General features: G+C 41.9%; 55 protein-coding genes and 1 tRNA gene (2 of these 56 cut by a window edge). 22 read left to right on the top strand and 34 right to left on the bottom strand.

Features of this window, described 5'->3' with window-relative positions; all coding sequences use genetic code 11:
* A protein-coding gene (locus AX660_RS15735; protein WP_068378624.1) for a hypothetical protein crosses the window boundary here: on the top strand, positions 1-122 show its final stretch. It extends 1,651 nt beyond the left edge of the window; 122 of the gene's 1,773 nt are visible here — the last part of the coding sequence; its start codon lies off the left edge, out of view; the stop codon is at positions 120-122.
* A 36-nt stretch (positions 123-158) separates the two neighbouring features.
* Here AX660_RS15735 and AX660_RS22865 read toward each other — a convergent pair whose 3' ends face one another.
* Positions 159-1,004 carry a hypothetical protein gene (locus AX660_RS22865; RefSeq protein WP_082768941.1) on the bottom strand — a complete coding sequence of 282 codons (846 nt, stop codon included), beginning with the start codon at positions 1,002-1,004 and terminating at the stop codon, positions 159-161.
* Positions 1,005-1,319: 315 nt separating this feature from the next.
* Here AX660_RS22865 and AX660_RS15725 point away from each other — a divergent pair, with 315 nt between their 5' ends.
* Both AX660_RS15725 and AX660_RS15715 read left to right on the top strand, forming a co-directional pair.
* A complete protein-coding gene (locus tag AX660_RS15725) occupies positions 1,320-1,694 on the top strand; it encodes a hypothetical protein (protein WP_068378622.1) in 375 nt (124 codons plus the stop codon).
* A 586-nt stretch (positions 1,695-2,280) separates the two neighbouring features.
* On the top strand, positions 2,281-2,529 hold the full coding sequence (locus AX660_RS15715; RefSeq protein ID WP_068378615.1) for a hypothetical protein: 249 nt from the start codon (positions 2,281-2,283) through the stop codon (positions 2,527-2,529).
* On the opposite strand, the gene AX660_RS23720 is transcribed toward AX660_RS15715, so the two are convergent.
* The 5 genes from AX660_RS23720 to gcvT form a co-directional block, all read right to left on the bottom strand.
* Positions 2,513-2,629, bottom strand: coding sequence for an SEC-C metal-binding domain-containing protein (locus tag AX660_RS23720; protein ID WP_407669397.1), 117 nt, complete (start codon positions 2,627-2,629; stop codon positions 2,513-2,515). The two genes, AX660_RS15715 and AX660_RS23720, sit on opposite strands and share 17 nt — an antisense overlap.
* Positions 2,630-2,861: 232 nt before the next feature.
* Complete coding sequence (locus AX660_RS15710; RefSeq protein ID WP_068378613.1) at positions 2,862-3,257, bottom strand: PDDEXK-like family protein; 396 nt, start codon at positions 3,255-3,257, stop codon at positions 2,862-2,864.
* A gap of 688 nt (positions 3,258-3,945) precedes the next feature.
* Positions 3,946-6,858, bottom strand: coding sequence for an aminomethyl-transferring glycine dehydrogenase (gcvP, locus tag AX660_RS15705; RefSeq protein ID WP_068378610.1), 2,913 nt, complete (start codon positions 6,856-6,858; stop codon positions 3,946-3,948).
* Between the two features lie 120 nt (positions 6,859-6,978).
* Positions 6,979-7,368 carry a glycine cleavage system protein GcvH gene (gene gcvH / locus AX660_RS15700; RefSeq protein WP_068378608.1) on the bottom strand — a complete coding sequence of 130 codons (390 nt, stop codon included), beginning with the start codon at positions 7,366-7,368 and terminating at the stop codon, positions 6,979-6,981.
* A 49-nt stretch (positions 7,369-7,417) separates the two neighbouring features.
* Positions 7,418-8,497 carry a glycine cleavage system aminomethyltransferase GcvT gene (gene gcvT / locus AX660_RS15695; protein ID WP_068378607.1) on the bottom strand — a complete coding sequence of 360 codons (1,080 nt, stop codon included), beginning with the start codon at positions 8,495-8,497 and terminating at the stop codon, positions 7,418-7,420.
* 152 nt (positions 8,498-8,649) lie between these two features.
* On the opposite strand from gcvT, the gene AX660_RS15690 reads away from it, so the two are divergent.
* Positions 8,650-9,498: a LysR family transcriptional regulator gene (locus AX660_RS15690; protein WP_068378702.1), complete on the top strand. Its 849-nt coding sequence runs from the start codon at positions 8,650-8,652 to the stop codon at positions 9,496-9,498.
* Positions 9,499-9,610: 112 nt separating this feature from the next.
* On the opposite strand, the gene AX660_RS23415 is transcribed toward AX660_RS15690, so the two are convergent.
* The 3 genes from AX660_RS23415 to trhA form a co-directional block, all read right to left on the bottom strand.
* Positions 9,611-9,781, bottom strand: a complete 171-nt coding sequence (locus AX660_RS23415; protein WP_164483520.1) for a hypothetical protein — start codon at positions 9,779-9,781, stop codon at positions 9,611-9,613.
* A 164-nt stretch (positions 9,782-9,945) separates the two neighbouring features.
* Positions 9,946-10,980, bottom strand: a complete 1,035-nt coding sequence (locus tag AX660_RS15685; protein WP_068378605.1) for an XrtA/PEP-CTERM system-associated ATPase — start codon at positions 10,978-10,980, stop codon at positions 9,946-9,948.
* A gap of 99 nt (positions 10,981-11,079) precedes the next feature.
* Complete coding sequence (trhA, locus tag AX660_RS15680; RefSeq protein ID WP_068378599.1) at positions 11,080-11,721, bottom strand: PAQR family membrane homeostasis protein TrhA; 642 nt, start codon at positions 11,719-11,721, stop codon at positions 11,080-11,082.
* A gap of 196 nt (positions 11,722-11,917) precedes the next feature.
* On the opposite strand from trhA, the gene AX660_RS15675 reads away from it, so the two are divergent.
* Both AX660_RS15675 and glnE read left to right on the top strand, forming a co-directional pair.
* Entirely contained in the window at positions 11,918-12,250 is a 333-nt protein-coding gene (locus AX660_RS15675; protein ID WP_068378597.1) for a GIY-YIG nuclease family protein, read from the top strand.
* A gap of 21 nt (positions 12,251-12,271) precedes the next feature.
* Positions 12,272-15,148 carry a bifunctional [glutamate--ammonia ligase]-adenylyl-L-tyrosine phosphorylase/[glutamate--ammonia-ligase] adenylyltransferase gene (gene glnE / locus AX660_RS15670; RefSeq protein ID WP_068378595.1) on the top strand — a complete coding sequence of 959 codons (2,877 nt, stop codon included), beginning with the start codon at positions 12,272-12,274 and terminating at the stop codon, positions 15,146-15,148.
* A 48-nt stretch (positions 15,149-15,196) separates the two neighbouring features.
* Here the strand turns inward: glnE and AX660_RS15665 are convergent, their stop codons facing one another.
* The 3 genes from AX660_RS15665 to AX660_RS15655 all read right to left on the bottom strand — a co-directional run bounded on the left by AX660_RS15665 (position 15,197) and on the right by AX660_RS15655 (position 17,210).
* The gene (locus AX660_RS15665; protein ID WP_327082858.1) at positions 15,197-15,940 is read right to left on the bottom strand and encodes a toxin co-regulated pilus biosynthesis Q family protein; all 744 of its coding nucleotides are present in this window, start codon (positions 15,938-15,940) and stop codon (positions 15,197-15,199) included.
* On the bottom strand, positions 15,933-16,865 hold the full coding sequence (gene lpxL, locus AX660_RS15660; protein WP_068378590.1) for an LpxL/LpxP family Kdo(2)-lipid IV(A) lauroyl/palmitoleoyl acyltransferase: 933 nt from the start codon (positions 16,863-16,865) through the stop codon (positions 15,933-15,935). Before lpxL ends, AX660_RS15665 begins: the two co-directional genes overlap by 8 nt.
* Positions 16,866-16,952: 87 nt before the next feature.
* On the bottom strand, positions 16,953-17,210 hold the full coding sequence (locus tag AX660_RS15655) for a DUF3081 domain-containing protein (RefSeq protein ID WP_068378588.1): 258 nt from the start codon (positions 17,208-17,210) through the stop codon (positions 16,953-16,955).
* A 384-nt stretch (positions 17,211-17,594) separates the two neighbouring features.
* Here AX660_RS15655 and AX660_RS15650 point away from each other — a divergent pair, with 384 nt between their 5' ends.
* Positions 17,595-19,526, top strand: coding sequence for a putative bifunctional diguanylate cyclase/phosphodiesterase (locus AX660_RS15650; protein WP_327082859.1), 1,932 nt, complete (start codon positions 17,595-17,597; stop codon positions 19,524-19,526).
* Between the two features lie 70 nt (positions 19,527-19,596).
* Positions 19,597-20,172, top strand: coding sequence for a thymidine kinase (locus AX660_RS15645; RefSeq protein WP_068378584.1), 576 nt, complete (start codon positions 19,597-19,599; stop codon positions 20,170-20,172).
* 66 nt (positions 20,173-20,238) lie between these two features.
* Here the strand turns inward: AX660_RS15645 and ilvN are convergent, their stop codons facing one another.
* The 6 genes from ilvN to AX660_RS15615 form a co-directional block, all read right to left on the bottom strand.
* Positions 20,239-20,736, bottom strand: coding sequence for an acetolactate synthase small subunit (ilvN, locus tag AX660_RS15640; RefSeq protein ID WP_068378582.1), 498 nt, complete (start codon positions 20,734-20,736; stop codon positions 20,239-20,241).
* Positions 20,736-22,454, bottom strand: coding sequence for an acetolactate synthase 3 large subunit (locus AX660_RS15635; protein ID WP_068378580.1), 1,719 nt, complete (start codon positions 22,452-22,454; stop codon positions 20,736-20,738). The genes ilvN and AX660_RS15635 overlap by 1 nt, the downstream gene beginning before the upstream one ends.
* A 200-nt stretch (positions 22,455-22,654) precedes the next feature.
* Complete coding sequence (gene maoP / locus AX660_RS15630) at positions 22,655-23,026, bottom strand: DUF413 domain-containing protein (RefSeq protein WP_068378578.1); 372 nt, start codon at positions 23,024-23,026, stop codon at positions 22,655-22,657.
* Positions 23,027-23,189: 163 nt separating this feature from the next.
* A complete protein-coding gene (locus tag AX660_RS15625) occupies positions 23,190-24,569 on the bottom strand; it encodes an efflux transporter outer membrane subunit (protein ID WP_068378576.1) in 1,380 nt (459 codons plus the stop codon).
* On the bottom strand, positions 24,562-27,741 hold the full coding sequence (locus AX660_RS15620; protein WP_068378574.1) for an efflux RND transporter permease subunit: 3,180 nt from the start codon (positions 27,739-27,741) through the stop codon (positions 24,562-24,564). Before AX660_RS15620 ends, AX660_RS15625 begins: the two co-directional genes overlap by 8 nt.
* 13 nt (positions 27,742-27,754) lie before the next feature.
* Positions 27,755-28,993, bottom strand: coding sequence for an efflux RND transporter periplasmic adaptor subunit (locus tag AX660_RS15615; protein WP_068378572.1), 1,239 nt, complete (start codon positions 28,991-28,993; stop codon positions 27,755-27,757).
* A gap of 305 nt (positions 28,994-29,298) precedes the next feature.
* Between AX660_RS15615 and AX660_RS15610 the strand changes: the two genes are divergently transcribed.
* Complete coding sequence (locus AX660_RS15610; RefSeq protein ID WP_235594757.1) at positions 29,299-29,916, top strand: TetR/AcrR family transcriptional regulator; 618 nt, start codon at positions 29,299-29,301, stop codon at positions 29,914-29,916.
* Positions 29,917-29,937: 21 nt separating this feature from the next.
* Here AX660_RS15610 and AX660_RS15605 read toward each other — a convergent pair whose 3' ends face one another.
* The 3 genes from AX660_RS15605 to orn form a co-directional block, all read right to left on the bottom strand.
* Positions 29,938-30,429, bottom strand: coding sequence for a DUF4442 domain-containing protein (locus AX660_RS15605; RefSeq protein ID WP_068378570.1), 492 nt, complete (start codon positions 30,427-30,429; stop codon positions 29,938-29,940).
* Positions 30,430-30,628: 199 nt separating this feature from the next.
* A tRNA-Gly gene (locus AX660_RS15600) sits at positions 30,629-30,703 on the bottom strand.
* A gap of 434 nt (positions 30,704-31,137) precedes the next feature.
* Positions 31,138-31,683, bottom strand: coding sequence for an oligoribonuclease (gene orn, locus AX660_RS15595; protein ID WP_068378568.1), 546 nt, complete (start codon positions 31,681-31,683; stop codon positions 31,138-31,140).
* A gap of 112 nt (positions 31,684-31,795) precedes the next feature.
* On the opposite strand from orn, the gene rsgA reads away from it, so the two are divergent.
* The 4 genes from rsgA (at position 31,796) to AX660_RS15575 (ending at position 35,400) form a co-directional block, all read left to right on the top strand.
* Positions 31,796-32,830 carry a small ribosomal subunit biogenesis GTPase RsgA gene (rsgA, locus tag AX660_RS15590; protein WP_068378566.1) on the top strand — a complete coding sequence of 345 codons (1,035 nt, stop codon included), beginning with the start codon at positions 31,796-31,798 and terminating at the stop codon, positions 32,828-32,830.
* Positions 32,831-32,955: 125 nt separating this feature from the next.
* Entirely contained in the window at positions 32,956-33,816 is an 861-nt protein-coding gene (gene asd / locus AX660_RS15585; protein ID WP_068378564.1) for an archaetidylserine decarboxylase, read from the top strand.
* A gap of 3 nt (positions 33,817-33,819) precedes the next feature.
* A complete protein-coding gene (locus AX660_RS15580) occupies positions 33,820-34,692 on the top strand; it encodes a DMT family transporter (protein WP_068378561.1) in 873 nt (290 codons plus the stop codon).
* The gene (locus AX660_RS15575) at positions 34,693-35,400 is read left to right on the top strand and encodes a glycerophosphodiester phosphodiesterase (protein ID WP_068378559.1); all 708 of its coding nucleotides are present in this window, start codon (positions 34,693-34,695) and stop codon (positions 35,398-35,400) included. It begins immediately after the preceding gene.
* On the opposite strand, the gene AX660_RS15570 is transcribed toward AX660_RS15575, so the two are convergent.
* The 5 genes from AX660_RS15570 to gpmI all read right to left on the bottom strand — a co-directional run bounded on the left by AX660_RS15570 (position 35,375) and on the right by gpmI (position 40,431).
* On the bottom strand, positions 35,375-35,818 hold the full coding sequence (locus AX660_RS15570; protein ID WP_068378557.1) for a MerC domain-containing protein: 444 nt from the start codon (positions 35,816-35,818) through the stop codon (positions 35,375-35,377). The genes AX660_RS15575 and AX660_RS15570 overlap by 26 nt on opposite strands.
* Positions 35,819-35,896: 78 nt before the next feature.
* Positions 35,897-36,832: a DUF808 domain-containing protein gene (locus tag AX660_RS15565; RefSeq protein ID WP_068378555.1), complete on the bottom strand. Its 936-nt coding sequence runs from the start codon at positions 36,830-36,832 to the stop codon at positions 35,897-35,899.
* A 14-nt stretch (positions 36,833-36,846) separates the two neighbouring features.
* On the bottom strand, positions 36,847-37,620 hold the full coding sequence (locus AX660_RS15560; protein WP_068378553.1) for a divergent polysaccharide deacetylase family protein: 774 nt from the start codon (positions 37,618-37,620) through the stop codon (positions 36,847-36,849).
* A 113-nt stretch (positions 37,621-37,733) separates the two neighbouring features.
* On the bottom strand, positions 37,734-38,801 hold the full coding sequence (locus tag AX660_RS15555; RefSeq protein ID WP_407669394.1) for a murein hydrolase activator EnvC family protein: 1,068 nt from the start codon (positions 38,799-38,801) through the stop codon (positions 37,734-37,736).
* Positions 38,802-38,895: 94 nt separating this feature from the next.
* Positions 38,896-40,431 (bottom strand): 2,3-bisphosphoglycerate-independent phosphoglycerate mutase, encoded by a 1,536-nt coding sequence (gene gpmI / locus AX660_RS15550; protein ID WP_068378550.1) that lies wholly within the window; start codon positions 40,429-40,431, stop codon positions 38,896-38,898.
* Between the two features lie 206 nt (positions 40,432-40,637).
* On the opposite strand from gpmI, the gene AX660_RS15545 reads away from it, so the two are divergent.
* Genes AX660_RS15545 through gpsA form a run of 4 tightly spaced genes read left to right on the top strand, consistent with a single transcriptional unit; the run spans position 40,638 to position 42,883 of the window.
* The gene (locus AX660_RS15545) at positions 40,638-41,063 is read left to right on the top strand and encodes a rhodanese-like domain-containing protein (protein WP_068378548.1); all 426 of its coding nucleotides are present in this window, start codon (positions 40,638-40,640) and stop codon (positions 41,061-41,063) included.
* A 12-nt stretch (positions 41,064-41,075) separates the two neighbouring features.
* Positions 41,076-41,333, top strand: a complete 258-nt coding sequence (gene grxC, locus AX660_RS15540) for a glutaredoxin 3 (RefSeq protein ID WP_068378546.1) — start codon at positions 41,076-41,078, stop codon at positions 41,331-41,333.
* 27 nt (positions 41,334-41,360) lie between these two features.
* Entirely contained in the window at positions 41,361-41,870 is a 510-nt protein-coding gene (gene secB, locus AX660_RS15535; RefSeq protein WP_068378544.1) for a protein-export chaperone SecB, read from the top strand.
* A 14-nt stretch (positions 41,871-41,884) separates the two neighbouring features.
* Positions 41,885-42,883: an NAD(P)H-dependent glycerol-3-phosphate dehydrogenase gene (gene gpsA / locus AX660_RS15530; RefSeq protein ID WP_068378542.1), complete on the top strand. Its 999-nt coding sequence runs from the start codon at positions 41,885-41,887 to the stop codon at positions 42,881-42,883.
* Between the two features lie 81 nt (positions 42,884-42,964).
* Here the strand turns inward: gpsA and AX660_RS15525 are convergent, their stop codons facing one another.
* The 6 genes from AX660_RS15525 to AX660_RS15500 form a co-directional block, all read right to left on the bottom strand.
* Entirely contained in the window at positions 42,965-44,887 is a 1,923-nt protein-coding gene (locus tag AX660_RS15525; RefSeq protein ID WP_068378540.1) for a putative bifunctional diguanylate cyclase/phosphodiesterase, read from the bottom strand.
* Positions 44,888-44,901: 14 nt separating this feature from the next.
* The gene (locus AX660_RS15520; protein ID WP_068378538.1) at positions 44,902-45,120 is read right to left on the bottom strand and encodes a YgaP family membrane protein; all 219 of its coding nucleotides are present in this window, start codon (positions 45,118-45,120) and stop codon (positions 44,902-44,904) included.
* 116 nt (positions 45,121-45,236) lie between these two features.
* Entirely contained in the window at positions 45,237-45,674 is a 438-nt protein-coding gene (locus tag AX660_RS15515) for a DUF3010 family protein (protein WP_068378686.1), read from the bottom strand.
* Between the two features lie 321 nt (positions 45,675-45,995).
* Complete coding sequence (locus AX660_RS15510) at positions 45,996-48,905, bottom strand: TonB-dependent receptor (RefSeq protein WP_068378536.1); 2,910 nt, start codon at positions 48,903-48,905, stop codon at positions 45,996-45,998.
* 242 nt (positions 48,906-49,147) lie between these two features.
* The gene (locus tag AX660_RS15505) at positions 49,148-50,035 is read right to left on the bottom strand and encodes an ROK family protein (protein ID WP_068378534.1); all 888 of its coding nucleotides are present in this window, start codon (positions 50,033-50,035) and stop codon (positions 49,148-49,150) included.
* Complete coding sequence (locus AX660_RS15500) at positions 50,032-51,255, bottom strand: MFS transporter (protein WP_082768951.1); 1,224 nt, start codon at positions 51,253-51,255, stop codon at positions 50,032-50,034. The genes AX660_RS15505 and AX660_RS15500 overlap by 4 nt, the downstream gene beginning before the upstream one ends.
* 393 nt (positions 51,256-51,648) lie before the next feature.
* Here AX660_RS15500 and AX660_RS15495 point away from each other — a divergent pair, with 393 nt between their 5' ends.
* Positions 51,649-53,592: an alpha-amylase family protein gene (locus AX660_RS15495; protein WP_068378530.1), complete on the top strand. Its 1,944-nt coding sequence runs from the start codon at positions 51,649-51,651 to the stop codon at positions 53,590-53,592.
* A 63-nt stretch (positions 53,593-53,655) separates the two neighbouring features.
* Here the strand turns inward: AX660_RS15495 and AX660_RS15490 are convergent, their stop codons facing one another.
* Complete coding sequence (locus tag AX660_RS15490; protein ID WP_068378528.1) at positions 53,656-54,693, bottom strand: LacI family DNA-binding transcriptional regulator; 1,038 nt, start codon at positions 54,691-54,693, stop codon at positions 53,656-53,658.
* Between the two features lie 185 nt (positions 54,694-54,878).
* Between AX660_RS15490 and AX660_RS15485 the strand changes: the two genes are divergently transcribed.
* The 4 genes from AX660_RS15485 (at position 54,879) to AX660_RS15470 (ending at position 57,579) form a co-directional block, all read left to right on the top strand.
* The gene (locus AX660_RS15485; RefSeq protein WP_068378526.1) at positions 54,879-55,538 is read left to right on the top strand and encodes a glutathione S-transferase family protein; all 660 of its coding nucleotides are present in this window, start codon (positions 54,879-54,881) and stop codon (positions 55,536-55,538) included.
* Between the two features lie 81 nt (positions 55,539-55,619).
* Complete coding sequence (locus tag AX660_RS15480) at positions 55,620-55,814, top strand: CPXCG motif-containing cysteine-rich protein (RefSeq protein WP_068378525.1); 195 nt, start codon at positions 55,620-55,622, stop codon at positions 55,812-55,814.
* Positions 55,815-55,906: 92 nt separating this feature from the next.
* A complete protein-coding gene (locus AX660_RS15475; protein ID WP_068378523.1) occupies positions 55,907-56,584 on the top strand; it encodes a mechanosensitive ion channel domain-containing protein in 678 nt (225 codons plus the stop codon).
* A complete protein-coding gene (locus AX660_RS15470; RefSeq protein ID WP_235594755.1) occupies positions 56,584-57,579 on the top strand; it encodes a hypothetical protein in 996 nt (331 codons plus the stop codon). Before AX660_RS15475 ends, AX660_RS15470 begins: the two co-directional genes overlap by 1 nt.
* A 57-nt stretch (positions 57,580-57,636) precedes the next feature.
* Here the strand turns inward: AX660_RS15470 and AX660_RS15465 are convergent, their stop codons facing one another.
* Positions 57,637-57,671: the 3' end of a PhoH family protein gene (locus AX660_RS15465; RefSeq protein WP_068378521.1), read on the bottom strand. 1,363 nt of this gene lie beyond the right edge of the window; the window shows 35 of its 1,398 coding nt (coding positions 1,364-1,398); its start codon lies off the right edge, out of view — the gene reads right to left on this strand; the stop codon is at positions 57,637-57,639.

Genomic DNA, 57,671 nt, shown 5'->3' with positions numbered 1-57,671 from the left:
TTCAAATAGTCTTCTCGACTACAGAATACAAATACAAAAAAGGTGCAAATGACATTGATTGGGTGCCTAAATACGATGATCCAAGCTTTGATCAGACAATGTATTTGGGTAAAACTAATTAGAGCTTAAAAAAAGGAGGGAATCCTCAATTAGTGAATTTAGTTATTTATAAGATAATTAATTCGAGGTGATAAATCATTGACGAGTTGAGACAATCCTTGATCGTTATTCAAGTATCTAACAACCCTCAAATGTTTTAGATCAAATGGAATATCGTCCAAATTTTGCGTTATTAAGATTACGTTTTTACCAAGTGCATGTGCTATCCCAGTTTCATAAAATACATTTGCGTTTCTTCCCGTGCAATCGCATATGACTATTTTTGAGATACATATGAGAGTTATTATGTCTTGAATAATAGAATGATGTTCCCAAACATTGTCAGCTTTTTTACACTCTAAACCTTGTATATTTGCAGCTGATTCAATTGATTCAAAAACTCCCTTACATGAATCATTAAATGGCATCATTACTGATATCAAATTCTTATTTTCACACTTAAGCCCAACTGTATCAAAATACGGATTCTTTGTTGGTCTCGCTGAGTTTACTTTATAAAGCGCTTTAAAAAGGTCTACATCTTTAACCGCCCAATGGGAATTATTCCATTCGAAATTATTGACCACACCTAACTCAATTGACATGGCACTCAATATATTATTTGGAAGAGAATCTATAGACTCTTCGAAATAATATTGAATTTCGTAATCTTTACCAACTTTCCTGACAGCATGAATGTAACCGATGCGTGCAAAAACAGCTTCAGGGTTTTGATGCTCAGTGACAAAAAGTGCGGGATTACTACGAATGGCCTCTATATTCAATGTACCATTCGCACTGACTTTTTCGACAATATGTTGGTCCGTATAAGTTAGACAGCGCGATCCTGAAACTAACGCACAATTATTAGGCCAATTAGAATAACTAACTAGAAGATGATACATCGTATTTCCCTATTAATATCGGCCAGTTTGATAGTTTTCATCAGTCACCATATTGAAGACAGTCTTAGCTGGAACATGTATATAAATCTGTTTATTATTTATAATAAACTATCCCTGATAATTCCATATATAATTATTTAAATAATATATATCAATAACTTAGGAAAACTCATATTAACGATACCATAACCTTTTGTGAAAGAATATAGTCATCTCACCGTCCGAACTTTTGCGTCCAAACGGTATTTCATTAACACCATTTTTTCTGATTAAATCTCAGCTCTAACATAAGTGACAGATTGGGATTGGGGATAGATGGGTAAAGTCTTAGACATCATGAATCTAACCGATAAAAATGGTGATATTGATGTTGGTCGAATTTTAGATCTGCTCAAATGCAACGAGACTGAACTTGCTCAATCACTTGGTATTTGTAATCTGGTGCATTCAACAGCTTCACTTCGAATTGCGCTTCAGAACAAGTTGTTTTACCAACAACTATTACAAGTTATTTGCATTGTAAATTTCGTTCAAGAGATGGGATCTACAAGGCGAGAGGCATTTTTATGGTTTTATGAAGAACAAATTCCTGCTTTTGGTGGTGTTACAGCAAAAGAATGCGTTCAAAACCATCAGTTCGAATATGTTATGGACTATCTTCAATCAATCAAGTTGGGTGGATATGCCTAAAAAAAGGCATTAGGGCATGCATTAAGAAAGCTGACGTTTGGGAAAGTTCGGAGAATCTTAGGATTAGAGATGAGCTTATATACCAAGCTCATCTGTTCCACATAACTGATACATCATGTTCTATCTCCTTTTTAGTAACGTTTTAATGGTAACACAGTTTACTGAAAATGCACCAATTGATTGATAATTGACCAGTATTGTGAGGTGGGATTATGACGCGAAAATTAGCTACGAAAAACAAGCTTCGACTTTCATCTATATTTAAAAATCGTAGTCATGGTAACAATACTCAGCAAATCCAGTTAACTTGCCAAAGTAGTGATACGCATGAAAGTACGCGGATAAGTAAAAAAAGTGGGCAGGAAATCGCTTTAAAGAGGCGTATTAAATTCTCAAAGTATAATAAAAGACAAAGAAAAAAATATTTGAAGAACAACTCTCAGTACTTTAGTACGTTGGGTTCAATAGTAGGACCAAATACTAATTCCCTGCGGGTAGTCGATCTATAGACAGCATTTTATTGGAGCTTAAATCGCTCATCTCAGTATTGGTATGTAATCGAATATTTTAAACTTAGGAATGTAACGTGAAAATTAATAATAGACGTTTAACCGAAACAGTTTTAGACCGTTCGTGTGGAGTGTGTAATCAGAGCTTAATAATCGACTTAAATGGAATAAAATTTGAAGAATACGGAGAATTGAGAGCGGATTGGGGATATGGTTCTAAGCAAAATGGAAAATGTTATCAAATCGACCTTTGTGAAAGTTGTTTTACCCAAGCTCTATTCGTACTAAGAGATGCCCGAAGAGCGCATGTCATGTTTGATCACTAAATGCTTTAATCGGCCTTTTTTTACTCAATTTATCCCTATTCAAGTGGCAAAGTTTATATTTCTTAGCAGATTCACACCAGCAAGGAGAGTTTAGCCCCATTTTTTTCAATGTATAACCTTATTATGCTATCTAGTTGCTGACTTAATTCAAAAACAAAGTGTAAGTAGAAGCAATAACAAAAAGCGAGCTAAATTAGCTCGCCTTATAGTTATGGATAAGTTTTCAACTTCAATTGCAGTTTCCAACTAGATTGGATCGGTTTCCAACTACAATTGTCGTAATCAACATCGCACAATATTAATAAAATAACCTTCAAATAAATTTACCGAGTCTAAATTCTGTTAAAGGCCTTCATAAACGGTTTTGGATGTTGATGGAATTTGATATTATCAGCAGCATTTAGTCGTTTTCTCGCTTGAGTAAACGGTTTTAAGATGTAGCCCCAGTTAGCTGTTCGAGAGAAGCAAATAACAAAGTCAATTTGAGCGTCGCCCCACTTATTCTCGACATAGGTGGACTCATCATTAGATTCAAATGTTTTGATTTGTATTCTGTAGAAGGACGTTCCGTCTCCGACTAATAGGTCAGTTTTCATGTCATGATCAATCACAGGAAGGAAAACCTCCCAACCATCATACGTGAACCAACTAGCGGCTAGAGTTTCAAAAGATACGTTTTTATAGTGTTGAAAAGCGGGAGTACTGCGGTTTGCGTTTTTGACAGGCATAGTGATATCCAATAAAAAATTGATGTCGCATACCAGATAAGGGCTTTCTGTCTGCGAGCCGAGTATTCGTGACGAATTACTCCCAATTAATTATCACCATACAACCTAATGGTTTGTACCTAATAGAAGAGGCTGCCAGCCCCGCGCTTCTTTGTTACAAGTTTGACGCGTTAATACTATTATCAGACATGTCCGCCTGTGATAAAGCTTACCCTTAAGTTAACAACATTCAATAATAATGACAACCTTATAAAAACAAAAAAGTGAGCCTTAGCTCACCTTTACGTATATCACGCACTTGAATAAATAGAGTCGTATTTAAATTTCCAATTCATCTGTACCGTTGAATGAATTTTTAACTTTTTGCATATCTGCAACCTTAGAATCGAAATATAACATATGACAAAACTAGCACAATTATTAACCAGAAGCCAACTAACGGAAGGCTTATAGCTTAAGTCATTGTCTATTCTGAAAATATAGAAGGTGACCTTTCGATCACCTTCTACTATTAGTTTCCAACTTGATTTGCAGACCCAAACTAGATCTGTTCAGTTTTAAACTAGATCTGTTGTGATCATGAGCTTTCTCATTTTGTTTACTGCTAACAAATACCATTCACAGACTTTATTGCACTCACAAACTACCGAAATAAAGTCACATACTTAATTGGAATACGACAAAAAAATTATTCTTCGCGATAGGTGTCTATCGACGGGCAAGCACAATTTAAGTTACGATCCCCCCATACATCATCAATACGGTTTACCGATGGCCAAAACTTGTTACGGGCAACAGCGGCTACTGGGTAAGCAGCAAGTTGGCGATCGTAACTGCGAGTCCAATTACTATCACAAATATCAGCCAGCGTATGGGGTGCGTTGTGTAGTGGGTTATCGATGGCATCCCACTCGCCTGATTCGACTTTAACGATTTCAGCATGGATGCTGAGCATGGCTTCGATGAAACGGTCTAGTTCAGCTTTTGATTCTGATTCAGTGGGTTCGATCATCAAGGTACCCGCAACCGGAAAACTCATGGTTGGCGCGTGAAAACCGTAGTCATTTAGGCGCTTAGCCACGTCCATTTCGCTTACGCCAGATGACTCTTTTAGTGGACGTAAATCGATAATACATTCGTGAGCAACACGTTCGTTACGGCCACGGTACAATACAGGATAATGGGCGCTGAGTTGTTTGGCTACGTAGTTGGCATTTAAAATAGCTACTGCTGTGGCTTTTTTAAGGCCTTCGCTGCCCATCATTTTGATGTACATATAGCTGATGGGTAGGATAGAGGCACTGCCCCATGGTGCTGCCGATACTGCCCCGTTTGTTCTGACAGAACCATCACCTACGTTTTCAACACCAATCACTTTGTGGTTAGGTAAAAATGGCGCTAAGTGTGATTTTACGCCGATTGGCCCCATACCTGGGCCGCCGCCGCCGTGCGGAATACAAAAGGTTTTGTGTAGATTTAAGTGGGATACATCACCACCGATTAAACCGGGTGAAGTTAAACCGACTTGGGCGTTCATGTTGGCGCCATCGATATACACTTGGCCACCAAACTCATGCACGATGTCACAAATTTCTTTGATGGTTTCTTCGTATACTCCATGAGTCGAAGGATAAGTGATCATGGCACAAGCTAAATTATCAGCGACTTCTGCGGCTTTTTTACGTAAATCTGCTACATCGATGTTGCCGTTTTTATCACAATTAACGACTACCACTTTGTAACTGACCATTTGGGCCGTTGCCGGGTTAGTACCGTGGGCAGAGCTTGGGATCAAACATACATTGCGGTGACCCTGATCACGGCTTTGATGATATTTTTGAATGGTGATCAAACCGGCGTATTCACCCTGAGCGCCTGAGTTAGGCTGCATCGACAGAGCATCGTAGCCGGTAATATCAATAAGCCACTCACTTAGCTCGTCCATCATTTGTTTGTAACCTTGCGCTTGCTCGATAGGCGCAAAAGGATGCAATTTGCCAAATTCTGGCCAAGTGACGGGGATCATCTCAGCGGTAGCGTTGAGTTTCATGGTGCACGAGCCCAAGGATATCATCGAATGATTTAAGGCTAAGTCTTTGTCTTCTAAAGATTTAATATAACGTAGCATTTCAGTTTCTGACTGATAGCTATTAAATACAGGGTGAGTTAATACTTTTGATTCACGCACTAAAGCTGCCGGAATAGACTGGCTACCATTTTTTACAATTGCGCTATCAAAGGCATTAATATCGAGCTCAACATTGGCACCCGTAAACACACTGAATAAGGTTTGCAGATCAGCTCGGGTGGTGGTTTCGTCAAGGCTCAGACCTAAAACCCCTTCAACATCACTACGTAGATTGATTCCGGCCGCTAAGGCTTGTTCAACTATGCCAGCTTTGTTTTTACCCACTTTGATGCTTAAAGTATCAAACCAGGTGTTGTTGACCAGTTCAAAACCCGCTTTTTGTAAACCAGCGGCTAAGATGTCAGCAAAGCGGTGTACCCGCGACGCGATAGTCTTTAGGCCTTGTGGGCCATGATATACCGCATAAAACGACGCCATATTGGCTAAAAGTACTTGCGCGGTACATATGTTGGAGTTGGCTTTTTCGCGGCGAATATGTTGCTCACGGGTTTGTAAGGCCATGCGCAAAGCTGGACGACCACGAGTATCTTTAGACACCCCAATAATACGGCCAGGCAATGAACGTTTGTAATCATCACGAGTAGCAAAAAAGGCTGCATGAGGACCACCATAGCCCATAGGCACACCAAAACGTTGAGCTGAACCTAAGACCACATCGGCCCCCATTTCGCCTGGGGATTTAAGTAACATTAAGCTAAGTAAGTCGGCAGCAACCGCCACTATGCCTTTGTTGGCTTGAATGGCAGCAATGATGTCAGTTAAATCAGTGATCACACCGCTAGTGCCCGGATATTGTAACAGGGCACCAAAGATATTGTGGCTGGCAGCGTCTTGGGCTTTGCCTACAATAATATCAAAACCAAACATGTCAGCACGAGTCGTCACTACGTCTAAGGTTTGTGGGTGCACATCGTCTGCTATAAAAAACGCATTGGCTTTGCTGTTTTTTGACATACGTTTAGCTAAGCCCATGGCTTCGGCTGCTGCGGTGGCCTCATCTAACAAAGAGGCTGACGCCAATTCCATTCCGGTTAAATCGATGGTGACTTGCTGAAAGTTAAGTAAGGCTTCAAGGCGACCTTGGGCAATTTCAGGTTGATAAGGGGTATAAGCGGTATACCAGCCGGGATTTTCGAGTACATTACGCAAAATCACATTGGGGGTTAGGGTGTCGTAATAACCCATACCAATGTAAGATTTATTCAGCTTATTTTTTTTAGCAACACTTTTTAAATAACTTAAGGCTTGTACTTCAGTTTGCGCTTCGCCCACTTTTAATGCTGATTTAGAGCGGATGTTTTCTGGCACAGTTTGCTGCACCAAATCATCTAGCGAAGTGGCGCCAATGGCGGCCAACATCGATGCTATTTCAGACTCGCCAGGGCCAATATGACGGCGAATAAAATCTTGGGATTGCTCAAGTTGTGAAAGTGAAAAATTTGCTAATGACATAAGAGACTAAAACTTCCTGCTGGAGTGTGACAGGGCAAAACCGACACTTGCCCTGACATGGTGAAAATGAAAAATGACTCAAAAGTGAAGCAAAAAATTCGCTTCACTTGCTGTAGAGATCTATTCTTCGTCTATGCTGTTTTCGTACCCTTCGGCATCAAATAAGCTTTCAACTTCTTCTGCATCTTCGGCTCTAATTTTAAATAACCAGCCTTCGCCATAGGGGTCGCTGTTAACTAACTCTGGCGAGTGCTCTAAGGCTTCGTTTACTTCAACAATCTCACCCGTTATCGGTGCATAAACATCAGAAGCTGCCTTAACAGATTCAGCTACAGCAACATCATCACCCGCGCCAACGCCAGCGCCAACATCAGGTAATTCAACAAATACCATATCACCCAACAACTCTTGAGCGTGGTCACTGATGCCAACTGTAAAAATACCATCTCCGTCAGGGCGTACCCATTCGTGAGTGGATGCAAAACGTAAATCTGTAGGTATATTGCTCATAACGTTTCCTAAATTTATTGCTGAAAATTTGTTAGTTCAAACAGGTTTTTTATAAGGTACTTTTACCATTTCTGACAAAACTAGGTTTGACCACATTTACTGTAACCCACTTTTTGCGCATTTCCACTTCAACTGTTGCACCTACTGATGCGGGTACGCGCGCCATAGCAATACTATGCCCTAGTGTGGGAGAAAAAGTTCCGGAAGTGATCACACCTTCAACACCATCGGCCATGACTTTTAAGCCTGAGCGTAATACCCCTTTTTCGGTCATGACTAAGCCCACCAGTTTTTCTGTGCCAGCGGCTTTTTGTTGTTCAAGTGCACTGCGGCCAACAAAATTACGGCTTTGTGGTTCCCATGAGATAGTCCATCCCATATTGGCGGCTAATGGCGAAATCGTTTCATCCATATCTAGACCATATAAATTCATACCCGCTTCAAGGCGCAAGGTATCACGAGCACCGAGGCCACAAGGCGTTACACCTGCGTCTAATAATTGTTGCCACAAGGCCGAGGCTTCATCACTTGGTACAATAATTTCATAACCTGCTTCGCCGGTATACCCAGTTGTCGCGATAAATAAATCTTCGGCTTGCACGCCGTAAAATACTTTCATGCCTGTAACAGCTTCAATCTGCGCTGCCGAAAAAACACTGTGGGCTTTTTCTTTGGCATTTGGACCTTGTACGGCGATCATCGAAAATTCAGGACGTTCTACCACTCGGACATCAAAGCCCTGAGCTTTAGCGTTAAGCCAATTCATGTCTTTTTCGCGGGTGGCCGAATTAACCACCAAACGATAATTACTGGCATCAAAGTAATACACAATGAGGTCGTCAATCACGCCGCCATTTTCGTTTAACATGCCGCTATAGAGCGCCTTGCCTTTGTCTTGCAATTTTTCAACATCGTTGGCTAGCAAATAACGTAAGTAGTCTTTGGCCTGTGACCCCACTACATCCACTATGGTCATATGCGACACATCAAACATACCGGCATCTTTACGCACGGCGTGATGTTCTTCTATTTGCGAGCCATAGTTAATCGGCATTTCCCAGCCATGGAAATCAACCATTTTGGCTGAAGATTCAAGATGTTTTGCATAAAGGACTGTTTTATTAGGCATGGGAATTACGACAGATAAATGAAATATGGCCGAAGTATAGGCAGCGAGCCGACGCACAACAAATTGGAATTTTTAATATTTACATTTACAAAACTTATGTATCTATCAATAATCATTAGATTACCTTATTTATCAAGCTGTTCTACATGGTCATGAAACAACTTTCATTAGATAATTTACGTACCTTTGTCGCCGTCATTGATTTGGGTGGTTATGCCAAAGCCGGAGAAAAGCTTGGGCGTTCACAACCCGCCATTAGTTTGCAGATTAAAAAGTTGGAGCAACAATTAGAGAGCAAGGTGTTTGACAAAGTAGGACAACGTCATCAGGTTAATCATGAGGGTTTAAAGCTATATAAAACAGCACAGCAGATGCTTGCCTTAAACGATGAACTATTCAGACAGTTTCAGCCTGTGTCTTTGAAAGGCCGACTCAGATTAGGGATCCCTAGCGAATTTGCCACTACCCTGCTGCCGAGCATCATTGGCGAGTTTAGTCACTTATATCCCAATGTTTCTTTAGAAGTGACTTCGGCTTTAAGTAAGTCTTTATTGAGTACTGATAATGCTCAGGGCTTTGACCTGGTAATGGCCTTAATTGACCCTGATAAACCCACTGAAGGGCAGTTGATACTGAATGATGACTTAGTCTGGGTAGGCGATAAAAATCGTCCCTTAAGTCAGGAGAGTTTAGCCCTAGTATTAGCACCAGACGGCTGTGTTTATCGTAGTCGCGTGATCAGTAAGTTAAAAATGCAAACCTTAAAATGGCGCATTAGTTATACCAATGCTGACCTCACCGGCATCACCGCAGCAATAAAACAGGGTTTAGGCATTAGTGCACTGGCTAGAAGCAGTGTACCGGAGCAACTCGATATTATCGAACACCCTAATCTGCCTGACCTTGGCAGCATAAAGATCTGTTTGTTCCTCAAAGACTCTCTGCACCCGCAAGCCAGCTCAAAACTCGCAGAGTTCATTCAATCTCGTTTGGCGAGTTAATGGTAATCAATTTGCAGATCAATTTGCGCAGTGCACAAAAACATCAGACATAAAAAAACCACCTTTAAGCTTAACTTAAAGGTGGTTTACGTTAATTCTGGATGAAGGTCGCTTAAGCGCCTTGACGTACCACAAACATCGCAATACAAGCTAACAACAACACGATAGAAAATACTTCTTTATTGTATTTCCCATGGTAATAGGCCTTACGACGATCTTTCATCATATTAAAGTCAGCTAAATAAGCATTAGACTGTGGTTTGTTGTTACCTGCGTATTTCATGAGCCCCCCATCAAGTTCTAAGATTACGTTGTTATTTTTGTTATTCTGTATCCTTGGAAAAGATATTAACCAATTGGTTCACTAAATACATCGACTTTTTTAACAAATTCTTAACTATTTTTGATCTTTTTGTTCTTTTAAACTAAAAAGCGCTCAAAAATCACTCAATCATCTGATTTCAGGCGTATATAGGTCTTATATTTTTTCTTTAACAAACGATCAATATAGCGAGTTAATTTGATCTTTTGACTGATGGCATTATCCAAAGCATCCACTAATTCGGTCAGCATAGTTTTATAATACTCAACGTCTTTAATTTGTCCTTGCTCCACAGGAGCATCTAAGATGCTTGCAGGCTCGCTTGTTGCCGCTTGCAATTTTTCAGGCTGAAACATTTCTTCTGATACTTCTTTGATCACATTTTCGACGGCATTTTCGTCTAAAGTTTCAAGCTCTTCTAAAAAACCATATAACAAGATCCTGTCCATCAAAGTATTAATTTTACGTGGTACACCATGAGTAAACTGATAGATCCGATCATAAGCACCTTCAGAAAATAGTTTATTGCCACTCCATCCTGCGTGGTGCATACGGTATTCGATATAGGCCTGACACTCTACATCCGTTAATGGCGCAAGATGACAAGAGGCGACTATGCGTTGGCGGAACTGTTCCATATTAGGTGCGCGCAAAATGGGTTGAAGTTCTTCTTGGCCTAATAAAAAGCTTTGTAGCAAAGGTTTGCCTGCGGCTTGAAAATTGGACAACATACGCAACTCTTCGATGGTTTCCAGCGGCAAATTTTGCGCTTCATCAACCAATAACAAAGCCCTTTTACCTTGTTTATGCAGGCTCATTAAAAATGCTTCAAGATCGTTAAGAATGTCTGATTTAGTGCTGCCCTGCACATTAATATGAAACTTGCTGGCAACCATTTTAACCAGTTCATCAGGGCTTAGTTTTGGCGTAACTATTTGCGCCGCCACGATGTCGTCTTGCATTTGATCCAGCAAACTATTGGCGATGGTCGTTTTTCCCGTTCCAATGTCACCGGTAATAACGATAAAACCTTCTGCCTGAGATAAACCGTATTGCAAGTAAGACATCGCTCTTTTATGCCACTTACTGCCATAAAAAAAGCTGGGATCGGGAGTCAATTGAAATGGTTTAGAGCTCAGTCCGTAGTAATTCTCATACATAATAATTAGTCACTTGATCCATAGTACTAGGTAAAAAAGGCGTTTAGCTTAAGCCAATACCTTAAGGCTTAGCAATAAATAACGGGGCATAAGAGCTATTCAAATCACATAATGATAAATAGCAAAAAAATGAGACAAACAACCTGCTACGACAAAAGCATGCCAAATGGCGTGGGTAAATTGTTTGTGTTTGGCCACGTAAAACCCCACACCCACGGTATAACAGAGGCCGCCAAGCACCAACAACCAAAAACCTTCGGCGGCCAATGCTTGATAAAGTGGATAAACAAATAACACTGCAAACCAGCCCATCAGCAGATAAGTGATCACCGACAACTTCGGAAAACGTCCTCGGGCAAAACACTTAAATAAGATCCCTGTTAGGGCCACTAGCCAAATTAATACTGTCGCCGTAACTCCCATCCAGCCACCAACACTAAGCAACATAAAAGGTGTGTAAGTACCTGCTATCAATAGGTATATTGCTACATGGTCAATGATTTTAAATATTTGTTTGAGGTGGGGCAATGAAACGCCATGATATAAAGTGGATGATAAAAACATCATCAACATGGACACGGCATAAATACTAACAACAAGCTGCGCGTAAATTCCTTGCGCTTTTATCAACAAAAAAACTAAGCCCACCACCGCAGCGATAAAACCCAAACCATGAGTAAGTGCATTAAAGCGTTCTTCGACTGCAGAATAAGCGATTGGTAAAGTATTGAACTGAGACATAGATAAGTAACAAAGGAAGAATTAATTCATCATACATTTTGAGCGTACACATGTACACTGAAAGCGATTATTTTGCTGCGACAACTAATTCCTGTTGAGATTGTTGCCAAGGCTTTGATTATCCAACAACTTTGCCCTTGTTTTGCCTCTACTATCTGCTAACTTACTCTTTTTATTTGACTCTGATATTTGCTAAATGTGGTTTGTTTATATTATCGAAAATAAATTAGGGCATTTTTACACTGGCATTTGTAAAGATCTAAATAGGCGATTTGAGGAGCACAACAGCAACGGCCCCAAATGTGCTAAAGCCTTGAAAGGTAAAGGTCCTTTGCGTTTGATTTACTGTTGCCAGATTGCAGACCATTCAAGCGCCTTAAAAATGGAACTTTGGATCAAAAAATTAAGCAAAATGGATAAAAACGATTTTGTAAATGAGCGCCTGCGTTCTCCTTTTGTGATAACAGAATGCACTTTTCCCATAATAAAATGCCCTGTGCCCCATAACAAAGTGCCTACCGCCATTTAAACTCTTGTACTGAGGATCTTCATGTCTAAACTCCTGACGCTTTCGGAATCACTCCAACAATTAGCCACACGACGTTGGTCAGACTTACAACAATTGGCAGACTTTGCGCCGCAATGGGCCGATGAGCAGCATGACATTCAACGTGTCTTTGCCTTAAGTGATTTTATCTTTGAACACTGCATTAAAGCGCCGCAGGTGCTCAATCAGCTACTAACCGATGTAAAAGCCAATAATCCATTACCAGATTACGCGACATTACTTAGGCATAAAATTGCAGAAGTCACTAATGAGGTAGAGCTCCACCGCTGTTTAAGACAATTTAGACATCAACATATGATGTGTATTGCTTGGCGTGATTTGCTCAATTTACAAAATATTGAAACCTCACTACAACAAGTATCCCTGTTAGCCAATCAGCTCATTATTCAAGCCAGTGACTGGTTATATGCCAAACTCGCTGAGCGTTTTGGCACACCTCAAGGTGAGTTTGGTCCTCAACCTCTGCTAATTATAGGTATGGGTAAACTTGGGGGTGCAGAACTTAATTTTTCCTCTGATATTGATTTGATTTTTACGTTTCCAGCCCAAGGTGAAACCCAAGGCGGTCGTCAGTCCATCGAGCATCAGCAATTTTTTACCAAATTAGCCCAAGCCCTGATCCAAGCTTTGCACCAATTCACTGTCGAAGGCCAAGTTTTTAGAGTGGATATGCGTTTAAGGCCTTTAGGTGACAGCGGTCCCTTGGTCCTCCATTTTGATGCTTTTGAAGATTATTATCAGGAACAAGGCCGTGAATGGGAACGTTATGCCTTGTTAAAAGGTCGGATCTTAAATTCAGCCGATCCTTACACTGAAATCTTACAAGGGATACTAAAACCCTTTGTCTATCGACGTTATTTGGATTTCAGCGCCATTGAATCCTTGCGCAATATGAAGGCTTTAATTCAACAAGAAGTACGCAGAAGAGGCTTAGTAAACAATATTAAACTTGGTCAAGGTGGCATTCGCGAGGCTGAATTTATCGTGCAAAGCTTGCAACTGATCAGAGGCGGTCGTGAGCCAAGTTTACAAGTACACAGTTTATTGCAGGCGGTTGCACAACTAACAGAACTCCAAGTCATACCTGAAAAAGAAGCAAAACAGCTCCTTAGTAGTTACTTATGGTTGCGCAAAGTTGAGCATTGTTTACAGCAGTTTAATGATAAACAAACCCAGCTATTACCCGATAATGAACAAGACCAGAGCCGTTTGATCGCTGTGCTGGGATATACCACTTACGCTGACTTTTTAACTAGCCTGCAGGGCTATACGGATTATATCCACAGCCAGTTTTTATTGTTAATTGGTGAAGAAAAATCAGACGAAGTTGAAGCTCCCAGCCATGAACTACAAGCAGCCATTGATCTATGGCAGTTACAACTCGACGAAGCTGAATGCCAGGCATTGCTCAAACCTTGGTTAGAGGCAGAGCAAGCCCTTAAGTTTAAAGAAATTTTGCTCGAATTTAATACCCGCCTTAGCTCTAGTCGAATTGGCCAGCGCGGTTTTAATACCCTTAATAGTTTGATGCCCTTATTAATTGTCAACGTATTGGCTACACCTGAATCTAACGCGGTTGAGAGATTACAGCGGGTACTACGAGTATTTAATGCGATTTTAGGCCGAACCGCTTATCTAGAATTACTGTTGGCTAATCAGGGCGCGCTCAAACAATTGGTTAGTCTATGTAATGCTAGCCCTTGGGTAACTGAACAGCTTGCACGCTTTCCTTTATTGCTCGACGAACTGATCAACCCTGCCACCCTTTATCATCCCACCGAGTTGCGTGAGTATCCGAGTGAACTCAGACGTGCTTTATTAAGGGTTGAAGAGCAGGATCTTGAGTTACAAATGGAAACCTTACGCCAATTTAAACTCAGTCAGCAATTAAAAATCGCGGCAGCTGATATTGCTGATGCTCTGCCGATTATGAAGGTAAGTGATCACCTGACCTATTTAGCTGAAGCCATTGTGGGCTATGTGGTGGATATCGCTTGGCAACAAATAGCCGAAAAACATGGTGAACCGACATGCACAACTGCTGGGCCACGCAGCATAGTTGAAAAGAGTTTTGCGGTTTTAGGCTTTGGTAAACTCGGCGGACTTGAGCTGGGATATGGCTCGGATCTCGACTTGGTTTTTGTGCACAGCTGTGATGGCAATCAATTAAGCAACGGCCCAAAACCTATTGAAAGCAGCGCTTTTTATTTCAAATTAGCCCAAAGAATAATTCATATTTTCACCACTAAAACAGGCTTAGGGCTACTCTACGAAGTGGATATGCGCCTGCGTCCTGCCGGACAGTCAGGTTTATTAGTCTGTCATTTTAACGGCTTTGCAACCTATCAACATAACGAGGCATGGACCTGGGAACATCAGGCCTTATGTCGCGCGCGTTTTATCAACGGAGATAAAGCCTTACAGCAAAATTTTATGGCTTTGCGCTTAGAGATATTGTCTAGGCAACGTGACGTAAACGAACTACGAACTCAGGTAGTGGAGATGCGTGAAAAAATGCGTCGCCATTTGGCTAAAGGCACGACAGAACATTTTGATTTAAAACAAGATGCAGGTGGAATAGCAGATATCGAATTTATCGTGCAATTTTTAACCTTAACATATTGTCATCAAGCTCATGCTTTGGCTACTTGGACGGATAATGTAAGGGTACTTGAATCTTTGATTGATACTGGCTTCATTGATCCTCAGGCCGCCGTAGATTTAAAAACAGCCTATTTAATGTACCGCAACCATAATCACAGGTTAACGTTGCAAAACAGTGGTTCAGCACTGTTCAATCCAGAGCTCAAAAAACATCAGCAAAATGTCAAAACAATCTGGCAGCACATTATGCAGTAGCAGCTTAGTGCAAACGCGATTTAGGCTAGCCGCCTTTTAAAACACTGGCTACTTACGCGCTTCAACGCATTGTTCTTCGAGGTAGTCGGTGGCAGTTTCAGTGATCACCAAAGAACGCTGTTTAGGGCACACATAGGCTTTCACTTTGCCATCAAAATTTGAATCGATGGCATTTGCAATAATACGCAAACTGCCGAGGATAGTGTTATCCATCTGAAACTGATTTTTAACGATAAAGTCCTGATCCAGCTCCCAAATAACCTGCATACCTTCGGCTTGGGCATAATCGGTAATCGCACTTCGTAGTGTCATGCCTGCTTTAAAAGTACGATGTTTATGCTCTCCCACCCAGCGCCCGGAAATCGGCTTTTGTAAACTTTCCATTTGTTGTAAACGGGTATTGAGGGGCTGCTCTGATTTTTTCACTTCGAGCACAAAGTCCCCTAAACTATCGTCTCTGGGATGACGAGATGACAAGCGATATTCAGAATAGAACTTGCTCATGTTTTCAGCTAATGATTTGGGACGTTGTGCACCTTCCGGTTCTGGTAATGATTCATTGTTTTGTTGCAAAACAATTACCACAGCTCCCACCACAATAATTAATATGCCTAGAGCCAGATGTTTAGCCCAAAACATTGACTCCGATGTTTTTTTAGTTAGCGGCGCGGCGAGTTTGGCTACTTCAGCACGTTTTGTTTTAATTTTTTCGGATTGATTCTGATTTCTTCGCAGCTTATCCGAAGGGGCTAAGTTAGAACGCAACTTATCAGATTGACCAGGCTTAGCCATATAATGAAGGCTCCGTAGGATCGGGACGAGTTTTAAAACGTTTATGCATCCACAGATATTGTTCGGGTGCGATAAGGATCATTTCTTCAATTTTTTTATTCATTCGAGTGACATCATAGTTATCGTCACCACTGGGGAAATTCTCCAGACCAGGGAAAATTTTAATACAATAACCAGTGGCTGTGCGCACCGAAGCTATAAACAGGGTTTCGCAGTTAGCTTGCTGGGCAAACAATAAAGAGCCGGTGGTAGTGGCGACTTGAGGTACGGCAAATAAGGGAGCAAATTCACATTTATTTTTACCATAATCTTGATCAGGCAAATAAAAACACACTTCTCCATCGTTCAGCGCATTGATTAATCCACGCACATCCCTTTTATTCACCATGTATTTATTTGAACGGTTGCGACCGTGATACTGCATGTATTCCATTAAATTATTATTATGTTTACGATAAAAAGCTACGGAAGGCGTTTTTAAACCGGCTACTCGTACCGAAAACTCCAGATTCATATTATGGATACAATATATCAAAACACCTTTACCTTTGGCTAAAATGGCTTCGATATGCTCGTAGCCTTCAAATTCAGCTTTTCGGGCAACACGCCAGGTTGGCCACCACCAACCCATGCTGGTTTCTAATATGGCCATGCCAGCATTATTGACATTGGCAGCCAGAATACGCGCCCTTTGCTGCTCACTATAATGAGGAAAACACAGCTCCAGATTACGTTTAGCAACTTGATAACGTTTATGGGCAAATAACTTGATGAGCTGCCCTATGCCTCGTCCCAACCAAAGCTGTAAGCGATAGGGTAACCATGAAATAGTGTAAAGCAGTACGATACTCACCCAAGTCAACCAATAACGAGGTAACAAAAAAGACCATTCAAATTTTGGTGCTATTACCTTTCTCTGCTGCAAAACACATCCTCTTTTCCTATTTTTTGTTATTGTATTCTATTTACTAAGTAAATCTAAACTGACCAGCTTGCACAGCACACACTCAGCCTACTTTCTGGATTTGATCGCCTTTAATTTGTCTATAAATTGTTCAAGATGCTCTTCTTTGAGATAGTCCAGATGATATTGATTATGAAAGCCAAAACTTAATTGCACCTGAGCATCCTGTAAAAACAAGGTATAACCATCAAAATCACTACTGGCTTCAATGCCCTGCAAAAAATAATTTTCACCCTTTTTTTCACCATGCAAGCGAATAATTTCAAAAACTTGCAGGATAAATTTACTATCAATTTCATTTTTCACGTTTCACCCTCGTTATTCGTTTCCACTGCAATCTTTAGTAAGCTAAGCAAACAAACTTGTGCAAAACGATAGTACCATAATGACAGGTATATTGAGCCGAAGCCGCTAAGACATTAATCGACTATAACCCATTGCTTGCACTCGCTAAATAGTGAATTAGAGTTTGCTGGCTGCTCTAAAATTGCTAGCTTAATTGTTAAATTTGATTAAACTTTGCCATTGTTACTCGTTTACAAACTCTAATAGTTTGTCTCATTAGATTTATGACTTTCGGCAAAATTGAGGTAGTGAGATATCAACACTGATCGAAATCTCAGTCAATTACTCGCGCTAGACTCGGCCAAGATGCTTTACAGCAATGGCTTGGCTGGCATGATAATGAGTATGATTGCTGCCAGTGTACTAGCCTTCGGTTTTATGTCAGATCCCACCTATGATACAAAAATCTTGTGGTGGGGGTTTATGATGAGCATTTTAAGCCTCCGTATTATCGATATTATTGTCTGGTATATACAAAGCCGTCATGGAGGCACTCCAAACGGTGAACTCGGTCTCTGGCGTTTTTCCATTGGTTGTATATTAACGGCGCTATGCTGGTGTTTTTATTGCTGCTATTTTTTCGATACTATGGATATTATCGAATATTCAACCACTGTCGTGGTGGTGTCAGCAATGGCTGGCGGATCCACAGCGGTACTAGCCGGCAGTCGCCATTTACCTGTTTCTTACTCCATTATTTTGATTTTGCCCATCGCAATTTTGGGGCTTTTATCTCCCGAACATAGCCGTAATCTACTTGGCTTTTTAGGCCTGTTTTTTTGTGCCGTCATGGTCATGTCTGGTATGCGCTCCTCACGGTTCACCCAAGAAGCCATCAAACTTAAAAATATCAACTCACAGTTATTAGATGAGCTAAACAACAAAAAAGATCAGGTTTCTAACGTTAACCGCGAACTTGAACAAGCCACGACAAAATTAAATACCGTTAATTATGATCTTGAACAAGAGGTCATTAAACGTACCGAAAAAATCTTTCAGTTAAGCAATTTAGATGCCCTAACGGGCTTAAGAAATCGCAAAGCCTTTACCTCAGAACTGGATAGCTTGATCGAAAAATCAGTCGAAAATGGCAACCCAGCCGCCTTACTTTTTATTGATTTAGACGGCTTTAAAAAGATCAATGACACTATGGGTCATCAGGTAGGCGACAGCACCTTAATCGAAGTAGCTAATCGTTTATCGGCATTTTCCGATGCCAATCGTTGTGGCAGATGGGGGGGTGATGAGTTTTTGGTAGCCCTACCCTACAGTGATCAAGATACAGCGATGTCGATTGCTAGTGCGATGATGACTAGCATTGCCCAGCCAATTAATGTCAGTGGTAATGAACTATATTTAAGTGCCTCGGTAGGCATCGCCCTTGCTCCTGTACACAGCCTCAATGCCGCTGACCTTATTCAATTAGCCGACTTAACTATGTGTGAACAAAAACAATTAGGCATACGCAAACCTAGAGTATTTTCTACCGAACTAAAAGGCAAAATTGAAGCCTCACAAATGATCCTTGAAGGTTTACAACACGCGCTAGAGAAAAAACAACTTTATCTTTGTTATCAACCTATTCAAAGTGCTAAAGACAATACCACTTGGTCATTTGAAGCCCTATTGCGCTGGAACTTTGATGGCAAATTTATCGGCCCGGATATATTTATTCCATTGGCAGAAAAATCCGGATTGATCAAAGAAATTGGTGCCTGGGTGCTTAATCGCGCTTGTATGGATGCCAAACATTGGCAGTTTAATCAACGAGCCGCTGTGTCGGTCAATGTATCGGTGATTCAATTAATGGATGATGGTTTTATTCGTCTACTGGATAATATACTACGCAGTAGTGGCCTGCCTCCTGAACGTTTACACTTAGAAATTACCGAATCCACCTTTGTGGATAACGAAAAGAAAATCCGCACTCAGTTACAACAAATTCAATCCCGCAATATCCATGTATCTATTGATGATTTTGGCACGGGTTATTCGTCTCTTTCACAGCTGCAAACTTTGCCGGTTAACTACGTAAAAATTGATAAAGCCTTCGTCGATAATATTGAAGGTAAAGGTGATGCCATTATTCGTGCCACTCTATTTATCGCCCGTGAACTGAACTGTAAAACGGTCGCAGAAGGTGTAGAAACCCGAGCACAAGCGCTTGCACTATCCGCTATGGGTGTGGACTATTTGCAGGGTTATTATTTTGCCAAACCAATGAAAAATGAAGACCTAATTGTATGGCAAAATCCCATATCCAATTTTCCTGTCTGAAAATAAGACGCTGAATGTTAAATTATTGCCATTAAAGGCACACTACTCTTTTGAGTCCATGGAAATCTAAATGGCACAACTCTATTTTTATTACTCCGCCATGAATGCGGGTAAATCAACGTCACTACTGCAATCTGCTTATAACTACGCAGAGCGTGGCATGCACGCCGAAATATTCACTGCGGCCTTAGATGACCGTTTTGGCTTAGGCAAAGTTGCCTCACGTATTGGTTTAGCGTCCACTGCACATCTGTTTAACTCTCAGTCGGATATGCTTGACGATATAACTGAACTTAACGCCAAACAAAAAATTCACTGTGTTTTTATCGACGAAGCCCAGTTTTTGAATAAACAGCAAGTGCAGCAGTTGGTCACTGTGGTAGATGATTTGGATATTCCAGTATTAGCCTATGGTTTACGCACTGACTTTTTGGGCGAAACCTTTGCAGGCAGCCGTTATTTGCTCGCTTGGGCCGACAAACTTATCGAACTTAAAACCATTTGTCATTGTGGCCGTAAAGCCAACTTTGTAGTCAGAATTGATGAACAAGGACAAGCAGTTAAAGAAGGTGAGCAAGTAGAAGTCGGTGGCAACGACAGATATGAATCTATGTGCCGTAAACACTTCAAAGAATTAGTTTGGTAAAGACGACAGCTCAAACAGATACAAAAAAGGCTCCACTCGGAGCCTTTATTCTAATCAGGCTTTAGTCTATGGACGTAAGGCTTTTTCGCCCCGAGCTAAACCACAAATACCGGTGCGAGACGCTTCAATGATCTCAGTAGTTTGGCCTAGCGTATGGGCAAAGGCATCTAGCTTGTCGCTGGTACCCGTGACTTGAATGGTATAGTTAGTGCTATCCACATCAACGATTTGCGCACGAAAGATATCCACGTTTCGGTGAATTTCAGAACGCACCAATTCGCTACGAGTAGCGACCTTGATCAACATCAACTCTCGCTCAACATGGCTACCATCAGTCAGATCAACCACTTTTAGCACGTCAATAAGTTTGTTAACTTGCTTGGTGATTTGCTCAATGACTTTGTCGTCTGCTTGAGTAGTAATGGTGACCCGTGACAAACTTTTATCGTCTGTCGGTGCCACACACAAAGAGTCAACGTTGTAACCACGTTGCGAAAACACACCCACTATACGCGACAAAGAGCCTGGGGCATTTTCCATTAGAACCGATAAAATACGCTTCATTATGTACGCTCCGTTTTACTTAATCTCATATCGTCCATGGCACCAAATTTAATCTGCATGGGGTAAACGTGTTCGTTTTGATCGATTTCAATATCCATAAACACCAAACGATCTTTCATGGCAAAACAACGGGCCATAGCGTCATCTAATTCAGCCGGATCCGTCACGCGGATACCCACATGGCCATAAGCTTCCGCTAGCTTCACAAAATCAGGCATTGAATCCATGTAAGAATGAGAATGACGACCTTTATAAATCATGTCCTGCCACTGTCTCACCATACCTAGGGCACGATTATTTAATGAGATGATTTTGATTGGCAAATTGTATTGCAAACAAGTGGCTAATTCTTGGATGTTCATTTGAATACTACCATCACCCGTTACCACGGCAGAAATAGCATCAGGATGAGCCATTTGCACGCCCATAGCCGCCGGTAAACCAAAGCCCATAGTGCCTAAACCACCAGAGTTGATCCAACGACGAGGTTTAGCAAAAGGATAATACAAAGCAGCAAACATCTGATGCTGGCCTACGTCAGAACTCACGTAAGCTTCTCCTTTAGTATGTTTGTATAGCGACTCAATGACTTCTTGCGGTTTAATGAGTTTGCTGTCTTTTTGATAAGCCAAACAATCACGCTCACGCCATTGATTAACTTGCTGCCACCAATCAGCTAACTTAGCTTTTTGTGCTTTAGCATCAACCTTGCCCATTTGCTCAAGCAATTGCTCGGCAACTTTGTCTACGCTGCCCACAACCGGAATATGCACGGCGATGGTTTTTGAGATAGACGCGGGATCGATATCCACATGGATAATGGTGGCGTGGGGGCAGAATTTTTCAACGTTGTTAGTCACACGATCATCGAAACGCGCGCCTAAGGCCAAGATACAATCGGCATTGTGCATGGCTTTGTTTGCTTCCAAACGACCATGCATACCTAACATGCCAACAAACTGGTCATGAGTACTCGAAAACGCGCCAAGTCCCATCAAAGTAGAGGTCACCGGTGCTTGCAGTTTTTCAGCAATTTCAGTGACTAAAGCGCTAGCTTCAGAAATAACCGCGCCACCGCCCACATAAATAACCGGACGTTTAGCTTCGAGTAAAGTACTCACTGCTTTTTTGATTTGTTTGTTATGGCCTTTTAAGGTTGGATTATACGAGCGCATAGTCACATCAGTTGGGAACACATAAGGGTGTTCTTCTGCGACGTTTACTATGTCTTTAGGTAAATCGACAACCACGGGGCCCGGACGACCGGTACTGGCAATATAAAACGCTTTGGCAATCGCTTCTGGAATATCGATAGCACGTTTGACTAAAAAGCTATGTTTTACGATGGGGCGAGAACAACCGACCATGTCGGTTTCCTGAAAGGCGTCTTCACCAATATGCTTAGAGGGCACTTGACCAGACAGGATAACCATAGGAATGGAATCCATATAAGCTGTTGCTATGCCCGTCAAGGTATTAGTTGCACCAGGGCCTGATGTCACGAGTACAGTACCGGTTAAACCAGTAGACCGTGCATAACCATCTGCCATATGTGCTGCTGCTTGTTCGTGACGGACGAGTACATGTTCGACATCTGTTTGCGCATATAAAGCGTCATAAATGTCGAGTACGGCACCACCTGGGTAACCGAATACATGTTTAACTCCTATATCTTTGAGCGTCCGCACAACCATGGCGGCGCCTGACATCATTTCCATCAGAAACTCTCCCGAATTTTAAAAACTTATTACTATTTGACCTAACGAGGCGAAACTATACTGTAGCGAGTAGGAAGATAAAACAGTAAAAACGATAAAAGTGAGATATATATCCCAATATTAGGAAATATTAGGATAAATATTCTAATTTGACGCAGAATTACTTAAAAAATAGGATAGAACATCGAAGTTTTTTAAAACTAATCGTCCATCTCTATTTCTAAGTCGCTGTCTTCCACTACTGAATCTTCATCATCGCCCAGACTGGTTCTATGGGAACCATAGATACTGCCCATTTTGGGGCGATTTATGCGTTTCTGATATTTCAACCAGGCTTTTTCGGCCACGGTGCCTGGCGGTTTTTCACCGTGCAAAGACGCTAAATAGCTTTTATCTTCTTCAGTAGTCGGCTCTAACTGGCCATCAGCCAAAGCAGCAATCAAGCAGCCATACTGGCTTAAAGCTTTACTTTCACTAATCGAAAAATCACCTGAACGGGAAAAACCGTAAGGATAATTTTTAGGATCACTGAATACACGTGTAACCAAAGATTCTCTAGTAAGTTTTGCCATCACAACACCCACGTAATAAAGTTAAATTAACTAAGTTTAAGATCACTGATCTTTGGTTTGCTTTATAATTTAAAACTGGAATCTGTCAACGTTTAATTCAGATTATTTAAAGAAAAAAGTTATTTCTTGTCACTAATTAGATTTCCGCTTTAATTTCCTGTTGTTAAATTGTTAAACCACCAGCAAAAGCTCGATAAACAGAGACTAACTTAACAAAGCTCTGATGTTGAATTTGTGCCAGTTGATCACGACTTTGCAACCACGTCCGCTCAGCATCAAGCAAATCATAAAACTCACCATTACCCGCTTCATATCGAACACGAGCAATAATCATGGCCTTAGTGCTCGCTTTGTATTGCAGTTCACTGAATAACTGCTGCTCTCGACTCAGATTATAAGTATCCAATGACAGTTGCATGTCATTTAGCGCATCAAACACCTGTTGCTCAAAATCCGCTAAGGCCATTTTAGCGCTTGCGTCAGCCGCTCTGATTTTGGCTCTTACCGAGCCTAAATCAGCAGCTTGCCAACTCAAGGTTGGCGCTAAAGACCATGCTTGATTGGCAGTATTAAGAGCCAAACCCGGCCCAGAGACAAATCCCAAAAAGCCTTTAACTGAAAGTGCCGGATACAGATCAGCCGTTACCACCCCAATATCCGCCGTACTCGCCGCCAATTTGCGCTCGGCAGCCGCCACATCAGCTCGGAAACTAAGATAGGCCCGGCTATCTTCGATACTCACTGGATGGTTTAGCTGAGGCAAAGGCGTGGCATCAGCCAAGTTAAGTTCACCCGGAGCTTTACCCAGTAAAGCCGACAAGGTTGCTTTGGCACGTAATAGGTCAGTGTTGAGAGTTGGTACCATGGTTTTAATGGCATAAAATTGCGCATCAACACGAGCAAGTTCAAAATCAGAAGCAAAACCGGCATCCAACCTCACCTCCACGATATTGCGGGTTTGTTGCAAGTTGTCTAAGTTCTTCTCCGCCACCTGCAAACGTAATTGTGCACCGCGATAATCGCCATAACTACTAGCAACCTGACTGATGATTTGTACCTGCGCTTCATGCCATAAAACCTCGGCCTGCTCGGCATTTGCCGCCGCTGCCTCTGTAGCCCGACGAATCTTACCAAACAGGTCCAGATCCCAAGACAAATTAGCACCAAGTCTGCTACCGCGACTGACCACATTGTTGTCAGTCGCTGCGATAGTAGTGTTTTCACCGGCCTGATAGTCTGTATCCACAGAACCTTTAGGTAACCAATCATTGTCAGTATCGTTAAAAATGGCTGCCGCCCGTGCAACATTAGCCTGTGCTTTTATTAAGCTTCGGTTTTGTTCTAAGGCAATACTGACTAAACGATTAAGCTCGGCATCATCAAAAGCACGCCACCAACGAGTTGCCTGCGTCGCTTGTTGATAAGGTTGTACAAGTTGGATTTGCTCCACCGCCAGAGGTGCCGTGTAATCAGGTCCCACGGCACAACCGCTAATCGACATAATCGCAAAGGCCAAGTTAGCTAAACTAAAATAATTATCCATGGCTTCTGTGCTCCTGAATGTTCACATCTGTATTTGTTACCTGCTGAATAGCCTCACCTCTTTTGGCTAGGGCATAATAAAAGAGTGGCGTTAGTACCAAACCAAACAGCGTTACACCAATCATGCCTGAGAATACCGCTACCCCCATAGCCTGACGCATTTCGGCACCCGCTCCACTGGAAAAAACCATAGGCACTACACCCATAATAAAGGCGATAGAGGTCATCAAGATGGGGCGCAAACGTAAACGACCCGCCTCTAAAATGGCTTCTCTCGCACTCATACCATTGTCCTGAAGCTCTTTAGCAAATTCGACAATCAGGATGGCGTTTTTAGTTGCTAATCCCACTAGCACGATCAAACCTATTTGGGTAAATATGTTGTTATCACCGCCATAAATCAGCACACCACTGAGCGCCGACAACAAGGTCATAGGAATGATTAAGATGATGGCCAGCGGCAAACTCAAACTTTCATACTGGGCAGCCAGCACCATAAACACCAACAAAATCACTAAGGGGAAAATAAACATGCCAGCGTTACCCGCCAAAATCTGTTGGTAGGTGAGCTCTGTCCACTCGTAGGTCATGCCATTGGGCAAAGTCTCTGCAAGAATTTTTTCAATGGCTGCTTGCGCTTCACCACTACTGAAGCCCGGTGCAGGGCCACCGTTAAGTTCAGCTGTGGTAAAACCGTTGTAATGCATCACACGATCAGGGCCAGCACTGTTCGTTACGTTAATAAACGAGCCAAGAGGCACCATGTCACCTTGCTGATTACGTACTTTTAACTGAGATATTTGCTCAGGGCTTTGACGGAATTGCTCATCAGCTTGTAAGTTAACCTGATAGGTACGACCAAACTGGTTAAAGTCATTCACATAGACTGAGCCCATGTAGGCCTGCAATGTTTGAAACACCTCATCCAGTGAAACGGCTTGTTGTTTAGCTTTGGTACGATCAATGTCTAAATCAAGCTGTGGCACATTCACTTGATAGCTCGAAAACACACCAGCCAATTCAGGAGTAGCCCAGGCTTTTTGCATTACCTGCATGGTTACATTAAACAACTCTTCGTAACCGTAGTTTCCTCTGTCTTGAATTTGCAATCTAAAACCACCGATAGTGCCTAAACCTTGCACCGGAGGCGGTGGAAATATCGCAATAAAAGCATCTTCAATACCCGCAAACTTCTGGTTTAAAGCCGCTGCAATCGCATTGGCGGATAAAGAAGGATCTTGACGTTGACTAAAATCATCCAGTGGCGTGAAAACAATCCCGCTATTTGGGCTATTGGTAAAACCATTGATACTTAAACCAGGAAAAGCCACTGAGTGAGCTACACCCGGCTGCGCGAGCGCGATGTCTGACATTTGTTTAATCACCGCTTCGGTGCGCTCCAATGACGAGGCGTCCGGCAACTGAGCAAAAGCCACTAAGTATTGTTTGTCTTGCCCTGGTACATAACCTGTTGGAGTCGCCGCAAATTGCACACCAGTCAGTCCCAACAACAGCACATACATTAAACCGACGATCACCCCAAAACGCAGTACCTTAACCACTAACCAACTGTAACCATGAGATAAACGAGTGAAAAAACGGTTAAAGGGATTAAATAACCAGGCGCCGAAGACTTTATCCATGCCACGAGTTAATACGTCTTTTTTCTCGCCATGACCTTTCAATAACATGGCCGCTAAAGCAGGGCTCAAAGTCAGTGAGTTAATTGCTGAGATAAAAGTAGATATGGTAATAGTTAAGGCAAACTGCATGTAAAACTGCCCGGTTAAACCCGACATAAACGCCGTTGGAATAAACACTGCGGCCAATACCAAGGTTGTCGCTACTATCGGGCCGGTTACTTCTTTCATGGCTTTTTGGGTAGCGGCGATGGGTGATAGCCCTTCACTGATATTACGTTCGACGTTTTCAACCACCACTATGGCATCATCTACGACTATGCCAATGGCTAAAACCAAACCAAATAGCGACAGAGCATTGAGGGAAAAACCCAACAAATGCATAAAGGCAAAGGTACCGACTAAAGATACAGGTACAGCAACCAAAGGAATGATCGAGGCGCGCCAGGTTTGTAAAAACAGCACTACCACTAATACCACCAACAACAAGGCTTCAAACAAGGTTTTTACTACTGCTTCAATTGAACCACGGACAAAAACCGTCGGGTCGTAAACAATGTCGTAACTCAGCCCGTCCGGAAAGTTAGTTGCCAACTCAGCCATTTTGGCTCTAACGTCATCAGAGATCTGTATAGCGTTGGAGCCTGAGGCCTGAAACACCGGAATTGCGACTGCGTCTTTATTATCTAACAAAGAACGTAGTGAATAACTTGAAGCACCTAATTCAATACGAGCGACATCTTTCAAACGGCTTATTTCACCCCGTTCTCCTACTTGAATAATAATGTCTTCGAATTCTTCAACTTTCGCCAAACGGCCTTTAACGTTGATCAATAATTGAAAGTCAGCACTACCACTAGGCTGGGAACCCAGACTACCGGCAGCAGCCTGCTGATTTTGCTCACGTATAGCGGCAATAATCTGATTAGGCGACAAACCCAGTGCGGCGACCTTGTTAGGGTCAAGCCATACACGCATGCTGTATTCACCCGCACCAAATAAACGCACAGCACCCACACCTTCGATACGCGCTAGTTCGTCTTTAACATTCAGCGCCGCATAATTAGACAAATACAACATATCGTAACGGCTATCTGGCGAGGTTAAATGCACGACCATAGTTAAATCTGGTGACGATTTTTCCGTCACTATGCCCAAACGTTGCACTTCTTGGGGTAAACGGGGCTTAGCTCGGTCAACTCGGCTTTGTACCTGTGATTGAGCTCGATCAACATCAGTACCGATGGCAAAGGTTACTGTTAAAGTCATACGGCCATCAGAGGTCGCCTGAGACGACATATACAACATGTCCTCAACACCATTGATCTCTTGCTCTAATGGCGACGCTACCGTTTCAGCTATGACCTTCGGATTGGCTCCCGGGTAGTTTGCTGTTACCACCACGGTAGGCGGTACCACTTCTGGGTATTCAGTGATGGGTAGTTGCCACACTGCAATAGCACCACTGATAAAAAATAACAAAGACAGCACGGCCGCAAAAATCGGCCGCCTAATAAAAAATTGCGACAACATGACTAAATATTCCTTAACTGCGTGAGACAGAACTGTCAGTTTTGGCTGTCAATTCACTTTGAGTTTGATCGAGTAATAATTGGGCGGCACGCAGATTGTTTAGCGTTGCTTCATTGCTCATATCAACCAACTTAGGTTCAATTTGCATATTGGGGCGGACACGTTGTAGGCCGTTAACCACGATGCGATCGGTCGCAGACAAACCATGGGTAATGATGCGTAAACCATCGATTTTTTCACCCAGAGTAATCGGGCGATATTCCAAAGTTTGCTCATTGAGCACCAATACAAATTTATTGTTTAAATCTGTACCTATGGCTTTTTCATCAATCAATATGCCTTGATAGGAGCCGCTACTCACCAGTTTTAAATGGGCAAATAAGCCTGGAATTAAACTGTGATCTTTATTACTAAAGCTGGCGCGGATACGAATAGTGCCGGTTTGCTGATTAACGCTGTTATCAACAAAATCAATACTACCGACATGGCGATATTGCTGGTCATTAGCGAGTGCCATATAAACTGGATTAGCCTGCTCGTCACGAGTATCGGCGCGCTCTCCTGCGCTCGCTAACTGTGCGTATTTTAGATAGCTTTGCTCATCGACATCAAAATAGGCGTACATTAGGTCAGTAGATACAATATTGGTTAGCTGGCTTTGACCGGCCGTGACATAGTTACCCGCCGTAATTTGTGCCAGTGATACTCGCCCAGCAATAGGCGCGGTAATCTTCGTAAAGGATAAATCCAATTCAGCACGAGTTAACGCGGCTTTAACCGAAGCCACCACGGCTAAGCTTTGTTGCTCTGCTGCACGGCGGTTATCTAATAACTCAGCCGACATGGCTTTTTGGCTGGCTAACTGCAGACCACGAACATAATTATTTTTCGCCAATTCAGCGGCAGTTGTGGCATTTTGTAGCTCGGCTTGTAAACGCGCTACCTCAGCCACAAAAGGCCTATCATCAATTTTAAATAACAAGTCGCCTTGTTTTACCAAGCTCCCCTCTTTAAATGCCACAAAATCGATGTAACCAGACACTCTAGGCACCAAAGCCACGGTTTGTGGAGCTTGCAAACGCCCAGTAAACTCATCCCATTCAGTGATACGTTCATTAACAACTTGAGCCACTGTTACTTGGGGTAGGCTCTGGTTTTGTTGTTGAGCGGTATCCACTTGACCACAGGCAAACAACACCACTGACGCAACACTTCCCAATGCAAAAACTCTTAATGTATTTTTAATACTCATGTTGCCCTTCTCCAGTGTGTCTATTTGAAACTTGCTTAAAAAGTAATATTGGAACGAGTAATGTACCATGTGGTACAATATACATATTGCATCAACAAAGTGTCAATTCATTTATGTACCGACTGGTAAATAAATTAAGTTATATCTAAGGTTGTGAGCGAATATAGCTTTTTCTTAGTCACAGCAATCTATAATGGTAAACTTGGGTTTGACTCAGATTCTGCGTATTAATAGAAACTAACGCAGGCGACGAATGTCGTAGTAGAATCATGTTAAGCAACAGCACAAAGCAGTAGAGGTACACAGTGAAAATCGGACAGAAATCAGTTTGTTGTATTGGCAGACCACGCGCCTTTGATAGCGAAAAAGCCCTAGAAAAAGCCTTGGAAGTTTTCTGGCGTAAAGGCTATGACGGCACCTCGCTGGCTGATCTAACCGATGCCATGGGCATCAATAAACCCAGTCTATATGCTGCTTTTGGCAATAAAGAACAACTTTTTATTAAAGCCGTAGATCTCTACGAAAATCGCCCTAACTCGGTTTTTCACGATGCCCTCATGCAAAAGACCGCCTACGCCGTTGCCGAATATATGTTATATGGAGTAGCTGACGATCTGGCCGATAAAAGCCATCCTAATGGTTGTGTGATTGTGCAAGGTGCGTTGTCGTGCAGTGAAGCAGCGGCCTCAGTCAAAGAAGCCTTAATTAATAAAAGAGTGGGTCATGAAGCAAAAATTGCTGAACGTTTTGCTGAAGCGAAAGCAGCAGGTGACTTACCAACTTCAGCCGATCCAGAAGCGCTTGCCCGCTATTTAGGGACAGTTTTGCAGGGCATGACGATCCAAGTCACCAATGGTTCTGACCAACAGCAATTACGCGAAATCGCAAAAATGGCGCTGATGGCCTTTCCTCAACCGCAATAAAATAGGGTTACACAAAATAAATTAACGTTTTTTAGGCACCCAAGCCCAAATCATTTCACATATGAGTGGCTCTATGCCGGTAGCATCTGTCACCGTCACTTGCACATTCACTTCACCCTTGTCAGTGGTTTGCATCAATTCAATCTGTGCGTCCGTTAAGGTGGCGACCGCTGTCATGTCGCCAGTAGCACGTTTTACGTAATTTAAATTCATGGTTTTGATCAGTGGCAATTTATCCCCCGGCAAATTGATCCCGACAATAAAACCCGTACAAGACTCTGCCAATAACGCCATCGCCGCAGCATGTACACTGCCAATGTGATTTTGGGCTTTACGTCTATTTTTTTGCCGATACGTTGCCGTTTTACCATCGGTAAACAACACCTCAATACCTGTAGTGCCAGCGAGTTTTACTTTATGACGAAACAACTGTGTGATTAAAAAACGACTCAACCACTGGGGATATTGATTCACTTTATTGACAAAATGACGAAGTGGGTTATTGGTACTCATAACTATCCTATCTGGTTAGACCAGAAAGAAGTTTGCGCCCTGATCAGCCATCTTACCAATAGATTTTAGTGATAAAAGAATTTTTATTATTGATAGTTAACTCTAACATTAGAAAAGCGCTTGCAACAACGAGAGCAATACAGAAAATTTGAATCAATCTATTTGGATTTTAACTAAAAAGGTAAAACGATGTGAAATTTGGAGCGGGAAACGAGATTCGAACTCGCGACCCCAACCTTGGCAAGGTTGTGCTCTACCACTGAGCTATTCCCGCATTTTGATGCTGCCCATTACTTGAGCTTTAACAACGTACTTCCTGTACTAGTTTGAAACTGTGGTTGCCTCAAACGGACGCGCATTTTACAAAAAATTATTTTGGATGCAAGGGCTATTTAGTATTTTTTGCAAAATCTTTTGATTTAAGCTGCTAAGTGGATGTTTTAACAACAATCAATCAGTGCATCAGCTTAAGATCCAGGTATTACTACCCTGAGCATTGGATCATTTCGGCCATATTGTTCAGTAAAACAGATAACACCTGCTGTAGGGTTTGGCTTTGTTGTATGTTATCCCACATACAAAATTCAGACATATAAGCTGTATTAATCAAGTAGCTTTCCATAGCGGCAAAATCAATTCCATATACTATTGATTTTTTAGCTGCTTAGGTATGTCTGAGCAGATGAGCTAGCCATCAAACACCCAAGCTTAAATGTTGAAAACTTTTTTGCGATAAAACACCAACTCGGCAATCGACTCACGAATATCGTCTAATGCCAAATGAATGCCTTTTTTCTCAAAACCTTGCAAGCTGGCAGGACTCCATCTTTTAACCAGCTCTTTAACTGTGCTGACATCGATATTACGATAGTGAAAATATGCTTCCAGCTCAGGCATATACTTAACCATAAACCGTCTGTCTTGGCCGATAGTATTGCCACACATGGGTGACTTACCTTTATCCACATAAGGCTGCAAAAAGGCAATGGTCTGTTCAACAGCCATTTGTTCCGTTATTTTACTTTGCCGACAACGAGCGGTTAAACCTGTTTTGCCATGGGTATCGATACACCATTGATCCATGTTATCCAATACTGAATCAGGTTGGTAAATTGCTAACACTGGGCCTTCTGCCAAGATATTTAAATTTTTATCAGTCACTATAGTGGCTATTTCAAGTACCACATCGGTATTAGGCTCAAGCCCTGTCATTTCCATGTCTACCCACACTAAATTTTCATTGTCTAGTGACATAAAGGCTCCCAAAACAGATTAAAATTAAAAGTTAAGCACTATTAAGTATGCATACAGTGGTTCAAACGTTACCATGTAAGCTGAATTTGCGCCAAATATAGTAAGTCAAATCGTGGCAAAAAAACCAAAACTCACACATCAACAAAAACGTCAGGTTTCTGATAACCGTAGTCGTCGAATTGCCAATAAAAAATCCACTGTGGATTTAGACGATGCGCAATTAGACGAACAACAATCCGGCAAGGTCATTGGCCGTTTTGGCAAACATGCCGACGTAGAAGACTTACATGGTGTAATCCATCGCTGTCATATCCGCCGCACCATCGACAGCGTGGTATGTGGCGATGACGTATTATTCCGCCCCGGCAAAGATGCTGTTTCAACTGTGGCTGGCGTTATCGAAGTCGTCAAAGATCGTAAAAGTGTACTCACCCGCCCCGATTATTATGATGGGCTAAAACCCGTTGCCGCCAATATTGATCAAATCATTATTGTTAGCTCAGTGATCCCGAGCTTGTCATTGAACATAATCGACCGCTATTTAGTGGCTTCTGAAGACGTAGAGATCACGCCGGTGATCTTGCTTAACAAAGTCGAATTACTCAATGAACAAGAACGTAAGCTGGTAGAAGAACAGTTAGATATCTACCGAAAAATTGGCTATCAGATCGTTTACACCAGTTGCAAGACCTTATGTGGCATGGACGAGCTTTCAGTCTGCTTGAAAGATAAAACCAGCGTATTTGTAGGTCAATCCGGGGTAGGTAAATCCAGTCTGATCAACGCATTGTTACCCGAGGCTGACGAAGCCATAGGCGATATTTCCGATAACTCAGGTTTAGGTCAACACACCACCACGACCGCCAAGTTATTACATTTTGAACAAGGTGGTACGTTGATTGACTCACCTGGGGTCAGAGAGTTTGCCTTATGGCATTTGCCTGTCGAACGTTTAACCTATGGTTTTAAAGAGTTTCGTGATTACCTCGGTGGCTGTAAATTTCGTGACTGTAAACACGCTACAGATCCTGGTTGCATCATCAGGCAAGCCGTCGAAAATGGTGAAATCAGTGCACAGCGCTTTGAAAATTATCATAAAATTCTTAGCAATATGGACGAATTGCGCCCCTCACATATCAAAGTTTAGAGGTCAACCAGATACACTATTTCAATACTAGCATATAGCCTAATTGACTTAGGAGGACTGCGACAATAGCGTCGATTAGGTTACAATCCCAAGTGGATCCCTCTATATCATTTTAAGGTGTTACTTTGTTCGATTCGTTAAAAATTGCCCTGCAATATATTTTGCCTAAACATCTATTATCCCGTTTAGTGGGATGTTTAGCCGCTGCTCAAGCAGGTGCCTTAACTACCGGTTTAATCAAACTTTTTATTAAACAATACCAAGTCAATATGGCCGAGGCTCTGCACTCGGATCCTGAAGACTACAGCTCATTTAATGCATTTTTCACCCGTGAGTTAAAACCGGGCATGCGTCCTATCTGTGACGGCGACAACCAGTTGGCTTTACCCGTTGATGGCGCAGTCAGCCAGCTTGGTGATATCAAACATGACAGCATTTTTCAGGCTAAAGGGCACGATTACAGTTTAACCACTTTGCTGGGTGGCAAACCTGAAGTTGCCTTGCCGTTTAAGGATGGTAAATTTGCCACGATCTACTTATCGCCCAAAGACTATCACCGTATTCATATGCCACTTGATGGCACCTTAACAGATATGTTGTATGTACCAGGTGAGTTGTTTTCAGTTAGTCCTTTAACGGCCCAGCGTGTACCCGGCTTATTCGCCCGTAACGAAAGAGTGGTAGCGATTTTTGATACTGAAATTGGTAAGTTTGCCATGGTATTAGTAGGTGCAACTATTGTTGCCAGCATCGAAACTAAGTGGGCAGGTACTGTCTCTCCGCCTGCGGGTAAAAACGTGCAACACTGGCAATATCCAACAGAAGGCGAACATGCAGTACACTTGAAAAAAGGTGAAGAAATGGGTTTATTTAAACTCGGTTCAACCATTGTCGCTTGTTTTGAAGCCGATAAACTGGAATTTGCCGACCTAAACGAAGGCGATCCAACCCGCCTTGGTGAGATTTTTGCCACGATAACGAAATAAATCGTGGATCCCGTAAAGAAAAGTTTGTGGTCACTACATATAACCGTAGTGCTGCTGGGAGCTACCGCACTTTTCTCTAAAATCATTCCCTTATCTGCCACTGACATCACTTTTGGCCGCGCTATCGTGGCTTGTTTAATGTTGTTTTTTATCGTTAAAATCAGTGGCGGTAAAATTCGTCTAGGCAGTGTTAAAGACTATATAGTTGCACTCACCCTAGGTTTGTTAATGGCTGCACACTGGGTGAGTTACTTTGCCGCCATGCAATATTCATCGGTATCAGTAGGAATGATTGCCTTGTTTACCTTTCCGGTGATTACAGTATTGCTTGAGCCCTTTTTTGAAGGAATAAGGCTGGTCTGGCAAGACTTACTTAGTGCACTTGTGGTGTTGTTTGGCATCTATCTCATTGTGCCTGAGGTCAGTTTAGACAACGACGTGACCCTAGGTATCATGATTGGCATTGCTTCAGCGCTGTTGTATGCATTTCGAAATCTCATCATGCGTAAGTACTTTTCTCACTACTCGGGCTCTTTGTCGATGGCCTATCAAACCCTGATCATCGTGTTGTGTCTGAGTTTTTTTGTCAGCCCCGCAATCAGCCAAGCCAGTCAGCAAACTTATATTTGGTTAGCGGTACTAGGCACCTTTTTAACTGCTCTACCCCATACTTTGATAGCCACTAGTTTAAAACATCTACGCGCTAAAACCTTTTCATTGGTTGCCTGCATGCAGCCACTTTACGGGGTAATACTGGCTATTTTGCTGTTAGACGAAGAGCCCACGTGGCAAACTTTATGTGGTGGCTTACTGGTTATTTCTGCCGCAATATACGAAACTATCAATGCCCAAAAACTACATAATAAAGAAAAATAAATGCTCATCTTTGCCCATCGTGGTGCCAGCGCCGACGCTCCCGAAAATACCCTAGGAGCCATTAAACTTGCACTAACTCAGCAGGTCGATGGTATTGAGATAGATGTACATCAAGTCGAACAAGAACTGGTGGTTATCCATGATCGCTGGGTACACCGCACCACTAATGGCACAGGTCAATTACCCCACTACAGTATGAATCAATTGCGCACATTGGATGCTGGGCAAGGTGAAAAAGTACCTACTTTGTGGGAGGTGATGCAGCTCATTGCTGGGCAATGCATGCTCAATATTGAAGTTAAAGGTTTGAAGGATGTTGCGCTAGTTATCACGCTAATTAACAAAGCCCAAGCTGAGTTAGGTTTTAAACAAGAGCAATTTATCGTTTCGTCTTTTGATCATCATTTATTAGCTCAAATCAAACAACTCTCGCCCACACTAAAAATCGGTGCACTTACTGCCAGCAAACCCATTGATTATGCTTTGTTTGCAGCAACGCTTGGAGCTTATTCAGTTAACGCGGATATCACCTTTTTAGATCAAGCCTTTGTTGATGATGCCCATCAAAGAGGTTTACAGGTAATGGTTTATACAGTGGATGAAGCGGAAGATCTTGAAATGTTATATCACTGGGGAGTAGACGGAGTATTCTGTAACTCACCAGCTAAAGCTAAAATGTTTATTAACTCAATTCGCTCTGGGTGTTAGCACAGCTCGTTTCACAGCTGCGACACGTTCTACACATTTTAATATTGGCTATATGGGCAAAGACAATCAACATAGCACCGACCGCAATGGTAAAAGGCTCATAACTGTCACCAAACATGCCTTTGTTCCAATAAATCAAACCACCTAAAGCTAGACTGTATAAAGGATAAAGCTGACGGTGATAACGATAAAAACCTGATAACAAAGCCCAAAAGCCGATGATCATCGACATGGACAAAATGGTTTTTTCAAACCAATTTTGTGCAAAAAAGCTCGCACTGACCAAAGGAATCAAGGGGATCAAAATAGGCAAAGACAAACAATGTACAGCACATAAGCTTGAAGCCCAGATGCCGAGTTTGTCTAAAAATGATCTGTCGCGCGTATTTTGCGGAGAAGTTTGCCTAGTAGTTTGCATCGGTCGTAGCCCTGCCTTAAAGAAACGTTATAATATAACATTACCCGACAAATGCAAATAGTTGTTTGCTAAATTTAACTACGTAAACTTAGCAATCAATGGGCTTAGCAGTTTCATTGTTAACAATACCAAACCTCCTGCGATAAGCCCTATCAGGCCTTCACTGATGATCGGCAATACACCAGCAACAATATTGATGTCTTGCACGCTATGATAAAGAGGCTCAAGTAAGTGGTGCAAAAATCCAATGCTATGCACCAAGATCCCACCCCCGACTAAAAACATCGCGATAGTGCCAACGATAGCTAAGGTTTTCATTAATAAGGGAGCGATGATCAACAAACCACGCCCAAGTCCACGTTTAAGTGCACTAAAACTACCACTAATAGACTGGCGTAAAAAGTACAGACCTAAGTCATCTATCTTAACAATGGCGGCTACCAAGCCGTACACACCTACAGTAATTGCCAGTGCTAATAAGGTTAAAACGGTTAACTGAGTTGTAAACGGACTTTCCTGCACTGTGCCTAGAACTATCACTACAATTTCAGCCGACAAAATAAAGTCGGTTCTGATGGCACCTTTGATTTTATCTTTTTCTAATGTTACCAAATCGATTTTAGGATCAGCGATGGCTTCAAGTTTTTGTTTATGTTGCGCTTCTCGTTCGTCCTTACTATGCAAAAAACGATGAAAGACTTTTTCAAATCCCTCAAAACATAAATACAAACCACCGATAACCAATAGTACGGTTACCAACCAAGGCGCAAAGGCACTAATGAGTAAAGCAGATGGCACCAATATTATTTTGTTAAGCAAAGAGCCCTTAGCTACCGCCCATACCACAGGTAACTCGCGCTCAGCCTTAACTCCTGAGACTTGCTCCGCGTTTAACGCAAGATCATCACCTAGTACCCCTGCGGTCTTTTTTGCCGCGACTTTAGATAACACTGCCACATCGTCCAATATGGTGGCGATATCATCGATTAGAGCCAGTAAATTTGCGCCTGCCATAGCAATACTCCTGTTTATTTTGCCGTGTTAGCCGAACCAAAACTTTGGTTACCTTGGCTAACATGTTTTTCGTCATTACGTATAAAGTCGCCGAGCTTAACTAAGCTAATCCCTTGAGCCTCTAACAAGGCTAAATTATCATGCAGAAACTCGAGTGTTTGCGGATAAGGATGCGCAATAGCCACAGCTCTGCCGTGTTTTTTAGCGAGCCGGACCAATCGATTAAATTGCATTTCGATGTGGCCCACATCGGCTTGATGATCTAAAAATACATTGCGTTTAACCGCCATCACCCCAGTCTGACGTGCTATGCGCTCGGCTTTACTTAAACTGGTAGTGCGGCTATCAACAAAATACAAACCCTGCTGCAATAAAAACTCCATCATCACTGCCATAGGCTGATCCAATTGTGTCAGTTTGCTGCCCATATGATTATTAACACCGCTGGCATAGGGCACGGTATCTAAGGCTTGTTGCAACAGTAAGCGCATTTGTACTGTGGTCATATTAGCGTTTAAGGAGTTGTGCTCTTCTTTAATGCCGGCGATTGATTCCATTGGCATATGCAGGATCACTTCTCTGCTTTGTTCGCGGGCTCTTTCAGAAAATTGTTTAGACAGGACTTTATTTGGCAAGATGGCAAAGGTGACTTCAGCCGGTAATGCAAATGCTTGGGCATCCTCATCTTTATTGCCCATATCGTCAATGATTAAGGCAATTTCAGCCAGTTGAGCGTGAGCCTTAAACGATAAACACAAAACCAAGATGATAAGCAGCAAATGTTGCATTGTTATTTTTATTATCTGCCTGAATGAAAAGGATAGTCACTAACAAGGTTTGATTATAAAGACCTAAGGTAAATTTACTAGCTAAGAATACTAAGGGCTTTTCGGTATGGGCTTTATAAATTTAACCAAGCTGTAGGATTAACCGGTTGCCCCTTATGACGTATCTCAAAATACAAATTAGGATTAGTTTGACCGCCACTTTGCCCGAGTAAAGCCACGGTTTCTCCGGCCTCAACGATATCGCCAGCCTGTTTTAATAAAGCTTGATTATGTCCATAAAGACTCATAAAACCATCACCATGATCAATGACTGTGACTAAACCAAAACCACGCAACCAATCGGCATACAAGACCTTACCTTGATACACGGCAATGACTGGGCTGCCAATCTGGCCTTTAATGACAATGCCCTTCCATTTAATTTGCCCCTGACGGATACGGCCGAACATACGCATCAATTCACCTTCGGCAGGGATTAACAATTTGCCTTTAACCCGACTCAAGCCAGAAAACGTCTGATTCTGTTTTTCGCTATCACGTTGCGCTTTAGCTAAAGCATCTTGTAGGTTTTTTTCGTTTTGCTGCAGTATCTCAATCTTTGCTTCATCCGATTCAATCGCAGAGCGAATGTTAGCTAGAGTTGTTTCTCTGCTGGCTTGTTGTTTAACGAGTTGAGCTTTCTGCTCTTTTTGCTCTGACTGCAATTGTGCCAATTCTTGCTGTTTACTGGCTAATTGAGCGTTAACCTCTTCCAACTCTGAAATAAGCACTCGAAACTCATCAATTTTGTGACGTCTTTCATTATTTAAATATTGGTAATAGGTAATAGTACGTTCAAAGTTGGCGGCATCCTGCTGGTTGAGCAACATTTTGGCAAAATCGTAATTACCTGTCATGTAAGCGCTTTTGATTAACTTGGCCAAGCCTTCCTGTTGCTGAGCAATTTTCTGCTGCACATCTTGTTGCTGTTTACCTAACTGCTTACGTTGGGTTTTGTTTTCTGCCAACGAATTTTCGGTCACGCTTAAAGCCTTAACCGTTTTAGCCACACTCACTTCGGCATATTCAAGCTCTTGTTGCAGTTTTTTGGCGCTTTTTATTTGCTCAGCAACCTGCTGTTGTTTTTCTTTAATTTGTTGCTGAATGCTTTGTAAATCTTGTGCTTGTTGCGCCCAACTCACATTGTTCAGCCAACATGAGCAAAACAGCAAAGCCAGAAAGCACCTCAATTGAGGTGCTATTTTTTGCTGCAATGTGATCAATAACGGCAAGTCACTAAACCAAGGTAACAATAGGTTTGCCGGTCATTTCTTGAGGTTGTGCCATACCCATTAGGTGCAACATAGTCGGTGCCACATCACTTAAGGTGCCACCAGAGCGCGCAACAGTATGACGGCTGCCAACATGGATAAACGGCACTAATTCACTGGTATGGGCGGTATGCGCTTGGCCGGTTTCGGCATCTTGCATTTTTTCAGCGTTACCGTGATCAGCAGTAATCAAACAGTCACCATTATTACGCTCAATGGCGGCAACCACTCGACCTATGCAAGCATCAACGGCTTCACAGGCTTTCACTGCTGCATCAAAGTTACCGGTATGACCAACCATGTCACCATTGGGATAGTTACATACGATCACATCAAATTTGCCCGAATCGATGGCAGCCACTAATTTATCGGTTAGTTCGGTTGAGTTCATTTCTGGTTGTAAATCGTAAGTCGCGACTTTAGGAGAGGGGATCAAAATACGCTCTTCACCTTGATACAATTCTTCGCGGCCACCGCTGTAAAAAAAAGTCACATGAGCATATTTTTCAGTCTCTGAAATACGTAACTGGGTAAGATGATGTTGCGCCAGCCAATCCCCCATCACATTAACCAAGGGAACTGGCGGATAAGCACTGGGGGCATCAATGCTATCTGCATATTGTGTCAGCATCACAAAAGCGCTGAGCTTGATATGTTTGGTTTTAGCAAACGCAGCAAAATCGTCTTCAACAAAAGGACGGCTAATTTCACGAGCGCGGTCGGCTCTGAAGTTCATAAAAAACACAGCATCACCATCTTGCATTGGCACGGCATCACCTATCACCGTAGCTTGCATAAACTCATCGTTTTGTTTACGGGCATAAGAGTTTTCTAAACCTTCTACAGCACTATTTACTTGATGCAATCCTTGTCCTTGGGCAATCACTTCATAAGCTGCTTTTACTCGATCCCAGCGCTCGTCTCTGTCCATGGCATAATAACGCCCCACTAAGGTAGCGGTTTTACCCACACCTAAAGTCTTAAATACTTCATCTGCAGCAAGTAACGAAGCTTTGGCACTTTGTGGTGGCGTATCGCGGCCATCTAAAAAGGCATGTAAATACAGTTTTGTGGCTCCGCGTTCGGCGGCCATTTTTAATAAAGCAAAAATATGTTCTTCATGGCTGTGCACACCGCCTGGCGACAACAAGCCCATCACATGCACGGCTTTGCCCTGGCTAATCGCTTTGTCCATGTTTTCAACAAGTACAGGGTTGGCAAAAAAGTCGCCATCTCTAATGGCTTTGGTGATACGGGTAAAGTCTTGATATACCACCCGCCCTGCACCTAAATTGACATGGCCCACTTCAGAGTTACCCATCTGTCCATCAGGTAAACCCACATCCATGCCCGAGCCTGAGATCAGGGTATGGGCATACTTGGTTTTTAAACCGTCTAATACCGGCGTATTAGCATGAGCAATAGCATTACTATCCAGCTCTTCGCGATATCCCCAGCCATCCAAAATAATAAGTGCAGTAGTTTTTTTATGTTGACTCATGTTGTGTCTTCCCAAATTTGTATCTTAACTAATATTATCCTGTGGTATGCGCTGCGTCACGAGCAAATCCTACGAAAAACCAAATGCTTAGCCATATCTTATTCCTCTGTGGCGAATACAACTGCCTACAGGGCTGGCTTTGGGGTGCAAAATCTATATACTTTGCACTCTTTTTTTCTAGGCAATTATAAGTAGGGTAAGCATTTATGGATCAACTGATTGAATTCGCAACGAATCATTATGTATTAGCGGCTATATTTGTGGCGCTATTACTTGCGTTGATATTTTCATTTTTTGCCAGTGCATTTTCTAAGTTAAAAGAAATCAGCACCCATGAAGCAACTCTCTTGATCAACAAAGAAGATGCAATGGTTTTAGACATACGTGCAGTCGCCGAGTTTAAAAAGGGCCACATTCTGGGCGCGAAGCAAGTAAAACCAGAATTGTTAAATAAAGGTGACTTCTCTAGCCTTGAAAAACAAAAAGCCACACCCATTATTGTGGTGTGCGCAATGGGGATGACAGCAAAACGTACCGCATCGCAGATGCTTAAAGCCGGTTTTGAAAAGGTAACTGTGCTAAAAGGCGGTATGAATGCATGGCAAGGTGCGAATTTACCCACCACTAAATGATAAGGTACTAGCGTGAATAAAGTTGAAATCTACACTAAAGGTCATTGCCCTTATTGCCATAGAGCCAAAGCATTGTTGGCAGAAAAAGGGGTGCCTTTCGAAGAATTTAAAATCGATGTGCAGCCTGAATTAAGAGCAACAATGATCCAGCGCGCAAAGGGTGGTTACACTGTTCCGCAAATTTTTATCAATAATCAACATATAGGCGGTTGTGACGACATGTTTGCCTTAGAGTCGCAACACAAACTCGATAGTTTACTCGCCATTTAACTCAAATCTAATAATAGGAATCACCTCATGGCTGACGAAAATAATATTAACGACGCTGCTGCGCAGCCAGCAGCAGCGACTGCTCCACAATTTGCCATTCAACGCATTTACACTAAAGACATTTCGTTTGAGACACCTAACTCACCCGATATCTTTAAAAAAGAGTGGAAACCAGAAGTACAGCTGGATTTAGATACACGCAGTACCAAGATTGAAGACGATCTTTATGAAGTAGTATTGTCTGTTACTGTTACCGCTAAAGTCGGTGAAGAAACCGCGTTTTTGTGTGAAGTACAACAAGCCGGTGTATTTACTATAGGTGAAATGCCAGAGCAAAACAAAGCACATATGATGGGTGCATTTTGTCCTAATACTTTGTTCCCATATGCCCGTGAAACCATTTCTAACTTGGTTAACCGTGGTACTTTCCCAGCGCTTAACTTAGCCCCGGTTAACTTTGATGCGATATTTGCAGCTTATCTGCAGAAACGTGCTCAGCAGGCTCAAGAAGGCCAACCCGCTAAACTAGACGCCTAATAAGGTTTGAGTTAGTGAAACAATCCGTTTCAGTGTTAGGGGCAGGCTCTTACGGTACTGCCCTTGCTTTTTGTCTTTCCCGTAATGGTATCCCTACCTATTTATGGGGCCGTGATGCGCAACAAATGCAAAACATGGCGGCGGATCGCTGTAACAAACGTTATCTACCCGACGCACGTTTCCCTGAGGCTTTACAAATAGTCACTGAACTTAAACAAGCCGTTGAGCTAAGTGACGATTTATTAGTTGTGACTCCCAGCCACGGGTTTTCCGCTTTATTAACAGCAATTAAACCCATGCTGCACGCTAATCATCGCATCATCTGGGCGACTAAAGGTTTGGAGCCTGAAACCGGCCGTTTATTACAAGAAGTGGCCTTAGATATCTTAGGTGCTGACATCCCATTGGCAGCAATCTCAGGCCCAACTTTTGCTAAAGAAATGGTCGCCGGTTTACCCACCGCCATTTCATTATCTTCAACCGATGATCAATTAGCAGAAGATTTTGCCAATAAACTACATTGTGCCAAATCTTTTAGAGTCTATAAAAACAATGACTTTATCGGCATTCAATTAGGTGGCGCGGTAAAAAATGTAATTGCCATCGGGGCAGGACTAGCCGATGGACTGGGTTTTGGCTCCAACGCCAGAACTGCATTAATTACCCGTGGTCTGGCTGAATTAACTCGCTTAGGTATAAAGCTTGGCGCGCGCCCCGAAACATTTATGGGTATGGCCGGATTGGGTGATTTGGTCTTAACCTGTACCGATAATCAAAGTCGTAATCGACGTTTTGGATTGGCCTTGGGCAGGGGCTTAAGCATTGACGAGGCTATAAAAGAAATTGGGCAAGTAGTAGAAGGTTATCAAAACACCAAAGAAGTAAAAATTCTGTCAGCCCGTGTGGGTGTTGAACTCCCAATTTGCGAACAAATCTATCAAGTCTTATATCAGAATAAATCCCCTAAAGAAGCTGCTTTAAGTTTATTAGGTCGCGACCAGACTTTTGAATAAACCAAGGTCTACTTGAAGATAAGCAGGCTCAAACTCAAATTGTGATCTGACTGCAGGGTTTACAAAATTAATCTAATTAGACTAATTATTATGCTCCATATATTGTTGCATATCCTCAGCAAAACAAGGTTTAGCAAAATAATAACCTTGTGCAATACCACAACCCAATTCATGTAATTTGTGGGCTTGTTGTTCGGTTTCAATGCCTTCAGCAATGACTATTTTTCCCATACTATGGCACATAGAAATTAATCCCTGCACCACCAGTTCATTGCGCTTGTCATCCATCATCGAGGCTACAAAGGAACGGTCTATCTTTACAAAATCCACATCCAGCTCACGCAAATAGGCAAAGGAACTCATACCCGTACCGAAGTCGTCAATAGAAAGTTTAACTCCTAAGTTGCGCAAGTCTGTAAAGGCTTTCTTGGTCACTGTTATATCAACCATAGTGGCACTTTCAGTCAGCTCTACTTCCAACAAGTGGGCTGGCACTTTAAATTGCTCTAACTGCTCCTTAATAAAGGGGACTAAGTCTATATCAGCTAAATTATACACAGACAGATTGATTGAAACAGGAATAGTCTTACCCGTTGCTAGCCATACACTAACTTGGCGCACCGCTTCGTTAATCACTAAGCGACTAAAACTATGAATAATGCCACCTTGCTCGACCAATTCAATAAACGAATCAGGGCTTAACAATCCTTCCTCAGGGTGTTGCCACCTAGCTAAAGCTTCAGCTCCGATTAACTTACCATCTGGTAATGACACCTTGGGTTGATATACCAAAATAAATTGCTTTAACTCAACAGCGCGACTCAATTGCCCGCGCAACAAAACCTGTCTTTCACTAAATTCTGGCAACTGTTTTTGGTAAAATTCCGCTCCTATGCGAAACTTCTTCGCTTGAAACATAGCGATATCTGCGTGTTTAAGTAATGTGTCAAGATCCGTTCCATCGCTTGGGTAACAAGCAATACCAATACTGGCTCCCACTTCAAATTGTTTGTTCGATATTTGCACTTCACGGCCACAACAACTCAATATCTGCGACACTATTGGCATGATCAATTGTGGATCAGCAGTGTTTAACCATATAACAAAAGCGTCACTACGATAACGAACCAATAAGTGGTGTTCGACAAGTGTAACTTTCAAACGTGACGCTAGCTCATTGAGTAACTCATCGCCAGTAGCATGACCAAAGGCATCAATTACATCTTTAAAATTATTTAAATCTATCATCAACAACGCGCCATGCGGTGTGGCTAATTGATGCGGTTTAACCGATTGTTGTTCAATTTGGGTGGTAAAAAACTCGGTTAAATAAGTTCGGTTTTTTAATCCGGTTAGCGGGTCATGCATAGCTAAATAAGCCAATTTTTGGTTATTAGCTTCAAAGCGCTTAGTAATAATGGCGGCCATGGCGAGAGCCGCCCACACAGCCAGCCAAAATGTTAAAAAAGCAGTGATTGACAAACGATTAGCAATATAATCGAGAGCTTCATCTAAACTACTTATTTTGCGTACAATAAGTAAAGAAAAGGTGTTGGCTGAATTGCGCTGGAATTGCCAAAAAACATGTTGATTATCAATCTCTGTTGCACCATCCGCTTGCAAGGGAAATCCCAGATTACGAATTACATTTTCAATCTCAGTTGTATCGAGGGTATCGCGAATTTGTAGTGAGTGATTATTAGAGGACAGTTTGAAGGACACAAAGTCGGCATCCAGATTTTGGTAAACACGATTTTTTAGCACCTTAGAAAACAAACCCTCGGGTTTATTTTGCTCACTGTCTAAGGCCTCTAATTCCCTAAAAAACCAATTAAACTGTTTATTAAAGGCTTTTACTTCAATTGACTCAGCTAAGTCACTGGTTAACCGGTACGCCACTACAATAAAAATAATGGATACCGCAATGGCTAAGCTGAGAGAGCCTATAATTAACCGGCGTCTTAGACTGTTATCGGAAAGAGAAGGTTCTAAATTGGTTGACATTTCCTATGGCTAACTCAGCGCTTAAAAGTACTAATATTGGCTAAACGGTAGACAGGGCACCAACCGATAGCAAAGGAAATTAAGTTTAAAACGGCAAAAACCAATATTAGGCTTTGCAGCAATACATCGCCTATTTGTTCAGCCCAAAAAATGGCAAATACGATTAAAGCGACACTCAAAATGCCTCTAATAACACGATCGGCAAGACACAAATTCTTATTTATTAAGCTCATAAAGTGGTATTACTCCTAGATATTAAACGGTTTACGTTACAATACTAATTTAGTCTAAGGACGTCCGTGGATCGCTAGGAGTAAACCTACATTGTGGTTTAGGTTTAGGTTTAGGTTTAGATTTCGTATTTATCTTTCATTAAATAACCATAGGCGGCATCAAAGGCTATTTGTTGAAACCCTTTCAAACCCGTTTCTGCAAAAGGCACCGGTACAGGGTTACGTTTGATGGCTTCTTTAATGACAGTTGGCGCCATGATGACGGTGTCGACTTCTAGGATAAGCTCTAAAGCCGCTTCTAATTTAAAGCCCACAGCTCCACCAGCAAACTTACCTTTCATGGGGCGTTCACGGACTACGATTTTATCAATTTTATAATCTTGTACTAACTTAGCGAAGGTCGCTTGAAAGTAGCGTAAGTCTTTACTTGTGGCATTTTTAGGCAAGGAGATTTTACGCGCCCGACAATCAGGAATTTGAAATAATTCATTATCCAAAGATAATAAACAGACATTTGCATCATTTGCACTTAGTTCTACACCAATCACTTTCATATTTTGCTCAATTATTTTAAACATCAACAGTTTGGCGCATTATAAACCAAAAAGTATAGAGCTTCGCCTAGAATTAGGTACAACTATCTATTTGTTAATTCTCAAGTTTGAATGCCATCATTTTTTGTTACTAAGTAAGGTGAACATATATCTTCATCTAAACTCCAGTGTGATGTTTTTGATGGGTATGTTTATTCATTTCAGCTAGTACTAAGCGAAACTTTGCTGAAGGATAAATGTACTAAGAAGGCCTAATTTTATCAAGATTAAAAAAAGGACCCCAAAAGCCTTGCGGCTTAAGGAGTCCTAACGGGACACATTTTAATAAAATGAGTAGTTAAAGTTCAGCATGTAAGAAGGGCCAAACTGACGACGTAAGGTCACTATGCCATTATCGTCGACGGTCTCTTCGTCAACATCAGTCAAATTAGTACCTTGCAGCGACACTCGAAGGCCATTTAGATAATCAACATCTGAGTCTTCAAAGTCATAAGATATTTGCGCGTCAACTAGGGTTACACCATTACGCGTAGCCGTTTCAATTTTATTCGAGCCACCACGTTGATAAGTGGAGTAACTTGAACGATCGGTGCCCGCCACACGAACCTCAAAACCACCCATGGCGTAATAAGCCGTCAATGAATAAGTTTTGTCTGACTGACCTGGGATAGGAGAACCATCTTCCAGCTCAGCACTGAGAATAGTTGCAGAAGCAGCTATACCAAAACCATCTAGGGCATCAGATAGCACATTCATCGGAATGTTAGCGGTTAACTCAGCGCCTTTAACTGTGCCTGTTAAACCATCTTCAAAGTACGAGAAAGTGCCAAAATCAGGCGGAGTAACGGTATCACCGGCGTTGTATTGCACATTAGCAGGGCCGTATAAACCGCTGTTTGTTACCTCTCTGTCATGGAAACCAGGGATAAAATAATCGGCGCCGTTGTTGGTTTCATCGTTACGGAAGTTAATCATCAGATTGCCATCCCGCGTCCAATTAACTAAGTCTTTGTAAAATACCGCTAAAGAAATATAACCTTCTTCTTCGAAGTAATTTTCAAATGACACATCAAAGTTATTGGACTCTAAAGGTTTAAGTAAAGGATTACCGGCAAACTTAGACCACGGAGAACCATATTCAGTTACTGCCGCTTGAGAATTAGGAATAGCAATTAAATCAATGTTTTGGTCAAACTTCACAAAACCAGAGGCTTTCATTTGATCAATGCGCGCTCGACTGATGGTTTTGTTGGCTGCCACACGTAAAAACTTGTTATCTGCCACTTCAACACTCAGGTTGATACTAGGTAAGACATGGTTATAAGTGGTGCCTAGTGTGGTTTCGCAATCTGTATCAATCTGTTGGTTATTATCAGCATCACATACGGCAAAGTTGGCACCCACGACACCAGTGTAACCTGAGGAACTTTGGTCCGTTTTGACGTATTGCAAACCTAGGTTACCCATTACTGGAAAACCCGCAACTTCAGTTTCAAAATCGGCTTTCACATAAAGCGTGGTGACTTCTTCATCCACTTTATAAGTATCACCTAAGCGGTCTGGCTCTAATAAACCCGCATCATTAAGGGTATAAGTACCATCGTTGTAGGGCGCAAAACCATCATAGGCCACGACATAACCTAGACCTGCCCAAGTTAAATCAGCTAAGCCCTTATATAAATAGGCAGTAGGGATAGCGCTTGAGTATGGGTAATCATCTGCGGTAGCAAAAAAACCTTTGTTTTCTTTATCTTTATAACGATCACTAAGGTTTACACCGGCTGTTACTTTGGTGAAAAAATCGCCTTCTAACAAACCAACAACTTCAAATTTAACTGTGGTTAATTTTTCACTAAAATCCGCATAGTTTAAGAAACCATCTTGCGCGTTAAAATAACTGTAGGGGTCGCCATTGGCTTTTAGTACATCAGTTTCAAACTGCGACGCCAAATTAGCTAAACCACCACCCCATTCTTGCGGACCTGCAAGTTGCAGAGCCGCTGGATCTGAGAAGGCATCAAGCCCGCTAGAATTAGTAAAATACACACCATCCGCGCTCATTTCGAAAGTACGAGTGCCAAACTCATCGCTGGTTAGTGCACCATTACGCGCCAAACCAGCATAAGACTCGCCACGTAGATCACGTTTAGTGGATTTGCTGTTAGCCAGATCAAATTCAACTGACCAATTGTCATTAACATGGTAGTTAAGGTTTAAGCCATAAACTTTTAAATCGCCGTCTTTTTGCGCAGGGTCGGTACGTAAAACTGGGTTAACACCGACTTGTGTGCCAGTCGTATTGATACCAGAGCCACTTACGTTAGTGGCATTAAAAGGTTCGATAAAACCACGTATAACGCCAGAATCAGAATAATCGATGTTTAAGGCATCCACTATGATGTCTAGATTGTCAGTTGGTCTGAACTGTAATACGGCTGAAACGGTATCACGCTTTAATACGGTACTGATTGCTTGAGTATCTAAGCCACTTGGGGTTATTTGCCCTGCATCGTTTTCGCTATAGCCCCATACACCATATTTACGTTGGTTATTGGGTGATTCTGAGGTAGCCAAGGCAACAGCCAAACCAATAGTATCGTCGGCAAACTTTTCAACGAATGACAAAGATAAACGATGGCCTTTGTTATCAAATTCTGGGTTATCAGCATTACTGCCGCTAATTTCATAATTGCCGTTTAGGGTTAGGGTTTCTTGTGCTTGTAGTGGACGAACGGTTTGTAAGTCCACTGTACCACCGATGCCTTGCACCATAAGAGAAGCATCAGTGGTTTTATAAATTGTAGCGCCAGTCATGATTTCAGAAGGATACAAATCGTATTCAACACCACGGTTATCACCGATACCGATTAATTCACGGCCATTTAATGAGGTGCCTGTAAAATCTTCTTTAAAACCACGTACCGAAATACCAGAAGTACGGCCACCCACTCGCTCACCTGACAAACCTGGTAACCTTGATAAGGATTCAGCAATGGACGAATCAGGTAACTTACCAATATCTTCTGCTGAAAGTGCTTCGACTATAGAAGCATTATCTTGTTTAACCGCTTGCGCTCTAATGAGTGAGCCACGAATACCCGACACCGCAATAACTTCTACTGAATTATCATCGCTTACTGGTGTTTCTTGCGCGACTACTGCCCCGGTCAACAAGGCAGTAGAGATGGCAAGACTGAGCATTGCAGGTTTAAATTTATGTGAATTTTTCATTATGTATCCTCGCTTCATGTCCTGAAAACTATTTCTATTTGTTAGCACCAGTTAAAAGTACGTTACAAATATGTAAAGATCAAGCAATTTGATAAATTTTCTTAATTGATTAAGATGCTGTTTATGTACGCATTATTATTCTTTCATTAAAAAATCTTAAACGAGTAAACATGAAAAATAACAATACACTCACATAATAACGCGGGCAATTTATCAACCCAAAAGGCATCTAATATTGAGAGTTAGGCCTTGGCTAAGATTAATGCCAATCCCCCCATCAAACCTGAATGTCCTCCTAACCCAGGCAAACAGATGATGTCTTTTAAACCTATTCCCTCGGGGAAAATGACATAATTAGCTAGAGATTGCTGAGTGTAGCCTATGACCTTATTTAACAAGCCTGGTTTAGCCATCACTCCACCACCCATTACTATTTTTTCGGCGCTGTAGCCCAGTATCAAGTTTTGGCACAGTCGCGCCAATATTTTAGCTTGTATATCCCAAGCCATATGATCATCAGCTAAGGTTTCTGCTGGTTGTTTCCAAATTCTGCCCATGGCCGCACCAGAAGCCAAGCCCTCAACACAGTTACCATGAAATGGGCAAGTACCCTGAATGCCGTCAGGAGGTTGGATCAACATATGGCCGATTTCAGGATGAACTAATCCGTGCACTGGTAAACCATTAATAACAACGCCACCTCCCACCCCCGTACCTACGGTAATGTAAATGCTAACAGTAGTTTTTTGCGCTGCACCCCAACGATATTCCGCTAGGGCTGCCGCATTAACATCTGTATCTATAAACACCTGGCACTCTAAGCTTTGTTCTAACATGGCCACAATAGGTGTATTACTCCAATACAGCTTAGGCGTACCGGTAATATAACCGTAAGTCTTAGATTTTGGCGCTAAGTCTAAAGGACCAAAACAAGCTAAACCAAGCTGTTCAAAAACATAGCCTGCTGCCATTTGTTGTTTAAAAAAGTCGATAACATGGCCGATAGTTTCATCTGGTGTAGTGGTATCAATTCGTGTTTGCGCATAGATGTTGAGATCAACATCAACTATTGCACAGTTAAATTTGGTGCCACCCGCTTCAATGACTGCGTAATACTTATGTTTTGTCATACTGCATTTTGTCCGTACTCAGAGGTTTCAATTTCTGCTAATCGTTTTTCGGTTGGATTATATAAATAGTTGTAAAGTAGCCCTACAAATAGCAAAGCTGTAAAGACAGTGGCGACTATAAAGCCATACTTTGCATCTCCACCGTAAGCATCACTGACCACGCCCATAATAAAAGGGCCTGCCGCCGCGCCTGCCGCGGTGAAAAACAATATTACCCCAGCCACAGTGCCATGTTCGTGTTTGGGAAAACAACTGATGCCTTTTGAATTAAAGGTGGGATAAATGACTGACATAAAAATGCCGGTTAATGGAAAGGTATATAAGGCAACAGACTTACCGCCGACTAATCCTGCAATAAAACACAGCATAATTGCCAAGCTAAACAAGGCTAGCACCAAGGACCAGTTTAGCCGCTGCATCATCCATATACCTACAAAACGGCCCACTGCGCGTAGTGAGAAAAAGACCGAAACAGCATACATTGCCAGCCATTTATCTGGGCCTGATGTATAACAAGAAAAAGTCGCAGCTACATCTTTGGCATCACACACGAGATAGCTTGGCATCCATACATAAATAGCACTTTCAGCGGCTACATATAAAAAAGCCCCCACAGAAAAACCCATTGCATAAGGATTACCGAGCAACTTTAAACTGCGGGTCATATTGATCGGTTCTTTAGGTGTGCCCCCTAATGAATGAGCAGGATAATCAGCTTTCCACGCTAGTACGATCAAGAGAGTACAAAGCCCGCCCGCAATCACATACAGTAATTTCCAATCCACACCTTCGCGAACTAACCATGCCACAAGCAAAGGACCAATGATCGCACCAAAACCAAAAAAGGCCTCGGCACCATTCATTATGCCGGTGTGCTCTTTAGTTGAATGGGAAATATCACCAATAAGCGCCAGTGCTGCGGTTTTAAATACACCCACCGCAATACCAGAAAGAGTAATCAAGCCTAAAATAAACGAAAAGCTATCACCTACCAAAAAGAAATAACAAGATAGGGCAAACAAGGACAAACCCAAAATAATGGTATTTTTTCGACCAAATTTATCGGCTAAAAAACCGAGAAACAAACCTGAAAATGCAATGCCGATCATAAATAATGAATGCATCAGACTAGCTTCAGTATTAGTCACATCAAACTCTCTTTTCACCTCTTTGATGATCTCACCCACTGAATCAGAGGTCATGGCAAACATCATAAACATCAAATAGGTAAGCCAGCGTATCAGGGTATTGTTATTAGGGGCTTTTGCAGCAATCATCAATTAACACCTTAGGTTGCATAACAACATTATAAATTGGACTAAAGCTAATAAAGTAAGCTAAACCTTTGTTGCTGTATCGGGTTTAAATATCATTCAAAAATGCTGACCCATGCAGTACCACACAATCCACATAGTTACAGTCATATTTCGATCCGTTAAAAACAATATACTTAAACGTTTAAGCCTTGTAAATATAAATTAACAAAAAAACAACAAAAACCAAACCCCAACAAAAATAAACGTTAAATTTATTTACATTTATTGCCAAACATATTATTAATTTAGGACAGACTTAAAAACTTAAACGAATTAGATACATTAATAGACCTAATTATGAATATACTTTTAGAAAGCCAACGTTGTTTAGATCGCCTCCTTGCTGATGAGTCTTGGCCGCAGATGTCACAAGCGGCGCGAAGCGTATTTGAAATACGCTTACGCAAGGAATTTCCAAAGTTGTTTGCCAATTTATTTGCATTGTATGGTCATCGCTATGACTTTTATTATTATCTACAGCAATTATTAGCAAGCTTAGCTCAGGCTTATCATGAACGCCCCAGAGCGCTAAAACTCAAGGACAAACAACGACAAGTTGACCCTCATTGGTATCAATCAGAAGACATGTTAGGCATGGCTTGTTACGTGGACTTATTTGCCGGAAATATAAAACAACTCAAAGCTAAAATTCCCTATCTTCTTGACTTAGGCGTGACTTATTTGCATTTAATGCCTCTTTACGATTCTCCCAAAGGGGATAGTGATGGTGGTTATGCGGTGTCTGACTATCGTAAAGTAAACGAGCAACTGGGCACTGTCGACGATCTTAAAGAATTGGCAAAAGCCTTAGAAAAAGCCGGCATCAGTTTAGTCTTGGATTTTGTGTTTAATCATACCTCTGATGAACACCGCTGGGCTAAAGCGGCGCAAGCTGGCGAGCTTGAATACCAAGAATATTTCCATATGTTTGATGATCGCACTATACCCGATCAGTATGAACAGCATTTGCGCGAAATTTTCCCCCAAGTAAGACGTGGCAATTACACTTGGAATGAGAAAGCTAATAAATGGGTGTGGACCACCTTTAACAGTTTTCAATGGGATTTAAATTACGCTAACCCAGCGGTATTTAACGCCATTACTGAAGAAATGTTATTTCTGGCAAATCTAGGCTGTGAGGCTTTACGTCTAGACGCTCTGGCCTTCATTTGGAAAGAAATGGGTACTAATTGTGAAAACCAAGACAAAGCCCATACCCTTATTCAAGCTTTTAATAGCTGTTTGCAAATCACTGCGCCAGCAGTGGTATTTAAGTCAGAAGCAATAGTCCATCCCGATGAAGTGCTCAAATATATTGCTAAAGATGAATGCCAATTATCCTACAACCCTTTATTAATGGCCTTAATTTGGGAGAGCTTAGCCACCCGTAATACTCAGTTACTGAGTCAATCCATGCGTAAAAGCTTTACTATCTCGCCTGACTGCGCTTGGGTTAACTATGTTCGCTGCCACGATGATATTGGTTGGACATTTGATGATGAAGTTGCACAAAATCTTGGTATTAATGGTAGTGATCATCGTCAATTTTTAAACCAATTTTACACTGGTCGTTTTGAAGGTTCCTTTGCCAGCGGTGTGGCCTTTGCCGAAAACCCCAGTAATGGCGATTGCCGAGTGTGTGGTTCATTAGCATCTTTAGCTGGTTTAGAGAAGGCGATTCAAGCCAACAATCCACAACATATTCAACATGCGATAGCACGTATTTTAATGATCCATAGCATCATTCTTAGCATTGGCGGTGTGCCTTTACTTTATTCCGGTGATGAGCTGGGATTGTTAAATGATTACAGTTACCAGCAGGACAGCAGCAAGCAACATGATGATCGTTGGGTGCATAGGATTGGATTATCAGATCAAGCCTTGCAACAAGCCAGTCATCCTCAGTCTGCACAATTTGCTATTTCGCAGGGCTTAAAAAAGTTAATTAGCTTGCGCCAAGAACATGCCATATTCGGCCAAAGTGCAACGACAATTATTGACGCTGACAGTTCGCATGTTTTTGCTTTTAATAGACAAAATAATGCAGGTGAGCAGCTATTAGTATTATGTAATTTTAGCGAAAGTCCGCAACAATTGAGTAGTCAAATATTGCGCTCCCTAGGCAGTCAATCAAGCAAAAATATTATCAATGAGCAAACGCTGATAACCAACAACTCGCATATTGAATTGCAACCTTATGAGGTGATGTGGCTAGTGAAAAACGAACTACAAACAGCTTAATCTAGGTTAATCTTTTATAAGTTACTCTGCAAAACAGCACAAAAAGGTTTTGTAGAGTAAAGCTTATTTACAACTCTGCCTCACCACTAAACGAGTTTCTAAAATACGCTTTTCGTTCATATTGCCTTCCAGCAGCATTCTTGCGGCTATGCGGCCCTTTTCAAGACTTTGCTGACACACAGTGGTTAGGGCGGGAGTACTACGCGACGCCTCAGGTATATCATCGAATCCTGTGACTTGTAACTGCTCAGGAACAGCAATATTCAATTCGTGAGCTACCCGCAACGCAGCTAAGGCGATTACATCACTCATGCACAGTAATACATTGGGTAAAGGGTTGGACGTCAGCGCTTCGCGCGCAGCAATTTCTGCTCTTTCAGGCGAGTTGATGGGAATATGCCAAATTTTATCTGCTGAAATGTTTGTGCCTTTATCCTTAGCTGCGCGTAAATAGCCAGCCAAACGTGAGCGTGAAATCTCCTTACTTTGGCTGACTAAATCTTCAGAAACTAAGCGACACACTCTGGCAGAATCAATCAAACGCAAGCCCAATATCGCCACTTGACTACTATCATCTTTACTTAGGGCGTGGCTAGCAATGGCATAAGCGCCCTGCTCATTGTCGATATTGACAGAAGCCGTCTCAGAAAACTCAAAATCAACGGCAACAACCGGTTTACCGGTGCGTAATATATGTTCAAAGGCATTACCTTGTAATGCGCCATACAAAATAAAGCCATCAGGCAAGGTTTCGGCACCACTTTGCTCGGCTGAGCTTACGCCATTAGATAACAACAACAATTGTTTCTTCTGCTCAACTAATACCTCTGCAATACCTTGCATAAGTTGATTCGCCACAGGATCAGAAAAGCTATAACTGAGTGAATCAGCTAACATTACACCGATTACCCCAGACTCACCACGGCGCAAAGAACGAGCCGCTAAACTGGCGCCAAAATAACCCAACTCAGCCGATTCTTTCAGTATTCTGTCACGTAATTTTGCAGATAGCTGATCTGGACGATTAAAGGCATTTGACACTGTGGCGGTTGATACTCTCAACTGCTCAGCGACTTGTTTAAGATTTAATTTTTTTTTGATAAAAATGTCTCAAATAAAATACGCAGGCGATGCCTCAAGCTTACCTAACACAGACATTATTGACTACCCGCAAATTACGACTTATGCAGATCTATTAATAAAAAGATGTTGCTTGCAGACTAGAGCTTACCCATGCTGAATGTTTATACTAGATTTTAACCACTTAGCCTTTGCAGGGGAATAACATGATGACGCTTTACGGATTTGATGTGAGCAATTATTACAATATGATTAAGCTCGCTCTTGCTTATAAAAATATTGAATATAAAAAAGTAGTAGTTTATCCCAATCAGAGTGCAGAATTTTTAGCACTCAGCCCTATGGGCAAAGTACCTATGTTACAAACTGAACAGGGTTGCCTGTGTGAAAGTAGTGTGATTCTTGAATATATTGACAGCACTCATCCCTCACCTGCAATTTACCCCGCCGATCCCTTTGCCGCTGCCAAAGTGAAAGAACTGGCTAAGATTTGCGAACTCTATTTAGAATTACCCGCACGACGCTGTTATCCAGAAGTGTTTTTTGGTCAACATGTCAGCTTAGAAACTAAAAAAGAAGTGAAACGTACCTTATTTAAAGGCATGGAGGCCTTAGTTCGTGTAGCCAAATTTGAACCTTACTTAGCCGGCAATGAATTTAGCGCAGCTGATATTTTCTTTTTATATTGTGCTGAGATGGCGGTCATAGTGGCTAAAAAGGCCTTTGAAATCGATCTATTAGCATTAGCTCCAGGTGGCAAAGAATTATTAAGCATTTTAAAAGACATGCCCTTAGTGCAGCAGATAGCCGAAGATAGAAAACTGGCAGATATTGAATTTAAAAAATATATTGCGAGTCTGAACTAATAATCCTCAGTTTCTGGTCTATGGTAAAAGAAGCATCATCGAAGTGCTTCTTGACCTACTCAGTTTTTAAAAGGATTAAATATGAGTTTGACCACCAATACTGAATTTAGCTGCCCTTACTGCATGGAAATAAATGATATCGAAGTTGATGCAGATAACGATTTAAACCAACAGCAGATTGTCGATTGTCAGGTTTGTTGTAGCCCCATAGAAATCACGATTACTAGCGGCATTCATGATGAATTTAATATACTGGCGATGACAGACTGCGAATAGACACACGCTTAATTAGCCTGAAACGATACAACTTACACTCATGCCCTTAATGCATTAGACTTTAACTATCCCTTTTTGACAGCTCTACGTTTATGCAATTTGAATCAATTTTAATAGAAGTACTGGCATGGGTTTCCTCTCATAAAACCAACTTGCTCGGCACCTGCCTAGCCTTAATCGGTTATGTGCTTATCACGCGGATTACCCTGCCTCGCTTAACTAAATATACTGACGATGGTGGTTTTCGAAGCGAACAAGTCACCAAGGCTTATCATATGGTCAGGTTGGTTACTGCTACCCTTACTATTGCGGTTATCTTATTATTTTGGGGCATTGATTTTAGCGGCCTACTGATATTTTCGACCTCCATCATTACCTTATTAGGGGTGGCACTGTTTGCCAGTTGGTCGATTTTAAGCAATGTAACTTCATTTTTTATTATGTTGTTCCACACCTCATTCCGACGCGGAAACTATCTGCGTATTATCGACGGCGATAACTATATAGAAGGTTATATCGCGGAGCTGGGCTTGATGAATACCAAGTTAACTACCAGCAATAATGAACATGTTATCTATCCTAATAACCTCTTATTAGCCCGCCCAATTTTTGTAAATCCCAATCGCAAGCTCAATGAAATGGGTAAAATTACCGATAGCCTGAATAATACTAATGTTGTGATCAGCGAAGATGATGTTGAGCTCAAAGGGCAAACACCTTTGGCTGCGAACCAAAGTCAGCTAATAAGCGAGGATAAAAAACCAGCCTAATGTTAAAACTTACTACGCTAATACTACCTATCACCATCATCAAAACAAAAAATGCGTTAAGTTTGGCGGGTCTAGTGGTGTTGATGGTATTAACGAGTTTTGCCCATGCCGAGCAACTCGCGTATAGCAAACGTAAACAAACAACAGGTTTGCATTATAGTTATCAGTGGCAGGACAGTTTTAAGCAAACTCAAAACCTTGAATTTACCATGCCAATCAAACAACAAGGGCAATACAGCCACAAGCGTTTTGTGAACAATTTAGCCCAACAATATGTTTATATCGAATTACTCAAAGCCGCACGACAAATTGATCCTCGGGAAGCACGTATCAATATTCGTCGGCGTACGCAAAATAACATTGAAATCGAAGTAAGCAGTCGTTCAGACCAGATGTTAACAAAATGGCGAAACGCCATGAATGAAAGTCAAGATGACGCTTTTGACAACTATCTTAGTGATAATTATTACAGCCGTTTTATATCTTATCTCGGTAAAGAAGCGATAAAACCAGATCACCTGCGTTACATCAACGAAAATAAAGTCCCCCTATTACCTGTGGCTCAAGCTATATATGACACTTTGCCACTGAATACTGAATCGCGTATTTACGTAAATTTATTGCTCAGCTGGGTACAGAGTATTCCTTACAATGAACTAGAAGACCGCACTACATCTAATGGTGCAGGTTATTTACCACCACTAGGCGTAATAACCAATAATCAGGGAGATTGTGATAGTAAATCTGTATTAATGGCGAGCTTGATCCGCTCCTTACTACCAGATGTCCCTATGGTGATGATCTATTTACCAGAACACGCTTTACTGGGTATCAGTATGCCTCATCGCAGCGATGAACCTACCTATACATTTGAAGGAATTGACTACTTATTAATGGAGCCAACCGGCCCTGCAGTGATGCCCATTGGAACCATTGGTGATAAAAGTAGAAGTGATATTACTAGTGGTTTATACAGCTATGAGCATATTCGTTAAAAAAGTGCCTATGACACACCGTATCAAGGCACCTTGAGATATTTTTACTCAGCTAGTTTAAAGCTGCTCTTCAGCAAACTCCGCCAAACGAC

Source organism: Paraglaciecola hydrolytica (genome assembly GCF_001565895.1).
Taxonomy (GTDB): Bacteria; Pseudomonadota; Gammaproteobacteria; order Enterobacterales; family Alteromonadaceae; genus Paraglaciecola; species Paraglaciecola hydrolytica.
This window is presented reverse-complemented; position numbering and strand designations above follow the sequence as displayed.

Bases quoted from the DNA above. Each gene is read 5' to 3' on its own strand.
- AX660_RS22865 (WP_082768941.1), bottom strand. From the start codon at position 1,004: ATGTATCATCTTCTAGTTAGTTATTCTAATTGGCCTAATAATTGTGCG.
- AX660_RS15725 (WP_068378622.1), top strand. From the start codon at position 1,320: ATGGGTAAAGTCTTAGACATCATGAATCTAACCGATAAAAATGGTGAT.
- AX660_RS23720 (WP_407669397.1), bottom strand. From the start codon at position 2,629: ATGGGGCTAAACTCTCCTTGCTGGTGTGAATCTGCTAAGAAATATAAA.
- AX660_RS15710 (WP_068378613.1), bottom strand. From the start codon at position 3,257: ATGCCTGTCAAAAACGCAAACCGCAGTACTCCCGCTTTTCAACACTAT.
- gcvP (WP_068378610.1), bottom strand. From the start codon at position 6,858: ATGTCATTAGCAAATTTTTCACTTTCACAACTTGAGCAATCCCAAGAT.
- gcvH (WP_068378608.1), bottom strand. From the start codon at position 7,368: ATGAGCAATATACCTACAGATTTACGTTTTGCATCCACTCACGAATGG.
- gcvT (WP_068378607.1), bottom strand. From the start codon at position 8,497: ATGCCTAATAAAACAGTCCTTTATGCAAAACATCTTGAATCTTCAGCC.
- AX660_RS15690 (WP_068378702.1), top strand. From the start codon at position 8,650: ATGAAACAACTTTCATTAGATAATTTACGTACCTTTGTCGCCGTCATT.
- AX660_RS23415 (WP_164483520.1), bottom strand. From the start codon at position 9,781: ATGAAATACGCAGGTAACAACAAACCACAGTCTAATGCTTATTTAGCT.
- AX660_RS15685 (WP_068378605.1), bottom strand. From the start codon at position 10,980: ATGTATGAGAATTACTACGGACTGAGCTCTAAACCATTTCAATTGACT.
- trhA (WP_068378599.1), bottom strand. From the start codon at position 11,721: ATGTCTCAGTTCAATACTTTACCAATCGCTTATTCTGCAGTCGAAGAA.
- AX660_RS15675 (WP_068378597.1), top strand. From the start codon at position 11,918: ATGTGGTTTGTTTATATTATCGAAAATAAATTAGGGCATTTTTACACT.
- glnE (WP_068378595.1), top strand. From the start codon at position 12,272: ATGTCTAAACTCCTGACGCTTTCGGAATCACTCCAACAATTAGCCACA.
- AX660_RS15665 (WP_327082858.1), bottom strand. From the start codon at position 15,940: ATGGCTAAGCCTGGTCAATCTGATAAGTTGCGTTCTAACTTAGCCCCT.
- AX660_RS15650 (WP_327082859.1), top strand. From the start codon at position 17,595: ATGATTGCTGCCAGTGTACTAGCCTTCGGTTTTATGTCAGATCCCACC.
- AX660_RS15645 (WP_068378584.1), top strand. From the start codon at position 19,597: ATGGCACAACTCTATTTTTATTACTCCGCCATGAATGCGGGTAAATCA.
- ilvN (WP_068378582.1), bottom strand. From the start codon at position 20,736: ATGAAGCGTATTTTATCGGTTCTAATGGAAAATGCCCCAGGCTCTTTG.
- AX660_RS15635 (WP_068378580.1), bottom strand. From the start codon at position 22,454: ATGGAAATGATGTCAGGCGCCGCCATGGTTGTGCGGACGCTCAAAGAT.
- maoP (WP_068378578.1), bottom strand. From the start codon at position 23,026: ATGGCAAAACTTACTAGAGAATCTTTGGTTACACGTGTATTCAGTGAT.
- AX660_RS15625 (WP_068378576.1), bottom strand. From the start codon at position 24,569: ATGGATAATTATTTTAGTTTAGCTAACTTGGCCTTTGCGATTATGTCG.
- AX660_RS15620 (WP_068378574.1), bottom strand. From the start codon at position 27,741: ATGTTGTCGCAATTTTTTATTAGGCGGCCGATTTTTGCGGCCGTGCTG.
- AX660_RS15615 (WP_068378572.1), bottom strand. From the start codon at position 28,993: ATGAGTATTAAAAATACATTAAGAGTTTTTGCATTGGGAAGTGTTGCG.
- AX660_RS15605 (WP_068378570.1), bottom strand. From the start codon at position 30,429: ATGAGTACCAATAACCCACTTCGTCATTTTGTCAATAAAGTGAATCAA.
- orn (WP_068378568.1), bottom strand. From the start codon at position 31,683: ATGTCACTAGACAATGAAAATTTAGTGTGGGTAGACATGGAAATGACA.
- AX660_RS15575 (WP_068378559.1), top strand. From the start codon at position 34,693: ATGCTCATCTTTGCCCATCGTGGTGCCAGCGCCGACGCTCCCGAAAAT.
- AX660_RS15570 (WP_068378557.1), bottom strand. From the start codon at position 35,818: ATGCAAACTACTAGGCAAACTTCTCCGCAAAATACGCGCGACAGATCA.
- AX660_RS15565 (WP_068378555.1), bottom strand. From the start codon at position 36,832: ATGGCAGGCGCAAATTTACTGGCTCTAATCGATGATATCGCCACCATA.
- AX660_RS15560 (WP_068378553.1), bottom strand. From the start codon at position 37,620: ATGCAACATTTGCTGCTTATCATCTTGGTTTTGTGTTTATCGTTTAAG.
- gpmI (WP_068378550.1), bottom strand. From the start codon at position 40,431: ATGAGTCAACATAAAAAAACTACTGCACTTATTATTTTGGATGGCTGG.
- AX660_RS15545 (WP_068378548.1), top strand. From the start codon at position 40,638: ATGGATCAACTGATTGAATTCGCAACGAATCATTATGTATTAGCGGCT.
- secB (WP_068378544.1), top strand. From the start codon at position 41,361: ATGGCTGACGAAAATAATATTAACGACGCTGCTGCGCAGCCAGCAGCA.
- AX660_RS15525 (WP_068378540.1), bottom strand. From the start codon at position 44,887: ATGTCAACCAATTTAGAACCTTCTCTTTCCGATAACAGTCTAAGACGC.
- AX660_RS15520 (WP_068378538.1), bottom strand. From the start codon at position 45,120: ATGAGCTTAATAAATAAGAATTTGTGTCTTGCCGATCGTGTTATTAGA.
- AX660_RS15515 (WP_068378686.1), bottom strand. From the start codon at position 45,674: ATGAAAGTGATTGGTGTAGAACTAAGTGCAAATGATGCAAATGTCTGT.
- AX660_RS15510 (WP_068378536.1), bottom strand. From the start codon at position 48,905: ATGAAAAATTCACATAAATTTAAACCTGCAATGCTCAGTCTTGCCATC.
- AX660_RS15505 (WP_068378534.1), bottom strand. From the start codon at position 50,035: ATGACAAAACATAAGTATTACGCAGTCATTGAAGCGGGTGGCACCAAA.
- AX660_RS15500 (WP_082768951.1), bottom strand. From the start codon at position 51,255: ATGTTTATGATGTTTGCCATGACCTCTGATTCAGTGGGTGAGATCATC.
- AX660_RS15495 (WP_068378530.1), top strand. From the start codon at position 51,649: ATGAATATACTTTTAGAAAGCCAACGTTGTTTAGATCGCCTCCTTGCT.
- AX660_RS15485 (WP_068378526.1), top strand. From the start codon at position 54,879: ATGATGACGCTTTACGGATTTGATGTGAGCAATTATTACAATATGATT.
- AX660_RS15480 (WP_068378525.1), top strand. From the start codon at position 55,620: ATGAGTTTGACCACCAATACTGAATTTAGCTGCCCTTACTGCATGGAA.
- AX660_RS15475 (WP_068378523.1), top strand. From the start codon at position 55,907: ATGCAATTTGAATCAATTTTAATAGAAGTACTGGCATGGGTTTCCTCT.
- AX660_RS15470 (WP_235594755.1), top strand. From the start codon at position 56,584: ATGTTAAAACTTACTACGCTAATACTACCTATCACCATCATCAAAACA.